69 protein-coding genes (1 of these 69 cut by a window edge) are annotated in these 53,248 nt (G+C 61.9%); 26 read left to right on the top strand and 43 right to left on the bottom strand.

All coding sequences use genetic code 11. The features are described from left to right. The 7 genes from purS to ACBR42_RS12705 all read left to right on the top strand — a co-directional run. Positions 1-154, top strand: the 3' portion of a protein-coding gene (purS, locus tag ACBR42_RS12735) for a phosphoribosylformylglycinamidine synthase subunit PurS (RefSeq protein ID WP_102323422.1). It extends 89 nt beyond the left edge of the window; 154 of the gene's 243 nt are visible here — the last part of the coding sequence; the start codon falls outside the window, past its left edge; it ends in the stop codon at positions 152-154. Next, positions 151-534, top strand: a complete 384-nt coding sequence (locus ACBR42_RS12730) for a Rap1a/Tai family immunity protein (RefSeq protein ID WP_102323423.1) — start codon at positions 151-153, stop codon at positions 532-534. The genes purS and ACBR42_RS12730 overlap by 4 nt, the downstream gene beginning before the upstream one ends. Next, positions 531-1,235 carry a phosphoribosylformylglycinamidine synthase subunit PurQ gene (gene purQ, locus ACBR42_RS12725; RefSeq protein WP_102323424.1) on the top strand — a complete coding sequence of 235 codons (705 nt, stop codon included), beginning with the start codon at positions 531-533 and terminating at the stop codon, positions 1,233-1,235. The genes ACBR42_RS12730 and purQ overlap by 4 nt, the downstream gene beginning before the upstream one ends. Continuing rightward, positions 1,232-3,442 carry a phosphoribosylformylglycinamidine synthase subunit PurL gene (purL, locus tag ACBR42_RS12720; protein WP_110548036.1) on the top strand — a complete coding sequence of 737 codons (2,211 nt, stop codon included), beginning with the start codon at positions 1,232-1,234 and terminating at the stop codon, positions 3,440-3,442. The genes purQ and purL overlap by 4 nt, the downstream gene beginning before the upstream one ends. 19 nt (positions 3,443-3,461) lie before the next feature. Continuing rightward, positions 3,462-3,695, top strand: coding sequence for a BolA family protein (locus ACBR42_RS12715; protein WP_102323426.1), 234 nt, complete (start codon positions 3,462-3,464; stop codon positions 3,693-3,695). Between the two features lie 44 nt (positions 3,696-3,739). Then, on the top strand, positions 3,740-4,075 hold the full coding sequence (gene grxD / locus ACBR42_RS12710) for a Grx4 family monothiol glutaredoxin (RefSeq protein ID WP_102323427.1): 336 nt from the start codon (positions 3,740-3,742) through the stop codon (positions 4,073-4,075). A gap of 141 nt (positions 4,076-4,216) precedes the next feature. Beyond that, entirely contained in the window at positions 4,217-4,555 is a 339-nt protein-coding gene (locus tag ACBR42_RS12705) for a hypothetical protein (protein WP_174234110.1), read from the top strand. Positions 4,556-4,568: 13 nt separating this feature from the next. Here the strand turns inward: ACBR42_RS12705 and ACBR42_RS12700 are convergent, their stop codons facing one another. Further along, positions 4,569-4,895, bottom strand: a complete 327-nt coding sequence (locus tag ACBR42_RS12700; protein WP_371208275.1) for a YraN family protein — start codon at positions 4,893-4,895, stop codon at positions 4,569-4,571. Between the two features lie 188 nt (positions 4,896-5,083). On the opposite strand from ACBR42_RS12700, the gene ACBR42_RS12695 reads away from it, so the two are divergent. Further along, complete coding sequence (locus ACBR42_RS12695) at positions 5,084-6,502, top strand: phospholipase D-like domain-containing protein (protein WP_102323429.1); 1,419 nt, start codon at positions 5,084-5,086, stop codon at positions 6,500-6,502. Here the strand turns inward: ACBR42_RS12695 and ACBR42_RS12690 are convergent. Together ACBR42_RS12690 and ACBR42_RS12685 are read right to left on the bottom strand one after the other, a co-directional pair. Further along, positions 6,499-7,206, bottom strand: a complete 708-nt coding sequence (locus ACBR42_RS12690; RefSeq protein ID WP_102323430.1) for an endonuclease/exonuclease/phosphatase family protein — start codon at positions 7,204-7,206, stop codon at positions 6,499-6,501. The genes ACBR42_RS12695 and ACBR42_RS12690 overlap by 4 nt on opposite strands. Next, positions 7,203-8,279, bottom strand: a complete 1,077-nt coding sequence (locus ACBR42_RS12685; protein WP_102323431.1) for an AI-2E family transporter — start codon at positions 8,277-8,279, stop codon at positions 7,203-7,205. Before ACBR42_RS12685 ends, ACBR42_RS12690 begins: the two co-directional genes overlap by 4 nt. Before the next feature lie 118 nt (positions 8,280-8,397). Between ACBR42_RS12685 and ACBR42_RS12680 the strand changes: the two genes are divergently transcribed. From ACBR42_RS12680 to ACBR42_RS12665, 4 genes are all read left to right on the top strand, one after another. Then, positions 8,398-9,246, top strand: coding sequence for a sulfurtransferase (locus tag ACBR42_RS12680; RefSeq protein WP_371208255.1), 849 nt, complete (start codon positions 8,398-8,400; stop codon positions 9,244-9,246). A gap of 14 nt (positions 9,247-9,260) precedes the next feature. Further along, a complete protein-coding gene (metC, locus tag ACBR42_RS12675) occupies positions 9,261-10,523 on the top strand; it encodes a cystathionine beta-lyase (protein WP_371208254.1) in 1,263 nt (420 codons plus the stop codon). A gap of 147 nt (positions 10,524-10,670) precedes the next feature. Continuing rightward, positions 10,671-11,705: an alcohol dehydrogenase AdhP gene (adhP, locus tag ACBR42_RS12670; RefSeq protein WP_110548043.1), complete on the top strand. Its 1,035-nt coding sequence runs from the start codon at positions 10,671-10,673 to the stop codon at positions 11,703-11,705. A gap of 102 nt (positions 11,706-11,807) precedes the next feature. Beyond that, a complete protein-coding gene (locus tag ACBR42_RS12665; protein ID WP_243705315.1) occupies positions 11,808-12,107 on the top strand; it encodes a hypothetical protein in 300 nt (99 codons plus the stop codon). Positions 12,108-12,173: 66 nt separating this feature from the next. Here ACBR42_RS12665 and ACBR42_RS12660 read toward each other — a convergent pair whose 3' ends face one another. After that, complete coding sequence (locus ACBR42_RS12660; protein WP_102323435.1) at positions 12,174-12,362, bottom strand: hypothetical protein; 189 nt, start codon at positions 12,360-12,362, stop codon at positions 12,174-12,176. 181 nt (positions 12,363-12,543) lie between these two features. On the opposite strand from ACBR42_RS12660, the gene ACBR42_RS12655 reads away from it, so the two are divergent. Further along, positions 12,544-12,843, top strand: coding sequence for a hypothetical protein (locus ACBR42_RS12655; RefSeq protein WP_371208253.1), 300 nt, complete (start codon positions 12,544-12,546; stop codon positions 12,841-12,843). A gap of 18 nt (positions 12,844-12,861) precedes the next feature. Here the strand turns inward: ACBR42_RS12655 and ACBR42_RS12650 are convergent, their stop codons facing one another. Then, complete coding sequence (locus ACBR42_RS12650) at positions 12,862-14,190, bottom strand: DUF6056 family protein (RefSeq protein WP_371208252.1); 1,329 nt, start codon at positions 14,188-14,190, stop codon at positions 12,862-12,864. 204 nt (positions 14,191-14,394) lie between these two features. On the opposite strand from ACBR42_RS12650, the gene ACBR42_RS12645 reads away from it, so the two are divergent. Further along, positions 14,395-15,825, top strand: a complete 1,431-nt coding sequence (locus ACBR42_RS12645; protein ID WP_371208251.1) for a sugar porter family MFS transporter — start codon at positions 14,395-14,397, stop codon at positions 15,823-15,825. 32 nt (positions 15,826-15,857) lie between these two features. On the opposite strand, the gene ACBR42_RS12640 is transcribed toward ACBR42_RS12645, so the two are convergent. Together ACBR42_RS12640 and ACBR42_RS12635 are read right to left on the bottom strand one after the other, a co-directional pair. Continuing rightward, positions 15,858-16,523, bottom strand: a complete 666-nt coding sequence (locus ACBR42_RS12640; RefSeq protein ID WP_371208250.1) for a PAQR family membrane homeostasis protein TrhA — start codon at positions 16,521-16,523, stop codon at positions 15,858-15,860. 240 nt (positions 16,524-16,763) lie between these two features. Beyond that, positions 16,764-17,774: a 1-aminocyclopropane-1-carboxylate deaminase gene (locus ACBR42_RS12635; protein ID WP_371208249.1), complete on the bottom strand. Its 1,011-nt coding sequence runs from the start codon at positions 17,772-17,774 to the stop codon at positions 16,764-16,766. Between the two features lie 139 nt (positions 17,775-17,913). Here ACBR42_RS12635 and ACBR42_RS12630 point away from each other — a divergent pair, with 139 nt between their 5' ends. The 3 genes from ACBR42_RS12630 (at position 17,914) to ACBR42_RS12620 (ending at position 19,503) form a co-directional block, all read left to right on the top strand. Next, a complete protein-coding gene (locus tag ACBR42_RS12630; protein ID WP_102323440.1) occupies positions 17,914-18,393 on the top strand; it encodes an Lrp/AsnC family transcriptional regulator in 480 nt (159 codons plus the stop codon). A 563-nt stretch (positions 18,394-18,956) separates the two neighbouring features. Beyond that, positions 18,957-19,145 (top strand): CsbD family protein, encoded by a 189-nt coding sequence (locus ACBR42_RS12625; protein ID WP_102323441.1) that lies wholly within the window; start codon positions 18,957-18,959, stop codon positions 19,143-19,145. Between the two features lie 118 nt (positions 19,146-19,263). Continuing rightward, positions 19,264-19,503 carry a hypothetical protein gene (locus ACBR42_RS12620; RefSeq protein WP_102323442.1) on the top strand — a complete coding sequence of 80 codons (240 nt, stop codon included), beginning with the start codon at positions 19,264-19,266 and terminating at the stop codon, positions 19,501-19,503. Between the two features lie 3 nt (positions 19,504-19,506). On the opposite strand, the gene ACBR42_RS12615 is transcribed toward ACBR42_RS12620, so the two are convergent. Further along, on the bottom strand, positions 19,507-20,763 hold the full coding sequence (locus ACBR42_RS12615) for a DUF2075 domain-containing protein (RefSeq protein ID WP_371208248.1): 1,257 nt from the start codon (positions 20,761-20,763) through the stop codon (positions 19,507-19,509). A 171-nt stretch (positions 20,764-20,934) separates the two neighbouring features. Between ACBR42_RS12615 and ACBR42_RS12610 the strand changes: the two genes are divergently transcribed. Next, positions 20,935-21,186, top strand: coding sequence for a hypothetical protein (locus tag ACBR42_RS12610; protein WP_102323444.1), 252 nt, complete (start codon positions 20,935-20,937; stop codon positions 21,184-21,186). A 438-nt stretch (positions 21,187-21,624) separates the two neighbouring features. Here the strand turns inward: ACBR42_RS12610 and ACBR42_RS12605 are convergent, their stop codons facing one another. Continuing rightward, complete coding sequence (locus tag ACBR42_RS12605) at positions 21,625-22,590, bottom strand: quinone oxidoreductase (RefSeq protein ID WP_371208247.1); 966 nt, start codon at positions 22,588-22,590, stop codon at positions 21,625-21,627. Between the two features lie 157 nt (positions 22,591-22,747). Between ACBR42_RS12605 and ACBR42_RS12600 the strand changes: the two genes are divergently transcribed. Beyond that, positions 22,748-23,647 (top strand): LysR family transcriptional regulator, encoded by a 900-nt coding sequence (locus ACBR42_RS12600; RefSeq protein ID WP_371208246.1) that lies wholly within the window; start codon positions 22,748-22,750, stop codon positions 23,645-23,647. A gap of 624 nt (positions 23,648-24,271) precedes the next feature. Here ACBR42_RS12600 and ACBR42_RS12595 read toward each other — a convergent pair. Then, positions 24,272-24,916: a hypothetical protein gene (locus ACBR42_RS12595; RefSeq protein ID WP_371208245.1), complete on the bottom strand. Its 645-nt coding sequence runs from the start codon at positions 24,914-24,916 to the stop codon at positions 24,272-24,274. Beyond that, the gene (locus tag ACBR42_RS12590) at positions 24,913-25,731 is read right to left on the bottom strand and encodes a hypothetical protein (protein ID WP_371208244.1); all 819 of its coding nucleotides are present in this window, start codon (positions 25,729-25,731) and stop codon (positions 24,913-24,915) included. The genes ACBR42_RS12595 and ACBR42_RS12590 overlap by 4 nt, the downstream gene beginning before the upstream one ends. Before the next feature lie 136 nt (positions 25,732-25,867). On the opposite strand from ACBR42_RS12590, the gene ACBR42_RS12585 reads away from it, so the two are divergent. From ACBR42_RS12585 to ACBR42_RS12570, 4 genes are all read left to right on the top strand, one after another. Next, positions 25,868-26,146, top strand: a complete 279-nt coding sequence (locus ACBR42_RS12585) for a BrnT family toxin (RefSeq protein WP_371208243.1) — start codon at positions 25,868-25,870, stop codon at positions 26,144-26,146. Then, the gene (locus ACBR42_RS12580; RefSeq protein ID WP_371208242.1) at positions 26,134-26,475 is read left to right on the top strand and encodes a helix-turn-helix domain-containing protein; all 342 of its coding nucleotides are present in this window, start codon (positions 26,134-26,136) and stop codon (positions 26,473-26,475) included. The genes ACBR42_RS12585 and ACBR42_RS12580 overlap by 13 nt, the downstream gene beginning before the upstream one ends. A 62-nt stretch (positions 26,476-26,537) precedes the next feature. After that, positions 26,538-26,969, top strand: a complete 432-nt coding sequence (locus ACBR42_RS12575; protein ID WP_371208241.1) for a type II toxin-antitoxin system HicB family antitoxin — start codon at positions 26,538-26,540, stop codon at positions 26,967-26,969. A gap of 20 nt (positions 26,970-26,989) precedes the next feature. Beyond that, positions 26,990-27,247, top strand: coding sequence for a hypothetical protein (locus ACBR42_RS12570; RefSeq protein ID WP_371208240.1), 258 nt, complete (start codon positions 26,990-26,992; stop codon positions 27,245-27,247). Positions 27,248-27,250: 3 nt separating this feature from the next. On the opposite strand, the gene ACBR42_RS12565 is transcribed toward ACBR42_RS12570, so the two are convergent. The 16 genes from ACBR42_RS12565 to ACBR42_RS12490 form a co-directional block, all read right to left on the bottom strand. Next, positions 27,251-27,385: a hypothetical protein gene (locus ACBR42_RS12565; RefSeq protein WP_371208239.1), complete on the bottom strand. Its 135-nt coding sequence runs from the start codon at positions 27,383-27,385 to the stop codon at positions 27,251-27,253. Between the two features lie 94 nt (positions 27,386-27,479). Then, positions 27,480-28,073 carry a twin-arginine translocation signal domain-containing protein gene (locus ACBR42_RS12560; RefSeq protein WP_371208238.1) on the bottom strand — a complete coding sequence of 198 codons (594 nt, stop codon included), beginning with the start codon at positions 28,071-28,073 and terminating at the stop codon, positions 27,480-27,482. A gap of 170 nt (positions 28,074-28,243) precedes the next feature. Beyond that, positions 28,244-28,588 (bottom strand): hypothetical protein, encoded by a 345-nt coding sequence (locus tag ACBR42_RS12555; protein WP_371208237.1) that lies wholly within the window; start codon positions 28,586-28,588, stop codon positions 28,244-28,246. A 75-nt stretch (positions 28,589-28,663) separates the two neighbouring features. Next, positions 28,664-29,002: a hypothetical protein gene (locus tag ACBR42_RS12550; RefSeq protein WP_141260466.1), complete on the bottom strand. Its 339-nt coding sequence runs from the start codon at positions 29,000-29,002 to the stop codon at positions 28,664-28,666. A gap of 1 nt (position 29,003) precedes the next feature. Continuing rightward, positions 29,004-29,441 (bottom strand): structural protein, encoded by a 438-nt coding sequence (locus ACBR42_RS12545; protein ID WP_371208236.1) that lies wholly within the window; start codon positions 29,439-29,441, stop codon positions 29,004-29,006. A gap of 15 nt (positions 29,442-29,456) precedes the next feature. Next, a complete protein-coding gene (locus tag ACBR42_RS12540) occupies positions 29,457-29,762 on the bottom strand; it encodes a hypothetical protein (protein WP_371208235.1) in 306 nt (101 codons plus the stop codon). A 65-nt stretch (positions 29,763-29,827) separates the two neighbouring features. Further along, positions 29,828-30,019, bottom strand: a complete 192-nt coding sequence (locus ACBR42_RS12535; RefSeq protein WP_371208234.1) for a hypothetical protein — start codon at positions 30,017-30,019, stop codon at positions 29,828-29,830. Between the two features lie 11 nt (positions 30,020-30,030). After that, entirely contained in the window at positions 30,031-30,921 is an 891-nt protein-coding gene (locus tag ACBR42_RS12530) for a glycine-rich domain-containing protein (RefSeq protein ID WP_371208233.1), read from the bottom strand. A gap of 43 nt (positions 30,922-30,964) precedes the next feature. Next, complete coding sequence (locus ACBR42_RS12525; RefSeq protein ID WP_371208232.1) at positions 30,965-32,383, bottom strand: hypothetical protein; 1,419 nt, start codon at positions 32,381-32,383, stop codon at positions 30,965-30,967. Then, positions 32,383-33,018: a YmfQ family protein gene (locus tag ACBR42_RS12520; RefSeq protein ID WP_371208231.1), complete on the bottom strand. Its 636-nt coding sequence runs from the start codon at positions 33,016-33,018 to the stop codon at positions 32,383-32,385. The genes ACBR42_RS12525 and ACBR42_RS12520 overlap by 1 nt, the downstream gene beginning before the upstream one ends. Positions 33,019-33,021: 3 nt before the next feature. Beyond that, positions 33,022-34,137: a baseplate J/gp47 family protein gene (locus ACBR42_RS12515; RefSeq protein WP_371208230.1), complete on the bottom strand. Its 1,116-nt coding sequence runs from the start codon at positions 34,135-34,137 to the stop codon at positions 33,022-33,024. Further along, the gene (locus tag ACBR42_RS12510; protein WP_371208229.1) at positions 34,138-34,635 is read right to left on the bottom strand and encodes a phage GP46 family protein; all 498 of its coding nucleotides are present in this window, start codon (positions 34,633-34,635) and stop codon (positions 34,138-34,140) included. Positions 34,636-34,646: 11 nt separating this feature from the next. Next, positions 34,647-35,159 carry a phage baseplate assembly protein gene (locus ACBR42_RS12505; RefSeq protein ID WP_371208228.1) on the bottom strand — a complete coding sequence of 171 codons (513 nt, stop codon included), beginning with the start codon at positions 35,157-35,159 and terminating at the stop codon, positions 34,647-34,649. A 7-nt stretch (positions 35,160-35,166) separates the two neighbouring features. Continuing rightward, on the bottom strand, positions 35,167-36,372 hold the full coding sequence (locus ACBR42_RS12500; protein ID WP_371208227.1) for a phage baseplate assembly protein: 1,206 nt from the start codon (positions 36,370-36,372) through the stop codon (positions 35,167-35,169). Then, positions 36,369-37,667 (bottom strand): DNA circularization protein, encoded by a 1,299-nt coding sequence (locus ACBR42_RS12495; protein WP_371208226.1) that lies wholly within the window; start codon positions 37,665-37,667, stop codon positions 36,369-36,371. The genes ACBR42_RS12500 and ACBR42_RS12495 overlap by 4 nt, the downstream gene beginning before the upstream one ends. 1 nt (position 37,668) lies before the next feature. Further along, positions 37,669-39,657: a transglycosylase SLT domain-containing protein gene (locus ACBR42_RS12490; RefSeq protein WP_371208225.1), complete on the bottom strand. Its 1,989-nt coding sequence runs from the start codon at positions 39,655-39,657 to the stop codon at positions 37,669-37,671. A 1-nt stretch (position 39,658) separates the two neighbouring features. Between ACBR42_RS12490 and ACBR42_RS12485 the strand changes: the two genes are divergently transcribed. Then, positions 39,659-39,790 carry a hypothetical protein gene (locus ACBR42_RS12485; RefSeq protein ID WP_371208224.1) on the top strand — a complete coding sequence of 44 codons (132 nt, stop codon included), beginning with the start codon at positions 39,659-39,661 and terminating at the stop codon, positions 39,788-39,790. On the opposite strand, the gene ACBR42_RS12480 is transcribed toward ACBR42_RS12485, so the two are convergent. The 16 genes from ACBR42_RS12480 to ACBR42_RS12405 all read right to left on the bottom strand — a co-directional run bounded on the left by ACBR42_RS12480 (position 39,787) and on the right by ACBR42_RS12405 (position 52,080). Beyond that, complete coding sequence (locus ACBR42_RS12480; RefSeq protein ID WP_371208223.1) at positions 39,787-40,386, bottom strand: phage tail assembly protein; 600 nt, start codon at positions 40,384-40,386, stop codon at positions 39,787-39,789. The two genes, ACBR42_RS12485 and ACBR42_RS12480, sit on opposite strands and share 4 nt — an antisense overlap. 68 nt (positions 40,387-40,454) lie before the next feature. Further along, entirely contained in the window at positions 40,455-40,838 is a 384-nt protein-coding gene (locus ACBR42_RS12475; protein ID WP_371208222.1) for a phage tail tube protein, read from the bottom strand. Positions 40,839-40,848: 10 nt separating this feature from the next. Next, positions 40,849-42,339, bottom strand: a complete 1,491-nt coding sequence (locus ACBR42_RS12470) for a phage tail sheath subtilisin-like domain-containing protein (protein ID WP_371208221.1) — start codon at positions 42,337-42,339, stop codon at positions 40,849-40,851. Further along, entirely contained in the window at positions 42,336-42,566 is a 231-nt protein-coding gene (locus ACBR42_RS12465) for a DUF2635 domain-containing protein (protein WP_371208220.1), read from the bottom strand. The genes ACBR42_RS12470 and ACBR42_RS12465 overlap by 4 nt, the downstream gene beginning before the upstream one ends. Before the next feature lie 10 nt (positions 42,567-42,576). Further along, complete coding sequence (locus ACBR42_RS12460) at positions 42,577-43,101, bottom strand: hypothetical protein (RefSeq protein ID WP_371208219.1); 525 nt, start codon at positions 43,099-43,101, stop codon at positions 42,577-42,579. After that, positions 43,098-43,445, bottom strand: a complete 348-nt coding sequence (locus tag ACBR42_RS12455) for a hypothetical protein (protein ID WP_371208218.1) — start codon at positions 43,443-43,445, stop codon at positions 43,098-43,100. The genes ACBR42_RS12460 and ACBR42_RS12455 overlap by 4 nt, the downstream gene beginning before the upstream one ends. Next, positions 43,442-43,735 (bottom strand): hypothetical protein, encoded by a 294-nt coding sequence (locus ACBR42_RS12450; RefSeq protein ID WP_371208217.1) that lies wholly within the window; start codon positions 43,733-43,735, stop codon positions 43,442-43,444. Before ACBR42_RS12450 ends, ACBR42_RS12455 begins: the two co-directional genes overlap by 4 nt. A gap of 9 nt (positions 43,736-43,744) precedes the next feature. Continuing rightward, positions 43,745-44,857: a major capsid protein gene (locus ACBR42_RS12445; RefSeq protein ID WP_307155915.1), complete on the bottom strand. Its 1,113-nt coding sequence runs from the start codon at positions 44,855-44,857 to the stop codon at positions 43,745-43,747. Between the two features lie 35 nt (positions 44,858-44,892). After that, a complete protein-coding gene (locus ACBR42_RS12440; protein WP_371208216.1) occupies positions 44,893-45,300 on the bottom strand; it encodes a head decoration protein in 408 nt (135 codons plus the stop codon). A 12-nt stretch (positions 45,301-45,312) separates the two neighbouring features. Beyond that, positions 45,313-45,903, bottom strand: a complete 591-nt coding sequence (locus ACBR42_RS12435; protein WP_371208215.1) for a hypothetical protein — start codon at positions 45,901-45,903, stop codon at positions 45,313-45,315. Positions 45,904-45,926: 23 nt separating this feature from the next. Next, positions 45,927-46,754, bottom strand: coding sequence for a S49 family peptidase (locus ACBR42_RS12430; RefSeq protein ID WP_048852368.1), 828 nt, complete (start codon positions 46,752-46,754; stop codon positions 45,927-45,929). After that, positions 46,751-48,400, bottom strand: coding sequence for a phage portal protein (locus tag ACBR42_RS12425; protein ID WP_048852369.1), 1,650 nt, complete (start codon positions 48,398-48,400; stop codon positions 46,751-46,753). Before ACBR42_RS12425 ends, ACBR42_RS12430 begins: the two co-directional genes overlap by 4 nt. Continuing rightward, positions 48,400-48,696: a gpW family head-tail joining protein gene (gpW, locus tag ACBR42_RS12420; RefSeq protein WP_019085784.1), complete on the bottom strand. Its 297-nt coding sequence runs from the start codon at positions 48,694-48,696 to the stop codon at positions 48,400-48,402. The genes ACBR42_RS12425 and gpW overlap by 1 nt, the downstream gene beginning before the upstream one ends. 27 nt (positions 48,697-48,723) lie before the next feature. After that, positions 48,724-50,745 carry a phage terminase large subunit family protein gene (locus tag ACBR42_RS12415; RefSeq protein WP_371208214.1) on the bottom strand — a complete coding sequence of 674 codons (2,022 nt, stop codon included), beginning with the start codon at positions 50,743-50,745 and terminating at the stop codon, positions 48,724-48,726. Further along, complete coding sequence (locus ACBR42_RS12410) at positions 50,723-51,295, bottom strand: hypothetical protein (RefSeq protein ID WP_371208213.1); 573 nt, start codon at positions 51,293-51,295, stop codon at positions 50,723-50,725. Before ACBR42_RS12410 ends, ACBR42_RS12415 begins: the two co-directional genes overlap by 23 nt. 155 nt (positions 51,296-51,450) lie before the next feature. Continuing rightward, positions 51,451-52,080 carry a hypothetical protein gene (locus ACBR42_RS12405; protein ID WP_371208212.1) on the bottom strand — a complete coding sequence of 210 codons (630 nt, stop codon included), beginning with the start codon at positions 52,078-52,080 and terminating at the stop codon, positions 51,451-51,453. Between the two features lie 76 nt (positions 52,081-52,156). Between ACBR42_RS12405 and ACBR42_RS12400 the strand changes: the two genes are divergently transcribed. Both ACBR42_RS12400 and ACBR42_RS12395 read left to right on the top strand, forming a co-directional pair. Then, the gene (locus tag ACBR42_RS12400) at positions 52,157-52,651 is read left to right on the top strand and encodes a hypothetical protein (RefSeq protein ID WP_371208211.1); all 495 of its coding nucleotides are present in this window, start codon (positions 52,157-52,159) and stop codon (positions 52,649-52,651) included. A 20-nt stretch (positions 52,652-52,671) separates the two neighbouring features. Beyond that, positions 52,672-53,007, top strand: coding sequence for a hypothetical protein (locus ACBR42_RS12395; protein WP_371208210.1), 336 nt, complete (start codon positions 52,672-52,674; stop codon positions 53,005-53,007). The last annotated feature ends 241 nt before the right edge of the window (positions 53,008-53,248 follow it).

Below are 53,248 nucleotides of genomic sequence, written 5' to 3'. Positions count from 1 at the left end.
CGGCAATGTGGGGGAAGTCCGTATAGGCCGCGTGATCGAGCTGGAAGTGGACGAGACCGATCGTGAACGCGCCCGCGCGCAGGCCGACGCCATGGCGCGCGCGCTGCTGGCCAACCTTGTGATCGAGGACTTCGTGACGGAGGTCATTGGATGAAAACCGCCCGCCTTCTTGCCCTGGCCTGCGCCATGGCAGCGAGCATGCCGGTGGCGCAGGCGTACGCCCAGCGGGTGTCGCGGCTGGATGGCACGCAGCTTGGATCGCTGTGCACCAAGGCCGCGAGCGCTGGTGTATGTGATGCCTACATTTCCGGCATCGCGGATTCCGCGGCCCTGGCGCACCTGTTCGAGCGGAATGCCGAAAAGGACACCAAGGATGTCGCGGCCTTCTGTATCGCGCCTGCAACACCGATCGCGGACATGCGCGGCAAGGTCGTAAGCTGGATGAAGGACCATCGCGACGGGCTGAGCCGCCCGGCGGGCGAGGTCGTGTTCACCGCACTGCACGAATCCTATCCCTGCGGCGGCAGCAAATGAAGGCGGCGATTGTAGTTTTCCCCGGCACCAACCGCGAACGCGACATGGCGATCGCGCTGCGTGGTGTGACCGGGCAAGCCCCCGTTATGGTATGGCACCGTGATACCGCGCTGCCCGCCGGGGTGGACCTTGTGGTCCTGCCCGGTGGCTTCAGCTATGGCGACTACCTGCGCTGTGGCGCGATGGCGGCCCATGCCCCGATCATGACGGCCATACGCGAATACGCGAACAGGGGCGGGCATATCCTTGGCGTGTGCAACGGTTTCCAGATCCTGACGGAAGCGCAGCTTCTGCCCGGTGCGTTGCTGCGTAACGCGGCGCTGCGTTTTCTGTCGCAGGACTGCTTCCTGCGCGTCGAGCGTGACGATACGCCGTTTACCCGCCATTGGGCCAAAGGCGACGTGTTCCGTACCCCCATGGCGCATGGCGATGGCAATTACATTGCCGAGGCCGAAACCATCCGCGCGCTGGAAGACAGCGGTCGCGTGGCCTTCCGCTACGTGGCGGAAAATGGACGGATGGACGCGGGGGATCCGCAGCTCAATCCCAATGGCTCGATGAACGCCATTGCGGGTGTGTTCAGCGAAAACCTGCGTATCTGCGGCATGATGCCCCATCCGGAGGATCTGGTTGATCCGCTGATGGGCGGCGAGGATGGTAAACCCCTGTTTACGGGGCTTGTGGAGGCACTGGTCGGATGAGCGCAAAGGCACAACGGCCCGTTGATGAGGCGCTGGCCCGCGAATTCGGCCTGACGGCGGAAGAATACGGCAACGTCCTGTCGATCATGGGCCGCACGCCCACGTTTACGGAACTGGGCATTTTCTCGGTCATGTGGTCCGAGCACTGTTCGTACAAATCGTCGCGTGCGTTCCTCAAAACCCTGCCGACAAAGGCCCCGTGGGTCATCCACGGTCCCGGTGAAAATGCGGGCGTGGTCGATATCGGGCAGGGACTGGCTGCCATCTTCAAGATGGAAAGCCATAACCACCCCTCCTTCATCGAACCCTATCAGGGGGCGGCGACCGGCGTGGGCGGCATCCTGCGTGACGTGTTCACCATGGGCGCGCGGCCTGTCGCCAACCTGAACGCCCTGCGTTTTGGCGATCCCAATAACCCGCAGACCCGCCGCATCGTTGATGGCGTGGTGCGTGGCGTGGGTGGTTATGGCAACTGCGTCGGCGTGCCGACCGTGGGCGGGGAAATCAATTTCCACCCGGCCTATGACGGCAATCCGCTGGTTAACGCCATGACGGTCGGTGTTGCACGGCAGGACCGCATCTTCCTGTCGGCGGCGGCGGGAATCGGCAATCCTGTCATCTATGTCGGTTCGAAAACCGGGCGTGACGGGATTCATGGTGCGACCATGTCCTCGTCGGAATTTGATGAAGACGCGCTGGCCAAGCGTCCCACCGTGCAGGTGGGGGACCCGTTTGTCGAAAAGCTGCTGATCGAAGCCTGCCTTGAACTGATGGCGACCGATGCGATCGTGGCCATTCAGGACATGGGTGCTGCGGGCCTGACCTCATCCTCCGTCGAAATGGCGGGCAAGGGTGGTGTCGGCATCGACCTTGACCTTGATAACGTGCCCCAGCGCGAGCGCGGGATGACGGCATATGAAATGATGCTGTCCGAAAGTCAGGAACGCATGCTGATCGTGCTGCGTCCCGACCGCACGGAACAGGCGCGCGCCATTTTCGATAAATGGGAACTGGATTTCGCGGTCATCGGCCATCTGACCGATACCGGCAACATCGTGATCCGGCACAAGGGCGAGATCGAGGCAGAGATTCCGCTGGCGCCGCTGGCCGATCAGGCCCCGGTCTATCACCGTCCGACGGCACCGGCGCAGAAGCCGCAGCCGATGGAGCCGATCATCGACCCGGTAGGTATCGAACAGGCGCTGATCCGGCTGATCGGCTGTCCGGATCTGGCGTCGCGTGCCTGGGTGTACAACCAGTATGACAGCACGGTTGGCGGCCAGACGGTGCGCAGGCCGGGTGCCGCCGATGCCGCCATCGTCAAGGTGGAAGACACCGATCTGGGCCTTGCGCTGACCACGGACTGCACCCCGCGTTACTGCCGCGCCGACGCACGCCTTGGTGGCGCGCAGGCCGTGGCGGAGGCATGGCGCAACATTACCGCGACGGGTGCGCGCCCGCTGGCGGTAACGGACAACCTGAACTTCGGCTCACCTGAAAAGCCGGAAGTGATGGGCCAGTTTGTCGATGCCATCGCCGGTATGGGTGATGCGTGCCGCGCGCTGGATTTCCCCGTCGTCAGTGGCAATGTCTCGCTTTATAACGAGACGCGTGCGCCGGACGGCACGTCCCAGTCCATTCTGCCGACCCCGGCCATTGGTGGCCTTGGCGTGCTGGAGGACGTGCGCACGGCGGTCGGTCTGGAAATGCCCGATGGCTGCGACATCATGCTGCTGGGCGAGACGAAGGGCCAGCTTGGCCAGTCGATCTGGCTGCGTGAGATACTGGGCAGCCAGGATGGCGAACCGCCCACGCTTGACCTTGCAGCGGAACGGCGCAATGGCGATTTCGTGCGCGGCCTGATCCAGAACGGCACTGTTATCGCCTGTCATGACGTGGCTGATGGCGGTATTCTGGTTGCCGTGGCGGAAATGGTCATGGCCGGGCAGGCGGGTTGCGTGCTGGAAAGCCCGCAATCGGGCATGCGGCCCGAAGCGTTCTGGTTTGGTGAGGACCAGTCCCGTTACATCGTGGCGGTGCGCGACGGGCAGGCACTGGCCGATCTGGCGGCTGCAGCGGGTGTTCCATGCCGCAGGCTGGGCCGTTCAGGGGGCGAGGGTTTGACATTGCCCAATGGTTCCACAATATCCAAGGCACGTCTGGTTGCGGTTCATACCGAATTCTTTCCGCGACTGATGGACCGATAGGGCAGGAGTTTAAAGCCAGATGGCAATGACGGCGCAGGAAATCGAGACCTATATCCGTGAAGCCCTGCCGGATGCGAAGATTACGATTGACGATCTGGCGGGCGATGGGGACCATTATGCCTGCCGCGTTGTCAGTGCCGCGTTCCGCGGCCTGACGCGCGTGCGGCAGCATCAGCTTGTCTATGATGCATTGCAGGGGCACATGGGCGGCAAGCTTCATGCGCTGGCATTGCAGACACAGACCCCGGACTGAGCCTGAACGGATCATTATCCATTCCCAAACCAGGAAACCAAATCATGGCCGAAACAATCGCACAGCGCATTCAGGCGCAGATCGACGCGAATCCCGTCATGCTCTACATGAAGGGTGACGCCACCTTCCCGCAGTGCGGTTTTTCCGCGCGCGTGGTGCAGGTGCTCAAGCACATGGGTGTGCCCTTCAAGACCGCGAACGTTCTGGAAGATCCGGAACTGCGTCAGGGCATCAAGGAATTCTCCAACTGGCCGACCGTGCCGCAGCTTTACATCAAGGGCGAGTTCATTGGTGGCTGCGACATCGTGACCGAGATGTACCAGACCGGCGAGCTTGAAAAGCTGCTGACCGAGAAGGGCATCGCGACCGCGACTGCCTGATATCAGGGCAGCACGGCACGATACCGGACGGGCGGGACAGAAATGTTCCGCCCGTTTTGTATTTTGGTCATAACATCGCTTGCGTAGACGGCAGTCTTTCGCCTAGCTTCCTCTTGGTTTGAAAATCTGGAGATGGGCCGAATGCGATACGGCGACTTGCGTTTTGCTACTATGCTGCTGCTTGGCGCAGGTCTGATCGGAAGCATCACTACCCCGGCCCACGCACGGACCCACGCCGTGACGGAAAGCGAGGCCGACCGCCTTACACTCGGCGCGCTGATCGCGCCGCCGCCGCCGGTACGCCATGTGGTCTATCACACCACTACCCGCTCGGGTGGACATGCGCCGGTCGTGCTGGCAGCACACCATGGCTCTGCCGCTACAACGCGACATACGATGGTGCATAGCATCGTCTACCATCCGCATGCGGCAGCATCTTCCCGTCATACCCACACGGCGCCGGCCCGGCATCGTACCTGATCCGGGCAGTTCATCAGAACTGCCGGAAGGCGTCCGGTATCCATTCAATGACATTGCCCGGCAGTACCGCACACACATCGAAGCGGACGCTGTCATAAACCCAGTGCGGATTGGCCGCGCACAGGAACTGCGCCGCATTCATGATGCGCGTGACCTGTGACGGGCGGATGGCTTCCCCCGCGGCCAGCAGGGATGGGCGGGCCTTGACTTCGATAAACACAAGACATCCCCCACGCAGCGCCACAAGATCGATTTCACCCCAACGGGTGCGCGCGCGATGCAGCAGGATTTCCCATCCCGCCATGCGCAGGGCTGCTATTGCGGCCTGTTCCGCCGCCATGCCATCGGCAAAGGCCCGTCTGCCCCGCCGTTGACGGGGTGTGGGAAGGCCGCCATCGCCATTGCGGCTCACGCCATCCATTCCGTGCGGTGGCGCGGGTGGGGAATATCCGGCAGATAAGGTATGGAAAGCCGGATAACAGGTTTCAGGGCCGGGTATCGATGCGCGGCCGTGGCAGGATATGTGACATGATCTTTCATTCCCTCACCATATGGGATTTTTCCCTGCTTGTGGTTCGCGTGTGCATTATCGCCGTGGTGATGGTCCATGTCCTGCTGACCAAGCGTGATGTCGGGGCTTCGATCGGGTGGATTGGCGTAACGGTGCTCATGCCGCTGACCGGTGGCGCACTGTATTCCATGTTCGGCATCAACCGCGTGCATCGTCGCGCCCGCCGTCTGGTGGGGCAGCACCCGTGGCATAGCCGCACCACGTCATCGCAATGGCGCAGGGAGGAGGAGGGCGTATTCGCGCCTCTGGCCTCCATGGTGGGCAAACTGACTGGCCGCCCGCTGCTCAGCGGCAATGCGGTTATCCCGATGCATGATGGCGATACGGTCTATCCCCGCATGCTTGCCACCATCAATGGCGCGCAACGCAGCGTGCTGCTGTGTTCCTACATCTTTCGTGCCGACCGGATCGGTCGGCAGTTCTGTGATGCGCTGATTGCAGCCCACAGGCGCGGCGTGCAGGTGCGGGTGCTGGTGGATGGGGTGGGGTCTGGTTACTTCCATTGCGGCGTGGAACGCATATTGCGGCGTGCCGGGGTGCCGGTCGGGCGGTTCATGCATTCCATGCTGCCGTGGCGCATGCCGTTCATCAACATGCGCGACCACAAGAAAATACTGGTGGTGGATGGCAGCACGGGTTTCATGGGCGGGTTGAACATAGGGGAGGAAAACATCGCCTCCTCCCATCCCCGGCATCTGGTGTCGGATACGCATTTTGAACTGGCGGGGCCGGTGGTTCACCAGTTGAGCGAAGCCTTCGCGCGGGACTGGTCCTTTACGCGCGGCGAAGAACTGCGGGCCGATATCTTCTTCCCGCCCCAAGCCAGCCACGGACCGACATTAAGCCGCATCGTTACCGCAGGGCCGGATCTGGATCTGGAAAAAATCGAATATACGATGTTGCAGGCCATTGCGCTGGCACGGCACAACGTCCGGCTCATGACACCCTATTTCCTGCCTGATGACCGGTTCCTGACCGAACTGGCGCTGGCGTCCCTGCGTGGGATCGAAGTGGATATCGTGGTGCCGTGGCACAGCAATCATACGCTGCTGGACTGGGCACGTTCAGCCAACCTGCCGCGTTTTCTGGATTCGGGATGCCGTATATGGCTGGCGCGACCGCCCTTCAATCATTCCAAGCTTATGGTGGTTGACCGGCACTGGTCGTTCGTGGGCAGTTCCAACCTTGATGTGCGCAGCCTGCGCCTCAATTTCGAGATCAACCTCGAATCCTATGATGATGCGCTGGCCGGTTCGATTGATGATTTCATCAGCATCCACCGGCACGTGCGCCTGACACATCATGATCTGGACCGGCGTTCCTTCCCGCGTAAGCTGCGGGATGCGGCGGCCCGGCTTTTTCTGCCGTATCTCTAGCGCCGGTCGCCCGACGGGCGCAGCATGACCGATATGGGCCGGTGATCGGAGGCATAGTTTTCGATCACATGCCGCTCGGTGCAGGTCAGGCCGCGTACAAGGCAGCGGTCCAGCCTGATGGGCAGCATGTCGGCCATGCGGTGCGTGGGCGCGCGTGGTCCGACATCCTGAAAATGACGGATCAGGGCCGGGCCTACCTGATTGAAATCCCCCAGTATGGCGGCCTGATGCGGCAGAAGCTGTACCACGCGGCGCAACTGCCGCCGGTTCAGAAGCTGCCCGTGGGACAGGTGGACATTGGCCACCACCAGCGAACGACATTCCACCACCTGCGCTACACGGCGGAACACGGTGCCAGCGGGCAGGGTGCAGGCCAGCGGCTGGCGTGCGAAGGGCCATGGACTCCAGCACGCCAGACCATGGATGCGTCCGGGCAGTGGCGCGCGGGCGTAGTGGCCGCCAATCAGCGTGGGCAGCGCATCGATTTCCACCGTGGCTTCCTGCATCAGCAGCAGGTCGGGCCGTTCGGCGCGGATCAGGTCGATCACGTCGCGCGCGGTGGCCCCGATGCGGCGCAGCAGGTTCCAGCTTACGATCTTGAGCGCACCGTCCTCACGTCTGGGCGGGGTCAGTTCAGGTCGTGGCACCGCACCGTGTAGCGGCGGGGTGGACGAAAGGCGGAGATAGGGACGGGCTAGGATCATGGTTCGGTAAACGGCTCGCGTATTTCGTCTGGGATGGGGTCTTTCAACCGGGGATCACCCGCCGCGAATTCGGCAGTCAGGGTATAGCCCACGCCGATCAGGACGGGGCCAAGAAAAATGCCAAGCCCGCCGAATGTCAGCACCCCGCCCAGCACACCCAGCACGGTCAGCAGATAGGGCATCTGCGCCCCGCGCGCGATGAACATGGGGCGGATGACATGGTCCGCGCCGGAAACGATGATCGTGCCATACAGCAGCAGGAAGATGCCCCAGCCCGGATGATGGCTGAGCAGCAGGAACACGGCCGCGGGAATCCAGATCAGTGGCGCGCCAATGGGCAGCACCGCGATGAAGGCGGTGATCGCACCCAGCAGGACCGGGCTGGAAATCCCGGCGATGGCGAAGCCGATTCCGGTCAGGATTCCCTGTATGATGGCCGTGCCAAGGATACCGTAGACCGTACCGCGGATGGTCCGCCCCACGATCCCCAGTATCCGGTCGGCATAGCTGCCCGCAATGCGGCGCACCACGGCGACGAAGGTATTGCCCAGCGCATCCCCGCCCAGCCAGAAGAAGAAGGAGATGAATAGCGCCATGGCCAGATGGGCCAGCCCGCTTGCCATCTGCATCATGGCCCGCAGCGCGGACTGCCCGATCCGCCCGGCATAGGGGCGGACCACTTCGTCTATGCTGCCGACGTCAACCGACCATTTCTGCCATTTCTGTGCAATTTCAGGGCCGAAATGCGGAATATGCGTAACCCGCGCGGGCAGCGGCGGCAGGTGCAGCGCGCCCACCGCATCGACCAGATACTGCAGGGTGGCCGGTACATCGGCAATGCTGCTCGACACCACGATAACCAGTGGCACCACCAGAACCAGCGCGCATAGCAGCGTCATGACCAGTGCCGCAGGCAGCAGGGACATGTCGCGCCGCAGCCGCATGAAGACCGGCCATGTGGCAAAGGTCAGGATCGCCGCCCACAGAAGGGCGGTCATAAACGGATACAGGATCAGGACGCAGCCAAATGCGATCCCGCCCAGCATCAAGCCCATCATGATACGTTCGACCATATGGCTGACGTACCCCCTCGCGTGTGGAAACAAAAGACAAATGTTCAGGACTTTCGTTCATGCGCGCTATGCTGCACCCTGTTGGCGAAATGACAATTCCTAAGGACCGGGAGAAGGTATGCACCCGCTGATCTCAGCCACCGATCTGGCGCAGGCCATGCAACACGACAATGTCCTTGTGCTCGACGCCAGCATGGCGCTGCCGGGGCAGGCGTTCGACCCGCAGCAGCGTTTTGCCAACGGTCATATCGCCGGGGCGGTGCGTTTTGATATCGACCAGTTTTCCGACCCGGATTCCCCCCTGCCGCATACCATTCCGGGGCAGGCCCGCTTTGCGGCGCTGGCGACCGAACGCGGCATGGCCAATGACAGGCGCATCGTCTTCTACGATCAGGACGGCATGGCGTGCGCCGCACGCGCATGGTGGCTGACCACCCTGTTCGGGCATGACAGGGTGCAGGTTCTCGAAGGGGGACTGCCCGCATGGAAAAGTGCTGGCCTGCCGCTGGAAACCGGGCCGGATCTGACTGCTCCCGCCCGTTTTGTCAGCCGCCCGCGCTACGGCCTCCTGCGGGGGACGGGCGATGTGCTGGATATAGTGGAAGGGCGGGTGCCGGGGCTGATCCTGGATGCACGCAGCCGCAACCGCTTTGAAGGGCGCGACCCGGAACCCCGGGCGGGGATACAGTCGGGTCATATGCCCGGTGCGCGCAGCCTGCCCTATCCCGAACTGCTGGATGACAAGGGCCGTTTCCTGCCTGCTGACACACTCAGGGATATTTTCGCGCGGCTTGGGGTTGAAAGCAGCACGTCCGTCACCTGCTCGTGCGGCAGTGGCATGACGGCGTGCATGATTGCGCTCGCGCTGGCCAATGTGGGCATGGATGCGCAAAAGGTTGCCGTTTATGACGGGTCATGGGCCGAATGGGCATCCACCCCGGATTCCCCCATAGTCATGGGCGCATAGGACGGATGCCTGAAATGACCGATCACGCCGTTACGGTGCCTGCCGCCCTGCTTGAAAGCGTGGTGCGCGGCTGGCGCGACCTGTCCACGCGCCTTGTCCAGCTTGGGCGCGACAGGCCGGAAGGGGACGGGGGCGTTTTCGTCAATCCCCCGATCACCCGTGGGTCCACAGTGCTGTTTGCAAGCCTTGAGGCGATGGATGCAGCCGGACACCGACGCTACGATGATGAGCAACTGATTTACGGCGCGATGGGTACCCCGGTACAGCACCGGCTGGAACAGGTCATTGCTGCAATAGAGGGCGGGGCGCATGCGCAGATCGTACCCTCCGGACTGGCCGCCTGCGCGCTGCCGCTGCTGGCCTGTCTGGGGGCGGGGGATCACTGCCTGCTGTCCGATACCGTCTATGGTCCCACCCGCCGTTTTGCCGAAAAGGTGCTGCGTCGCTTCGGGGTGGAGATCACCTATTTTCCCCCGCTGGCGTCCGAATCCGAGCTGCTGGCCCTTGCCCGGCCCACGACCCGCGTCATTTATGCCGAAAGCCCCGGCAGCCATTCGTTCGAGGTGCAGGACCTGCGGATGCTGGGTCGCGTCGCCCGCCAGCTTGATGCCCGCCTGATCGTGGATAATACATGGGGCATTGGCCTGATCGACCCGTTCGCCCTTGGGGCGCATATATCGGTGCAGGCCCTGACCAAATATCCCGCTGGCCATTCGGACACCATCATCGGCGCGGTTACCGTGGCGTCTGATGCGGACTGGCGGCTGCTGCGCGATACCGCCATCCAGTCGGGCCAGACGGCGGGACCGGATGACTGCTGGCTGACCCTGCGCGGGCTGCGCACCATGGGCGTGCGGCAGGAACGGCAGGCGGCGACTGCCATCGCCGTGGCACTGTGGCTGCAATCCCGACCGGAGGTGGCGCGCGTCCTCCACCCGGCGCTGCCGTCATGTCCGGGGCATGAGAACTGGAAACGGGATTTCACCGGCGCGTCGTCGCTGTTTGGTGTGGTGTTCGACCCCGCCTTTATCGGGGCGGACCTTATGGCGATGATCGACAGCCTTACGCTGTTTGGCATCGGTGCCTCATGGGGCGGGTATGAAAGCCTTGTGCTGCCGACCACGGGTGGCATTTCGCGCACGTGCCAGTCGGTCACGCAGGACGGGCCCGCATGCCGTTTCCATATCGGTCTGGAAGCAGGCGAACTGCTGATCGCCGATCTGGCGCGTGGGCTGGATGGCATGTCCGCTACCCGCCGGGCGCGGGCAGGGGCCTGACGTAGATCAAGGTGACGCGCAGGCAGGAATGGGACACTTGGCGGGCAGGAAACGAGCCGCCGCTGTGGCTGTCATGGCTGTTCCGGCGACGTGGATTAGTAATGTGGCCCTGTATCCGGGGCATGATATCGGAACTGAAGGTGCAAGATGCTTGGAAAGATGAAGGCGGCGGTCGTTCGGGAATTCGGCAAGCCGCTGACGATCGAGGAACTGGACATTCCGCAGATCAGGCCGCACCAGATACTGGTCAAGGTCGATGCCTGTGGCGTGTGCCATACCGACCTGCATGCCGCACGCGGTGACTGGCCGACCAAGCCCAACCCGCCCTTTATTCCGGGGCATGAAGGGGTCGGCCATGTGGTTGAGGTCGGGTCCGACGTGGACTGGATCAAGACCGGCGATGTGGTGGGCGTTCCCTGGCTGTACTCGGCCTGCGGACATTGCGAACACTGCCTGGGCGGGTGGGAAACGCTGTGTGAAAAGCAGGAAGATACCGGCTATTCCGTCAATGGCTGCTTTGCCGAATATGTAGTGGCCGACCCGAATTACGTTGCCCATCTGCCCAGGGATATCGACCCCATCCGTACGGCCCCCGTGCTGTGCGCCGGGCTTACGGTATACAAGGGCCTGAAAATGACCGACACGAAGGCAGGGGAATGGGTTGCCATTTCCGGTGCGGGTGGTCTGGGGCAGATGGCAATCCAGTATGCCGTTGCCATGGGGCTGAATGTTGCGGCGGTCGATATCAGCGATGAAAAGCTGGACGAAGCCCGCAAGCTGGGCGCGCGCGTGACCGTAAACGCGCTGAAGGAAGACCCCGTCGCCTGTATCCAGAAGCATACCGGCGGCACGCATGGCGTGCTGGTGACGGCAGTATCGGACAAGGCGTTCACGCAGGCCATCGGTTACGCCCGCCGTGGTGGGACGATCGTGCTCAACGGCCTGCCGCCGGGTGATTTCCCGCTGTCCATTTTCGATATGGTGATGAATGGCACCACCGTGCGCGGTTCGATTGTGGGCACGCGGCTCGACATGATCGAAGCACTTTCCTTCTTTGCGGATGGCAAGGTCTCGACTGTGGTCAGCACGGACAGGCTGGAAAACATCAACACCATTTTCGACAATCTCGAACATGGTCGTGTGCAGGGTCGTATCGTGCTGGACTTCCGTAACGGGGCCTGAGGCAACCCCGCCTGCCTTTATGCGTTCCTGTTACAGACACGGTGCCGTGGGGTGGTTCAGTCCGCCCTGCGCCCCGGTAGACAGAAAAAAGGACGGTAAGGCATGATGAAAAAAACGGTGATTCTGGCGGGGCTGTTCGGCGCAGGCCTGAACGTGGCGATGCTGACACCGGTTCTGGCCGATACGTGCGACGGCGTGACCGACCATGCGGAATGCGAGGTCAGGCTTAAGGCGCGTGAAACCGGCCATGCCACTACCGACACGGCCCACAGGGCCGATCATAAAGCGGCGGAAGCCGGGGATAGCGTGAAGAACTGGGGTCAGAATACCGGCAAGACGCTGGACAAATGGGGCCACAATACCAAGGGCGACATGAGCCAGTTCTTTACCGGCCACCGATAAGGCTGATGGTATGAAAAAAGGGCGGTACCCGATCCGGGTGCCGCCCTTTTTCATGCCTGAAACGGATCAGGAATGATGATGGTCTGCTGATTCGTGCTCGCGCCAGCCACTTTCGATGGCATGGAGGAAGGTCTTGAAGTGCTTCTTGATCTCATCGGGGGATGCCTTTTCCATGACATCCTTCTTCGCGGCGGTCAGCGTTGCGGCGGCATGGATCAGGGCGGCGTGGATGGCGTCTGTCGGTTCTTTGCTCATGGCTTCTTTCCCGGTTGCGTAAGGCCGGTACGATGTAAGAAACCGCCTGTTATGACAACCGTTTCCCCCGCATGACTGCCGTTCTTCCATACACCCTTGATTCCCCGTGGGCGCGAAACGGGGGAACCCGGGCACTGTCCTGCCGTTAACATCGGCAGACACTAACTTTATGGAATATAAAATGATTTCTTGCCGCACAGTATCTGCCTTCGCCGCTGTCACCCTTATGGCCCTGCCGCTTGCCGCACAGGCCGAGCCGGGCGGCTGCGTAAAGGGAGCCGTTGCGGGTGGCGTGGCCGGTCATTTTATTGGCAGCGGTCACGGCAAGGGGGGCGCTGCCGCAGGGTGCGCGGCCGGGATGGCGCGCCGCCATCATGCCCGCAAGGAAGCAAGGGAAAACCAGCAGCAGGACAGCGCGCCCGCACAGGGCGGTTCCCAGACGCAGCCTTCCTCGCCCGGCGGCAATGGTAACGGCGAATAAACGCCTGTATTCCTTCCGTCAGGGAACAGCCCTGACGGAAGATGCCCCCATGGCCTGCGCGAAGCATGCGGTCAGGAAATTATGGGGATCGGGATTGATCCCGACGAAAATGATATCCTTGCGAACATAAAGCAGCTTGTGCCGTGGCCCCATGGTGATCTGGCGGAGCACGACCGGGCGGTCCTGCGCGACCTGCGCGCGCGTGCTGGCCACCCAGTCATGGCTGATATGGGCCAGCAGGGTCAGGTCCGGTATGACAATGGCCAGATGCATGGCGATCAGGCCCATGCAGGATAATTCCGTAATCCGGCTAAAGACCGGTAACGCCGGGCACTGGAACAGCAGGCATGTCAGGTAGCATGCCAGAAACACGCTGGCCGGGAAGGACAGCCGTGCCGCCAGTGCTGCGCGCGGAAACATGAGCAGCAACGCCATATAGGCCATTGCCATGACCGCGAACATCCAGCCCTTTCCGCCACGCAGACAGTCAGGAAAGCGCAGGTGCTTGCGGCCCATGAACAGGCCAAGTCCCACAAGCAGCACAAAGGGAAACCAGAACGGGTCAAACAGGCTGCCCAGATTACCCAGCAGACCATCCAGCCGGTCGGTCAGGGGGCTTGGCGGCATGGTGCGCATACGTACGTAATTGCCCGGCGCCATGCCCAGTACCAGCGTGCCCGCGGCATGACTGCACAGCAGGGCCCATGGCGCCGCACGCCCCTGCCGGAAGGCCCGGATGCAGGTGCCTGTCAAAAACAGCGTCAGCAGCAGCGAAAGCGGTTCCAGAAAAGTCGCGATCAGGAATACGACCCCATACTGCACCGCAGTCATATGCGTGCGGCGCGAGAGGATACGCGCCAGTACCCAGATTTCCCCCGCGACGGGCCACAGATACCCTATTGCGCCGGTCTTCCATAATGCGACCTCGCCAATCGTGCGGGGCAGCCACCACAGCATGAGAAACACCAGAACGGTCTGCGCCAGTCCCAAAAGGGCGGAGGGGACGGGCGGGTTGCCTGCGGCACTGCGGCACATACCCAGCGTGACATGGACCAGAAAAACGAAGATTCCTGCATTCAGCACGGCGAAGACGGCAAGGGAGCCATAATGGTGCAGGTCAAGGAACAGGAATGTCACCAAGGTGGTGAACCATCGTCCGGTCCAGAAATTGTAATTGCCCCATACGGTGCGCAGGATCGTGGCCAGATGGGGCGGCATGGTCCGGCAGTAATCATCAGCCCATAGCGGTGTGACCCAGTTGGCCCATAATAGAAAGGCAGAACATAACGCCAGCCCGGCCCGTTCACCGGGCAGCAGGCGCGGGGTGGTATCCGCAGGTGATCCCATTGATGCAAAGCCTCTTTGTGGTCCTGTTCTTGGCATGCGCCGTGCGTATTCACCCGAAAAAATGATCTATCACAACATGCGTACGCCTACACAATCTGCCTGAATCCGGGGTTGTGTCATGGATCATCCCCGTTAGCATCGGTTATGGACCCGGCCTGACCGGTGCCGATCCGTCCAGCGCCGCACTTCAGGGGATAGAGTAACGTGTTACAGCCAGCTACGTCGTCCGTCTCTGCCACGGGTGCGCCGTCCACGGATACCGTGCCAGCAGGGCAGGGGCGAAAGGTGCTTCGCGCGGCCCTGACCACCGCATCCGCCGGCCTGCTGGTGGGGCTGGACACTGGCCTGATTGCCGAGGCACTGGGCTTTATCGGTCGTGATTTTCATGCCACGCCCCGCATGCAGGAATGGATCGTGTCGGTGCTGATGGTCGGCGCGCTTCTGGGGTCGCTTGGGGCAGGGGTCTTTTCACAGCGATTCGGACGCAGGCTGGCGCTGGGTTCGGCCACATTGCTGATTGCGGTGGGGGCGCTGTTATGCGCTACGGCCGGGATCATCGGGCAGATCCTGCTGGGGCGGTTCCTGATCGGGATGGCCATTGGCATCTGCACCTTCACCGCGCCACTGTATATTTCGGAACTGACCAGCGGGTCGATGCGCGGAACCATGGTGTCCACCTTCTCCATGCTTCAGTCCACGGGCATTCTGCTGGGTTATCTGGCGGGGGGGATTTTCTCCGGTGGCGGACACTGGCGGCTTATGGTCGGCCTGCCGGTCATTCCGGCTGCCCTGCTGTGTGCGGGGTGTGCGCTCCTGCCTTCCAGCCCGTCATGGCTTGCGGCCCGTGGCCGGTTTGAGGAGGCGCGTAGCGTGCTGCGCAGCCTGCGTGGCGATGTGGCGGTGGCTGACCGGGAACTGGACAACATCCGCCATGAACTGGGGGCGGGTAAGCCGGTGGGCGGGTTTGCCCTGTTGCGCAGCCAGCCGTTCTTTCGCCGGTCGGTCGCGCTGGGTATCGGCCTGCAGGTCATGCAGCAGCTTACGGGCATCAATGTGGTCATGTATTACGCGCCCAAGATTCTGGAAGGGGCGCATTTCGGTACATCCGCCGCCGCATGGGCCACGGTTCTGGTGGGTCTCATCAACGCCGTGGTGGGTATCGTGGCCATTTTTCTGGTTTCGCGCTGGGGACGCAGGCCGCTGCTGGCGGCAAGCTGCATTACCATGGCAGCCGCCCTTGGCTGCGCGGGCCTGATTGAAGGGCTGCACCTGCAGGGGATGGGCGCCACGCTTTCCCTTATGGCCGCACTTCTGGTGTTTGTCGGCGGGTTTGGCATTGGGGCGGGGCCGCTGGTCTGGACGCTATGTTCGGAAATACAGCCGATCGAGGGGCGTGATTTTGGCGTGGCCTGCTCCACCCTGGCCAACTGGGGCATGGACTGGGCGGTCAGCAACACGTTCCTCAGCATCGTGGCGGTACTGGGCGCGGGGTGGACATTTGCGGGCTTCAGCGCGCTGAATGTCGTGTTCCTGTTCTTCACCCTTCTGCTGGTGCCTGAAACCCGCAATGTGCCGCTGGAAGTCATCGAACAGCATCTGGAAGCGGGCCTGCCCCTGCGCCGGATCGGGCGTTAGGCCACACCACCCGCTGTCAAGGGGCGGAGCGGTTATCGCGGTGGGGTGTAATGAAGCAGCATGCTTCCCACCGCTGCCATATGCGTGCCCGCGCCCAGCACCACCATCACATGCCATAGCGCGTTGGAAAACGGCATACCCGCGCGCATGTAGAACACGACGCCAATGCAGTAGAAAAACAGGCCGAGGACAATCAGGAAAAACGCAGGCGAAGGCAGCATCCACACCTGCGGATCGGGGCAGAGGAAGAAGATCCACGCCACGCACAGATAGGGGATCACATGAAACCGCCGGGACCATGTGAAAAAGCACATCTTGGCTATAATCCCGGCCAGCGCCATGGCCCATAGCACGCCACAGAACCACTGGCTGGCCCAGCCCTTTCCACCCAGCAGGATGAAGGGCGTATAGGTCGCGGCGATCGCTACGAAGATGATCGACTGGTCAAGGCGCTGTAATCCACCCTTGAGCCTGCATGGTGGACAGAAATTGTAAGCTGCCGAGGACAGGCAGGTGCCAAGGATACCGCCGCAGTAAAGAAGCGTCACATCCTTCTCAAGCATGGAATGCGACAGCATGGCGGTATGAATCAGCCAGATCACTCCATATCCAAGCCCGACCACGCCCACGATATGGACAAGCAGGTCAGTCGCCCGTTCGGGCGCGGAATAGATGGGGAAACGTGTGCGGATGTTCATGCGGACCGAAATACCCGTTATTTTTCCGTGGGTCCGGTCCTGTATGATGAATAAGTCTGTTTCCGGATATGCAAAAAACAGCTTCAGCACGGGAATCTGCTTCCGGCTGGCCGGGATGCCGCGAAGGAAAGGCAATCATGGCGTATCCGGCGCTGAAGGCACGTTGGGTGCATGACGGCACACAGGTGCGGAGAGGGTAACCGCCGCCCCGTTTTGGGCGGGGCGGCGCGGTGTCAGCGTTCAGCCATTGCGGAATGTGTAACTGTAGCCGTTAAGGGCGGGGGCACCGCCCAGATGGGCGTAAAGCACTTTCGCCCCCTTGGGGAAAAAGCCTTTTTTGACCAGATCCATCAGGCCCTGCATGGATTTGCCCTCATAGACCGGATCGGTGATCATGCCTTCCAGTCGGCCGGAAAGGCGGATGGCCTCTACCGTCTCCCTGGAGGGAACACCGTAGGCAGGGTAGGCGTAGTCTTCCATCAGGACGATGTCGTCACCGCAGATTTCCGGCCCCTTCACTAGCGCCGAAGTTTTCTGCGCGATGTCGAGTACCTGCGCCTTTGTCTGTGCGGGGGTGAAGGATGCATCGATGCCGATCACGTTGCGCGCGCGGCCATCGGCGGCAAAACCGACCACCATGCCGGCATGGGTGGACCCGGTTACGGTGCATACGACGATGAAGTCGAACTTGATACCCATCTGCGCTTCCTGCGCGCGGACTTCCTCCGCAAAGCCAACATATCCCAGGCCGCCATATTTATGGACCGAAGCACCCGCAGGAATGGCGTAGGGTTTGCCGCCCTCGGCCCGGACCTGTTCCAGCGCGCGTAACCAGCTATCGCGTATGCCGATGTCAAAGCCTTCATCCACAAGCTGCGCCTGCGCCCCCATGATCCGGGTCAGCAGGATATTGCCCACACGGTCATAAACCGCATCATCATGCGGAACCCAGCTTTCCTGTATCACATGGCACTTCATGCCGATTTTCGCCGCGACGGCCGCGACCAGACGGGTATGGTTGGACTGCACACCCCCGATGGAAACCAGCGTATCGGCGCCCGACGCGATGGCATCGGGAATGATGTATTCCAGCTTGCGCAGCTTGTTGCCGCCAAAGGCAAGGCCGGAATTGCAGTCTTCCCGCTTGGCATAGATCTGCACATCGCCCCCGAGATGGTCGGACAGGCGTTTAAGGTGTTCGATATGCGTGGGGCCGAAGGTCAGCGGATAACGCTCAAAAGCGGACAGCATGAAAAACCTCGCATCATGATTGTGGCCTGAGCGTATCAGACAAGGCATGAGGGGTGTTTTCATATTCAATGGAATTATGGCGATATAATTCTGAAATGATGATTACTATGCGGTATATGTTCCTTAAAGACGGTTTATAATGGAAGAAAGCACCACAAGGGTCGAGCTGGACCGAACGGATATGCGGCTTTTACGCCTGTTGCAGGCGGACGGACGCATGGCCAATGCGGACCTCGCCACACGGGTCAATATCAGTCCGGCCACCTGTCACCGCCGCGTGCAGCGCCTGCTGGCGCTGGGATGTATTACTGGCGTGCGCGCGACCCTGAACCCGCAAAAGATGAACCTTGGCACGCTGGTCATGGTGGGCGTGGTGCTGGATCGGTCCACCCCGGAAAGTTTCGCAGCGTTCGAGGAAGCCGCGCGTAACCTGTCCATTGTGATCGACTGTCATCTGGTTGCGGGGGATTTCGACTATTTCCTGAAAATTCGGGTGCGTGACATGGCGGATTTCAATCGCCTGCACGGGCATAAACTGATCAGCCTGCCGGGCGTGCGACAGACACGGACGTTTTTCGTGATGAAGGAAGTGGTCGACAACCGCAGCCTTGATATCTGACGTGCCAGTCAGCGGGGTATTTTGCGCAAACATCTGTTTCCTGACGCGCCCCATGCGTACCCATCAATCCGTCGCGGCCTGAAGAACAATCTGGCCCCAGTGCACTGTCCTACTGTTTCATGGCTGTGCATGTTGAGGGGAGGAAGGGAAGATGACCGCCCGTTCCTTTAACGCAAAGAAAGTATGATCACAGGCCGCACCCTCGGGAAGCGTTCATGACAGTTCCTTCATCTGTCATGGTGACAGGCGAACGGGGCGGAAGGGAACTGTTCCATGTCTGCATTCTGTTATGACAAAATGCCTGTTTTCCCTGCAGGCGCGGGGAAAAGGGCATGAAGTCAGCCCATCACAATCCTGACCATGTGCGATTGAGGAGGCAGACGCAGGCGTTCTGTCCCTGTGGTTCCGGGGACGTGCGGATCGTCCCGAATGGCTGATAGTAGCGCAGTATGCATTAAATGTCTGACAGGTATGCATTGATCGTTGCGTTTTCGCATGCGTCATGTTGTTATCAGCCATGCGCAGGAAGCGGCGTTTCTTACTACCCTTGCCGGAGACATGACATGGATCGTTTGAAGACAATGCTCCAGGGCCGTGCCAACATGCTGCTGGGTCAACTGAAGCAGGAAATCGGCTACGCAACTGGCCTGCGTCGGCTGGAGCGGCAGGGCATCGTGCAGGAAATGCGCGGCTTTTCCCAAACCGCCCGCCTGCACCGCATGGCCGCGATGGAACAGGCCGAGCAGGGCTGAACCGTTCCCGATCGGGATCTGATGACAAACGCATAACCGCATCGCGTGCAGGGTGGTTGCCCGTGGGCAGCCAACCCGTACGATGGCCGCATTACATAATTCATGCAGGAATGCGGCCATGAGCGAAGACCAGATTATCGACATGCCTTTCACCACCGACGCCATGAAGGCGGCCGTGGAACGGCGCATCATCCAGTCCCCCGAACTGTCGGATCAGGAAAAACACGATCTCAGCGTAACTCTGGCCGGACTGGACGCACGCCGTCTGGCGGAACTGGTCGAAACCGTACTGGGGCATGCGATTGAATCCGGCCCGGAAATCCTGCCTTACCTGAAGCGGATCGGTCAGCGCGGCTGATTTTTACGGGGCGGCAGGCTGCATCGTGCGGGCAGCCTGCCGTGCTTTCCACAATGCCGCCAGCCGGGCATGCAGCCGGGGTTCGCTGGCGTAGATATAAAGTCCCCTGACACCCCGCGTCATAAGGACATTGATGGAATTGAGGATGATCCGTTCCATCACTGCTGGCGGATTGGTTATGCCGTCACGCCCGGTAAAGGCGGCCCTGTCCTCATAGCGGGCGGGATCGATCACGATCCGGTCTGCCGTCGGGTCATATGTGACGGATGGGCCAAGTATGATGCCCGCATAATTCAGGTCGAAACCCTGAATGGTGTAGACTGATCCCACCTCGTCAATCGTATCGGGCCGTTCAGCCCACGGCAGGCGGGCCTGTGGCATGGCGCGGTCCCAGCGCAGGTGAAAGTGGCCTTCGGTAATGAAATGGTCCTGCCCGTTCAGGGTATAGGGATAGTCATAGGTCGCCAGCATGCGGCACAGGCCGAATTCCGCATTACGCTGCCTTATGGCTTCGCACATGGATTGGGCATCGTCAAAAATGCGGAAATCGAAATGTTGCGGGGCGGGCAGGGAGGCAAGACGGCCATCACGCAGGGCGCGTATCCAGTCCATGACATCGGGGTTCGCGTGCATGCGGAACTGATGGTCCAGCCTGCGGGTTACGACCGGATAGCCCGCGACCAGACGGGCCAGCGTGGCATCATCCCACAGGCTCTTGAACTTCAGCACCTGCCTTGCGTCAAATACGATCACGACAACATGGGCGTGACGTATGATCTCCTCCAACTGGTTATCCTGCCGGAAGCGGTTATAGGGATCGCTGCGGGTCAGGAGCAGATGGGCTTCATCCACCAGTACGATATCGGTGCGTCTGTCCGTGCCATCCATCTGGTTGATGAATGTTGTCGGGCGCTCGAAATCCTTCTTGCGCAGGGCGGGCTGGGTTTCGGCGATATTGCGGTACAGCTTGATCATTTCCGGGTGGTTCACCAGCACCCGGTTATCGCTGCCATGCAGCGGGTCATGCCGATCAGTCCCGCGTGCGGCCTGCTGGATGGCCGTAAACAGCGTATTGAGCAGCAGGCTTTTGCCGGTTCCCGCATCGCCTTCAATAATGAATAGCGCGTGCCGGTCCGTGCGGTGGGCACGGCAGAAAGCCAGTACTTCGTTCTTCAGTTGCAGTTGCTGCGCCGTCAGCGCCACGGTAGGGGCCAGTCGTGTCAGGGCGCTGTCAGGACCGGAATGGATGGGCGTGTGCATATCTCTCCCCATAAGCCCGACGGGACGGTGGTTCCACTACTATCCGGCAGGGCAGGGCAGATATGTGAAATATGCCCCAAGGTCAGGCATCCTATCGGTTTTCGCGGGCTTTCTTAAGTTATAACATGAATGGACGCGCATATCGCGCATCACCGGACAGGATGACAAGCCATGACTGACAAACCCACCGCCGCCGCGCGCGAACATCTGCACAAACTGGCCAGCAAGGGGCTGAAGGAACCCAAGCTGCTGCAGAAGGAAGAAGTAATTGCCCTGGCCCAGCATGTGGCCAAGGAACATGGCCGCGCCAGCGGTGCCGAGCACGAAATCGCCAAGAAGGCAGAGCATAATCCCGAAGGCGTTACAGCAGCCGAAATCCAGGCCCTGTGCGCCCATGTGACAGGCGAACGTACGGCCCGTTAAGTCGTATTTCGGGGAGCAGGGGAAAACTCCTGCTCCCGGTCTGTGCCGGGTTAGGCACGCGACATATTCAAAGAAGCCAGACAGTACAGTTGTGTTGAACGGTACACAGGTCTGTGGACAGGTATTAAGAGCAGTTGGTTCGATAAAAAAAGTATAATGCATAGAAAACATGTGCGTATTTATATACTTATGACCGCTTTCTTTCGGATATCAGCATTACGTTGCTATTGCTCAGTAAGGTAGTGAATTCTTAAGGTCGGGTTTGATCCGGGTCATGTATCGATAAGAAGCCGTTTGAAAGTCTGCCCGGGAAACATATAGAAATCATAAGGAAGTTTTTGGTGAAGCTTTTTTCAAAAAGCTTCGGAAGACATCGCCTTTTTGAAAAAAAAGGCGATACCCAGAAAACTTTTCCTGTTTTTTGTCAAAGATTTATTTTCAAACAATTTTTAAAACGATTTTCCCTGCAAAGTTGCGATCTTCAAGCAGTCGATGCGCATCCTGACCTGCATTCAGGGGAAAGGTCCTGATATGGGGCAGCGTGATCCGGCCTGCATGCAGCGCCGCGAACAGGCGGTCCACACGACCCTGTCGGCCCTCGCGATCATTGAGATAGGTCCATAAATCTCCACCAATGATGCCTTTAGACCCTTCCATAAGTTCAAGTGGATCGATGAAGGGGGGCGTCCCACCCGCCTTGCCAAAGATTACGGCACGGCCACCGGGACGCAGTGCGGCGACACTTTGCATCAGGGTCGTTCCGATCGAATCATAAGCGATATCGACGCCCTTTCCTGTTGCCTGCTGAACCCGCGCTACCCAATCTTCCTGATAATCATATGTTGCCACGGCCCCATTCTCGCGCGCCAGTTCGCGTTTTGCGGGTGTCGATGCGAGTGCATGCACCTGCGCACCAAGTGCCGTCGCCATCTGCGTCACCAGTCGGCCGACGCCTCCCGCAGCCGCCTGGATCAGGACCGTGTTACCAGAACGTACAGTCACGCTATCCTCCACCAGATATTGCGCTGTCAGCCCTTGCAGCAACAGGGCGGCGACGCTTTGGTCCGCAATATCATCCGGTAACGTTATCAATTGATCGGGGCGGGCCAGTACCAGTTCGGCATGGGCACGCGGCACGTCAACAAACCCCACGCGCTGGCCGATTTTCCAGCCACATACATCGGCACCAATCGCCACAACATGACCGACGCCTTCATAGCCGCCAATCCACGGTGCTTCGCCTTGCAATACATAATTGCCCTGACGGCGATAAATGTCCGCGAAGTTAAGCCCGACAAAAGTCGGTGCCACCAATACGGATTGTGCATCCAGAGCGGGAGCAGGCAAGTCGCCATAGGACAGGACATCCGCATCGCCAAACCGGCCAAAAAACAGGGCTTTCATCGCTGTGTGTCCTTAAACAAAAAAAATTCTGATTTGGTTTATTTGGTTCGGAATGAAAGATCTGACACAACAGAAGGGTTGGATTAATCGCCCGTAAGTGCGTTGTATTAAAACCTATGGTTTGAAATGAAGGCCGGTTATGGATCGATTGACAAGTATGGCCGTTTTCCTGTCGGTCGTTGATCTGGGCAGTTTTACTGCTGCCGCGGAACACCATGCGATTTCCGGAACCATGGTGGCCAAGCACATCAACGCGCTTGAGGCACAGTTTCAGACGCGCCTACTGCACCGGACAACGCGTCGGATGGCGCTGACAGAAGTCGGGGCGCTGCTTGCTGAACGGTACCGCAGGATACTGGCGGATGTGGCGGAGGCGCAGGCCGTCGCCCACACATCGGCAGTCAGTCCCTCCGGTCGCCTGCGTATCAGTGCGCCGGTGACGTATGGGAGTCTTAAGGTTGCGCCATTACTGGCCGCCTATCTCGAACTTTATCCGGATGTGCAGGCCGAACTTGTTCTGGATAATCGCAAGGTCGATCTGATCGAAGATAGTTTCGATGTCGCCTTTCGTATCGGGGATCTGGAAGATGAATGGCTTGTTGCACGACCTCTCGGCCTTTACCGGACGATCCTTGCCGCATCTCCTGCATATCTTGCCAGATATGGCTGTCCTCACGGGGTAGAAGACCTATGCTCCCATCGTCTGATTGGTTACCCGCAATGGCAGTCAGATGATGTGTGGACGCTACATGGCCCCGGAGGTGACTATAAGATCCCGCTGCCGCCGCCCCGGATACGGATCAATCATGCTGCTGGCCTGCGCGAAGCTTGTGTTGCGGGGTTTGGCATTATTCTTCAGTCGTCGCTGGCCCTGAAAGCCGATCTTGCGGCTGGACGCCTCGTTCCCGTCTTGCCTGACTATGCGCCGGTCCCACGCCCCATTACCCTTGTTCATCTGCCTGATCGCCGCATGACGGCAAGCCTCCGCGCTTTCATCGCCTTCGTAAGCCAGGCCCATCTTTCGCGAAGCAGTGAGAGTGAACGTAGTAATTCCTGAAGGCTTAAACGGATTCCTGAGAGAAAAATGTCTGTTCCCGGCCGCAGGCGACAGTAAGGATGCCGACATTACCTGTCCACTTTCTGAATAATCGGACAGGCAGAAGGGGCCTTATTATAGAGCTGCTACCTCTGCTCTGTCTTCCAGAAGCAGGGCTTGGGAAAAATGACAGGATATGAGTACCATGAAGGGCAGCATCACGCTTGGGTCGTGTCCGGTTGCCGCCTGATGGATGGCAGGGGCAGGCTGTCCAGTGCAGGGACCATGGCGATTGCACGACTGGCCAATTCGGCCTGTTGGCGGCTGATCCATACGTGAGGCAGGTTCGAAATGTAGGACGCAAGGCGCGGCAACGAAGGCCTTCTGCTGCCGTTTAGAACAGGCAGGTGCCAGACCCGATGGGCAGGGAGTGCCAAAAATCCCGACAACCCCAATAGGAAGGAGATTCGGAAAAGCACAAAAATGTAAGGAAAATCAATCCTAACGCAGATGGTAGCGATGGACGGATTTGAACCGCCGACCAAGGGATTATGATTTTCCTGTTTTTTCAATCGTATCAATGGGGTTGGTCAGAAAACGCCCATATGGGACGCACGGCAAAATCACGAGTCGTTCAAAGAGTGACTAACGGTTTTTTCGATTCGGATCGCCATGCCTCCCAACGAACGGAACAACCGGCGACGGTTGGATGCATTCAGCTGCGCGCCAGCTGTCAATCATAGCCTGTACACGGCCTCGCAGCTCTTCTCGGTCGGCAATCAACCGCGCCGCCTCGGCGTGTCGGGCATCATCGTTCTGGGCAAACATGGATGTCTCATAGCCAAGCTGCCGCGTCATCTCCACGTCAGGCATGGAGGACAGGGGCGCGTAAGACACCGGCAAGCTGACCGTTTGTCCGCGCGTCCGGCTGGCGTCCCCCTGAATGCCTAAGGTGGGTGCTGTCGTGATCGCGCCCACGCTGAACTGTCCGCTCTGCGTGAACTGCCCGGACAGTTGCAGGGTCACATCGCCCGCGATCGTGCCGACTACCGGGTCGGCCACGTTCTGGCTGCACTGGGCGCCACGCACAGCGCGCGTGAACCGGGCATCCTGATCTTCTGTCCAGTCGCCGGCGTGCGATACTGACACCACCCCGGCCTGCGCCAGACTAGACTGGATGCCAGCCATGGCCTGCGGAATGGTGGTTGAAACGCGGACCGGATGAACAGCGCAGCCCGATAGCCCAATCATGCAGGCGAACAGAAAGGCCATGCGGTCGCCCCTGTTCATGCTGCACCTCGCAAATACGCCTCATTCGCCGCGACCAGCGCAGCCCAGTCATCGCCAGCCGGATACAGGCTGCCAGGTGCATGCAGTTGCCCCCACGCCAGCCCGTGCGCTTCCATGATCCGCGACCGGACCCAGCGCCACGTCGCCTTTTGCAGGCTGCCCCATGTCAGCAGGGTGACCAGATCAGTGTCATTGGTGCCCGCATAATCCCATAGCAGCAGGCAGTGGCCGTTTTGCGGGTTCGGCGTAGGGTCGCCATGGTCGGCCGGGCTGTCTGTGTCCCACACAGGCGCCAGGTTGCCGTCCTGGTCTTCCCACATGTCCGCGTTGGCAAGCTGCACGCCCAGATAGGCGGCAGACAGGCCTGCGGTGATGTTGCGGATGCCGTTCAGGTCGCCCGGATCGGCGCTGCCCCAGATCGGGAACAGGGTCTGGTCTGCCAGCGCATAGCCGTCGCGCAGGGCGGTCGTCAGTACGTCCACCTCCACGCCGCCGTTGTCCGTGTCGGGATTGCCGGGCACGTAGCCGGTGGAGCGGGAATAGAACTGCACTGCGGCAGGCGTGGTTACGGCAATTTGGAAGCCTGCCAGCGCCGCCGTGGCGCGCAGATGATTGCCGATGCCCGCGCTGGTGCAGTCCCCCAGCATGTCGTTGCCCAGCATAAGCGGTGCGGGATTGAGACCGCTGCGGTCGAGCCGGGCAGGGGCCTGCCGCGCACAGAAGCCACGCATGGCAGATAGATGGGGCTGATTGGGACGGCGTTCGGCCGGGCGGCAGCCCAGCTTGCGGATTTGCGAAATTTTGCGATTTGTCATGCTGTTTCCAATAAAAAAGGCGGCTCCGGAGAGCCGCCTTGTGGTTACGCAATACGATTGATTGTTCGGATCAGAGATACGCTGCTAGCGTGTTATTCTCCTTGCATTCGATACGCTTCTAGCGTATAAAATACCTATGACGGCAACACACCACGCCTTTGACTGGCACGATGAAAAAAGCGCAGCGTGCCTCTCCACCCGTGGTTTCGATTTCATTTACGCCGCCCGCATTTTTCTTGGGGAAGTGATCGAACGCGAAGACACCCGCAAGGATTACGGTGAGACACGGATTCAGGCAGTCGGGACGATCGAAGGCTGCCGTTACATGGTCGTCTACACACGGCGCGGCGATGTGACGTGGATCATCTCCGCGCGCCGCATGCACGACAAGGAGTGGAAGAAATGGCAAGGATGACATTGAGCCAGATCGCCCGGCACGGTGGAACCATCGACCGGGACAAGGTGAATGCCACCACAGAGGATGATATCGACCGTCAGGCGCGCGAGGACGGCACGGATGACACAAGCCATCTGTCCGCCCCATACCCTACACCCGCAACCGTGCGGAAAACCCTGCACATGACGCAGAAACAGATCGCGGAGATGACCGGCATCCCTGTGGCGACATGGCGCAACTGGGAGCAGGGGCGTGTAGCGCTGGATCCGGCCGTGCAGGCGCTGCTGCGTATTCTCGGACGGGAACCGGATGCAGCGCGTCGGGCGTTGGATGTGGCGGCAGAATAGCGCAAACGCCATATCTTTCCCAATCATCCGATGGTTCTGGCAGAGAACTTGCATATGGCGGTATGATGATGCTTTACGCTTACCCGGTCGATCTGGAGACCAATCCGGACGGCACCATCACGGCTTCATTCGAGGGACTGCCGGGGGCGACCGAGGGCGCAACCCGGGAGGACGCGCTGCGTGAGGCGCAGGACCTGCTGGTCACATCGCTGTCCATCTATGTGGATGACGGTGCGGCCGTGCCTGAGCCACCTGAAGCCAATGGTCGCCCGCTGGTCTATGTGCCCATGCTGGAAGCCGCCAAGCTGGCGCTCCATATGGCCATGCTGGAAAACAAGGTTAGCAACGTGGAACTGGCGCGTCGGTTGGGTGTGGCAGAATCGTCCGTGCGGCGCATGCGTGATTTGCTACATGAAAGTAAGATTGGTCGTATCGAATCTGCGCTTTACGCTCTGGGATGCCAAGCTACAGTTGAAGTTTTGGAAGTCGTATAAAAATAGGATGGAATGTGGAAATGGATGAATACGTAAATGACGACGCGCTTGGAATAGCAATAGAAGCTGGCGCAGTTAAAGTGTGTCGCTTCCATAATGAGGTTACTATTAATCAGGGCGATGAAGAAGCCAATAGGCGTGCGTACGCAATAGCTACAAATAAAATAAAAAGGGGAGAAATGGATTATGAAAGAACGGATCTTCTTGATGCAGTGAAAGATGCCATAGATATGGCCGCTGATGAATGCCCAGTTTGTGAAAGCCACAGATACGACTGAATACTATTCTAATCCGCGCTTACTTAACTGCACCGACATATAAAGCGCGTGCAGCTTGAGCGGGATCGTGACCAGCAGCCCGATGAGGACGACAACGCCGCCCGCACCGGAGATGACGCCCTCCATGAAGGGCGTCATCGTGAATTGCTCGTCAGATAGGCCAGCAGGATAAAGCCCCCAAGCACGCCACCGATGGTGCTGGCAGCCCAGAGAGCGAAGATGCCGGTGCGCGTCATGCCGTCACCCCCAGCACCTGAAGCGCCTGCTGCACCTGCGCCTGGGACGGTGCCACGGCAGAGCCGGACAGGCGTGCCCCAACGTTCCGGCGCGCTGCTACGCTGTCCAGCAGGGCCTTGAAGGCCGACACGATGGTGGCAAGGGCGTTCAGGGCCGTGTTGGCGTTGGCCAGGTCCGTGCTGGGGACCTTGGTCGAGACACTGGTGATCGCAGCACTCAGGTCGCTTTCCACCTTGGTCAGCGCGGAAAGGATGCTGTCCACCCGGGTTTTCCAGTTCGTATTGTCGTAGGTGATGGTCAGCGTGGATCCGGCCGCCGTGGAAAAGTCGGTCAGGGCGGTGGACAGCGCCGTGTCCGCCAGGCCGATGATGCCCACGGCTGGCGTACCGATCGCGCTGGCGACGGCTGCGATGCTCAGGACGGTGGTGACGGCGTTCAGGCCAGCCTGCCCGTAATCCTTGATTTCGGCCACGTTGATCGTGATGGTGGTGACATTGCCGCTCTTGCTGGTTGAACAGGCTGCAAGGGCTGCAGCCGCGACAAGCGCAGATGAATTGCGCAGGAAGGCACGGCGGGACGGGTTCTGCATGAGATGCTCCAACAAAAAACCGCCCGGGGGCGGTTATCTTGGGTTGCACTTCGAGACATATTTTCGCCTCAAAGTTGCGTATTATGGGAATTGCAGCCCCGGATTGCATCGGCCATCCACCTAGCGCCGGGGCTGTTATCGCTACATTTCGGGCCTGTCAGGCCGTTGGATCAGCGAACCGGCTGACCGGGCACGACCGGGTGCGGGGCTTCGGCCTTGGCGGCAAGAGGCATGATGCCAGCGCCAAGCGGATTGACCGCTGCGGCAGGCTTCGCCTCGATCGCGGTTTTCAGGTCCGTGACGCCGCCCACGATCTTCGTGATGGCGGCATCGACACCTGCAAGGTCGAGGTTGGGGGCCGCGCGTTCGACAATCACGGGGATCAGCAACTGCAGCACGGTGCCGGCCAGCTGGATGTCAGCCTGTGTCGCGGCCGTGTCCTTCTTGCCCAGAACAGTTTCGAGCAGGCCTTCCATCGCGGGAATGGCGGTGCTGGTGGTGGTATCTTCGGCCATGTCTGGCGTCTCCATATGAAAAAACCGCCTCGGGGGCGGTTGGGGGATCTGGATGATTGAGCCGGGGCCAGCCAGTCAGGCAGGCGGGGAGGCGCGCACTGGTGGCTTGCCCGGCCGGGTGGAACCGGGCGGCACGTCAAGGCGCTGCTCGACCTCCCTGCGCGGAACCGTGGCCGGGACCATCGCGGCCTTTTTGCCCGGCTGGTAGGCGGGCAGGTTCCAGCCGCGTGCCTGCGCGATGGCAGTGACGATGGTCCACACCAGCACCCATTTCGACGTGGGATCCGGCGGCCGCCAGAACCGTGCAATGAGGGCGCAGGTCGAGATCAGGAACGACACGATGACCACGATGTCGCCGGCATACTGCGCCGGCAGCATCGACAGGACATCCTGCAGGAGGGAGACAGGATCCATATCAGGCCTCGCTGACGGGGTGGGGCAGGGCAGGCGTAACCTGCAGCGCCTGGGCGATCTGGTCCGGGCCGAGATGTCCCGGCCCGTTCTCGACTGTCGCAATGCCCGCGATCAGGCCGCGCTGGGTGGCCGGATCGCGCAGGTCCAGCACGGTATCGGGTTGCACGCCCATATGGCTGCACAGGGCGTAAACATAGGCCCCGGTCGGGTTCTCGCTGGGGGGCGCATACACGGAGATGATGGCCCGTACCGTGGTCAGGCCCCGCGCACCGTAGCGCAGCAGCTGGTCACGCAGCGCGCGGATGCCATCCGCCATGGTGGGGAAGGCGGCAAAGCGCGGGTGGCCCACGCCGGTTTCCAGATGCGCGCCGGGCTGGCCGACATAGTCGAGGTTGCCCGGGTTGTTATTGCGGATGCCGCGCGGGATATGTGCGCTCAAGGCACTGCTCCTAAATTATGGATGGCCCTGCAGGAGATGCGTGACCCACTCGCAGAAGGGGGGATAGGCGAACAGGGCGGCCGCCACGGTGCCGATCACGGTGATCAGGCCCACGATGGCCGTGCCGATGGCCTTGACCGCCTTCATGCCGCCGATCAGCTGGCCCATGCATTCGCGCATCTCGGTCGACAGGGTGCGGACCTCGACCCGCAGGGCGCGCAGGTCCGTCTCGGTCGCTTCGACCTTGGTCTCGACACGGACAAGCCGGTCACGCAGCTGGGGGTCTTCACCGAACCCCAGCAGTCTCCACAGAATGAACATCAGAATTCCAGGCAATAAAAAACCGCCTCACGGGGCGGTCGGGCAGGCGCAGATTTTCGGGTCGGTCAGGCGGTGGCCGTGTAGGTTGATCCGATCGGATAGCGACCGGCCGGATCCGCGACCGCAGCCAGTCCGGTCGCAGGCTTCCAGTTTCCGGTTCCGTCCCGGACAATGCGGTCAACGACCTGTCCTGCAGGCTCGTCGGGCGTGGCAGACGTGCGATAGATGGCGTAGGGCTGTGATGCGGCTGCTGTCATGTCAGGCTCCTTCAGGGCAGGAAGCGGTAGAGAACCAGCGCCTGGTATCCGGCGCCACCGGTAAAGGCCGTGTTTTTCAGGCCGGTATCATAGGCTCCGCCGCCGCCTGCACCCGGAGCGGATCCCGGCGCGCCGGATTCCGATCGCGCACGCCCTGCGCCCCCCCATGGGCCGGCGCCACCATTCCCGGTCATCATGTAGCTGCCAGCCTGACCGTCAGAGCCGTCATTGCCGGCGGCCGCGATAATGGTGCCGCTGGCGCCGCTGGGCGCCACGCCGATGCCCCCGGCGCAGTTCGTGGCATCCGCCCGCAGGCCGCCGGGCGCGCCTGGGATCGAGACAAGGGTCGTATCGCCAGACACGACGGTGGTGTTGCCGCCCGCCGTGCCGGATGCTGCCCCCACGCCACCGGGACCGCCTGCGCCGATGGTGATCGCGACGGTCCCGCCGGACGTGACGGGATAGATGCCCCACACAAAGCCTCCCGCAGCGCCGCCGCCGCCGGAGAATGTGTCCGTGCTGGCAGATGCGGCCTGACAGCCCATGCCGCCACCACCTGCGCCAACGGCCTTGATCTCCATGCGGGAATACCCGGCCGGAACCGCAAGCACGGTCGTGGCTGCAACCGAGACAAAGGGCGTCGATGCCAGCTGGGCGCCACCGGTAATCATGGTCTGGATGGCTGTATACAGCTGGGTCAGCGTGGCCTTGTCAGGGGTCAGGCCACCCCCTTTGGTAATGACCGCGAGGAGTTCTTCCTGCACGGCATTGAACCAGTCCGCGCTGACGACCGTGGCGGGATCCCCGGCCGCCGCGTTGCCTGCAGTAAAGAACCCGGGCGTTCCCAGGGCGGTCATGGCCGGCATGACGGCAACTGCCGTCGAGGTGTCGATACGATTCACGTGTCCATGCCTTTCTGGTTTTCTGCGTGTTACGTGCGCACGGTCAGCCCCCCACCGAGACGGTGGAGGCGGTGTAGCTCCCGCCGTTACCCGTGCCGGCGCCCTCGGTCTCGAAGGAGCCCAGCGAATTGCCCGTGGTGTTCGCGATTACACTGAACAGGTGCATCGTGCCCTGGTGCAGCGCATGGTATCCGTAGCCGGTCTGGCTGCCCTGGCTGATCGTGCCGGTGCCAAGGAACAGGCCCCCATCCGCCACCACGCCATCGCCATACGATCCGGTGATGGAGCAGCCGTTACATTCGATCGTGGCCCCGTTCCCGGCCACCACGCCGTTATTCATGCCGGTGATCGTGGAATTCTGGGCTTCGATCATGCCGCCCTCGGTGGTCCACACGCCAAGGGTCGCCTGCGGGCGCAGCGCGCCGGTCACTGTCACGCCATGGGACCAGGCCTTGCCATTGGAGAGCGCCGTAACCCCCGCCACGTTTGCGCCGGTACAGGTCGAGCCGTCGATATAGAGGCTGCCGCCGCGTTCCGCGTCGTAACATCCCCCCAGGACAGCCACGGCCGGGTCCGTCATATCCACTGCGCGCGTTGCGGTGCAGGGCGTGCAGACGATCGTGCCATTGCCGCGCGCCATGAAATTGACGTCGCCCGCATCCGTGCCGGTCACGCCCCCGCCACGCGCATTGATCATGCCGCCATCATCCGCGATGACGGAATAGTAGAAGGAATTGACCGTGACGTGGGCGCCCAGGGCGATAACCGCGTTATGCTCGGCACTGATGCCGGCACCGTAGGACGCGGGATACCACGACGTTGACGTTGCGGTGTGCGCGGACTGCGCACCCACGGCATTGAGCGTGACCCCGTCGATCAGGCCGATGATGCCACCATTATCTGCCACGAAACCACCCGCATTCGTGCCCTTCACGCCGGTGAAGTTGATCACAACATTGGCGTTGTTCGCGGTATCGCCGATAATGTTGACGAACGCGCCCGCCGGGTCGGTGGTATAGATCTGTCCGGTTTCGGTATAGGTTCCATCGGCGATCTCGAGCTGCACCACCCCGTGGCCATACAGCCGGTGCGCCATACTCAGTGCTGCGCCAAACCCGCTGGACACGGTGGTGTAGTTACATCCGGCCGGGCAGACGGTTATGGTGGAGGAATACCCCGTCTGGAACCCGAGCCATGCCGGGCTGGTGATGGCAGTCCCGTTGACCTTGCTGGTTGCGTCAATGGACGCGCCGGTCAGGGTCTGGCCGGTCGATGTCCCGCCCGTGGCGTCCACCTTCTTTCCCAGCCATTCGGCTACGGTAGGGCTGCTGACGATATCGCTGGGGTCATTGGTAACGGCATAGGACCGCCAGCCGGGGGCAGATTGCCCGAAGGCGCCGGAACCGGCCGCCAGGGACAGGGCAAGCCCAAGGATCGGTGCCATGTTGCGAATAATGCGCATCAGTCGATATCTCCACCAAAATCATTGATTGCATTTGAGCCATCCTGCCCGAAAAGGACGACCGTATGGGCCGGGTTGCGTGCCGTGATCTCACATTGCAGGACCGTGTTGCCCCAGACCATCAGCGCCTCGCCTGCGCAGGACTGGCCGGCACGGAAGGGAATGGGGGTGTAACCGGGGGCACGGATCAGCCAGACATAGGCCCAGTCCTCGCCGCATACGGGATCGCCTGCGCGCATCACGCCTGCACGCGCCGGGGCATATTCGGTTATGGTGATGTCGTAACCAAGGGTGGCCGCGAAGGCGATGAAGTAGGGAACCGATGCGCCGCCATTATCGGTCAGCCGCGCGACCACCTGTGCCCGCCGCTGCTCGATCGTGGGAGATTCACCCGCGCAGGGATCGGGCAGCCCGAGGGTTTCTTCCCATTCGTCCAGCAGTTCGGTCGTGGTCGAGGGGAATGCGTCCGTAATCAGGTTGGCGGCACGGTCGCTGTTACGCTGGTACGTAGGCGCCCATACCGCTGCCAGCTGATAGGGCATCGATCCCGGCTCACGTGACCAGATGCGTCCGGTGGGCAGCAGGCGCAGCAGCGCGCTGCGGAAGTCTGCGGTGGAAAAAGAAGGAAGGGCCATGGATCACGACGCAAAGGTAATGTTGCCGAGGGTCGGCATGGCCCCCGCGTTCGCGCCGGTGACCGGCCCGGTGGGGGACTGCACCTCGAAACTGTCCAGTCCGATGGCGCCGATCGCCTCCTCCCAGTCGTTCGGGTTAATCGTGCCGGCCGGGGCTGACAGACGCACGAACATGTCCTCCAGCGCCTCCCTGATCAGGGTCTGGTTGGCGGCCGTGTTGCCCGTGCCGAGATCCGTGATCACGAAATCCACAGGCTGGGCGATGGGCGCGCAGACGATGACCAGGGCAGTGACGGGGCGCTCGGACTGGATGGCATTGGCAACCGTGAGCTGATCCCCCGTGGCCGTCACATAGCGTGTCTCACCCGCGGCGCTGCCGTTCGTCCCATTGGGGAAACCGCCGTTTTCAGCGTTGGCATTGTCCAGCATGATGTAGACGACAACCGTTCCCGCGCCGAATCCCAGCGGGTTGCACCAGGCACGGGTCACGCCGGTGACATCCAGCGCCCAGCTGACATAGTTTTCTTCGTTCCCGCATTCCCCCGGCTGCTGGAACGCGTCCATGATCCGGGTCCGCAGGGCGTCGTCCGTTTCAATGTCCGCGCCACTGGTGGTCAGTGCCACCACGGTTCCGGTGGTCTGCACGCCCGCTACCGGGCTGGACAGGGTGGCGATGGACCCGGCCGCGACGTTACCCGCTGATCCCGCCGTGGTGGCGGTCCAGCTGGCGAGCGTCGTGCCGTTGGTGGTGACACTCTCGGCTGAGGTCGTGGCGCCCACGCCGCCGGTCAGCACAAGGGCGGTCCCGGCCGGGATGGTTGCTGTGCCGGTCACCGTGAACGACACGGTGCCCGAGGCATAGCCGGCCGCCTTGCGGGTCACGCCTTTCAGCGCGCCCCATGCGGCCAGGTATTCACCCGTGGCCGTCCACGGCACGGCCTGCAGGGCAATCCAGTCGATATAGCCGTAATGCAGCCACGCAAGGCCCGCCAGCACCATGGCCAGCACGTTGAGGACCGAAAACCGCAGCAGGGCGACCACACCCGGAATACCGCCATTGATGACGTCCTGCTGGGCCTGCTGGCGCAGTTCCGAAAGCGTCGGCCGTGCGTAGGGCATTCAGGTCAGGCCCTCCCAGGCCCATGAAAAGGTGAACTGCTGCGAGGATCCGCCCGGTTCGGTGATGGTGACGGTGAACTCGGCCATGTTGGGCACCGTGGCGCTCCACCACGCGGAGACGGCCACCTTCTGGGCCACGCCATCGGTGACCAGCCATTGCAGGGCCTCGGTGCAGATCGCCTCGATCTCGCGCGGGACTGCCCTTGTGCCGACCTTGATGGCGCGTTTGAGCTGCCACAGGCGGGAGCCGATCGGGATGTCGCTGAACCCGTCGCCCCACCAGCCGCGTGGATCCGCATCGACCGTGCCCGGTGCGCCGGCAGGGGGCTGGACGCCGGCGGCCACATCATTGGCTGTTGGCTGCACAGGTGCCACCCGGTCGGTGAACAGGGAGACCATGACGGCCGAGCGCAGCGGGTTGTCCAGTCCCAGATCACTGGACACGATGGGCCAGTCGCCGCGTGCCTCGCGGACGTTCCAGACGATTGCGATATCCATGAAAAGTCCTCTCAGCTGGCCACTGGTGGACCGGAATTGCTGCTGCCTGCAGTCACCCCGTCATGGAGATGGCTGGACAGCTTGATACCCTGCGCCTCGACCTCATTGCCGGTGATTGTGCCGGTGGCCGTCAGATCACCGGTGACCGCGGTCTTTCCATTGGCCGGGTTCAGGGCGATGGACCCATCTTCCTTGAGCCAGATCCGGCTGCCGGTCTGGGGATGGTAGAGACAGACTTCCCCGGGCTGCAGGTCGGTCGGCCTGCCGCGCTGGTCGCCGGTGGCGATGGCGATGCCGCGCGTGCGGTCACCGCCCACGAAAATGACGATGGCGTCCGACCCGGGCACCGGGCGGCTGGCCAGCCCGTACTGCTGCATGAGCGGCACGTCGCCGCGTATCTCGCCTGCGGCAAGGGCAACCTGCACCGTGGGGGTGCTGGGTGTCTCGTTCGTATCCGCCAGCAGGCGGCCGATCCCGACCATCATCATCACGCGCCGCATGGTGCGCATGGCTGAACTGATCATGGCGTTCCTATATTGATTCGCTTCCGTCGGATGACTGCCTGGCGGGCTGGTTGGACTGGATCGCCTGCATGAAGGCGCTCTGGAACAGCGGGTTGATGATCGGCTCTGGCGAGTAGGCCTGCGGGTCCATCAGCACCACATCGGCATGCGTGCCGTCATCGACCGTCTGGCGCAGGGTCAGTTCCCCGATCAGCAGGTCCTGCGGATTGCCATCCCCCAGGTCCACCCGGGCCAGCGTGTTGGGCAGCCAGAGATTGCCCGCCCTGTCGCGCCAGCTGTCGCAGGTCAGGGTGATGGGATAGGCGCGGCCATAACGCCGGTTGACCTCCCACACCACACGCTGCTTTGCGATGGTCCCGTTGGGATCACCGATTTCCAGTGGCACCAGCATGTTGCGCGTGCGGGTGACGCCGGGGTCGCTGGCTTTCGCATTCGCCGGGGCGCTGAGGACCTCCATTTGATCCGCGTAGGCGTTTGATCCGCCTGGTGTGGTGAACAGTGTGACCTCGCCCATGACGATGGCCTGCACAGTGGAATATCGCCCCGCCATGCTGCGGACCCGCTGCAGCCGTTCGATGTTGTCCCCCAGCGTGAACCCGCTGGAAGCGCGGCGCGTGCCCACGGCGGACATGCAGATATTGCCGTCAGGCCGGTCATAGAAAATCACGGCCGCCAGCCGGCTGACACGCTCGATCACCTCATAGGCGGTTTCCGACAGGATGACCGCGAAGGCCAGAATGTCGGTATCACCCGCGCCGCCTATCGAGATCACGTCAATTTGCGCGAACTGGCAGACGCGCCGGGCGATATCCAGCGCGTTGGTACTGCTCATCTGGAACGTGCTGAACTCGGCCGCACACTCGACCAGGTCGACGCTTTTCGATGCCAGCTGCACCTCGAACGTATGATGGTCGGGGGCAATATCCTCCACCACGGTCTGCACATACCCGGTGAAAACCAGCGTTTCCCCGATGAGCAGCCTGCAGCTGTCGCCCTCGCTTATGTTGACTTTCGACAGGGGGCTGGATCCCTGCGTGGTCATGCTCAGGGCTGCCGTCCAGGGCATGATTTCCACGCCCATGCGGATGACCACTGATGTCCATGTGGTGATCTGCCAGGCCTTGCTGCCGCGCATGATGACAACGGAGACCTGATCGGACTGGTCCGTGTTCCACCCCACGAAGTCGGACAGGGTGGTCAGCGCACCGCTCATGACGTCAGGGCCTCGAAACTGGTGGGCATGAATGCCGGATGGATGGGATCGGCACGCCGGATCAGGTCTGGCGTGCGGGAGGCGTTGCGGTAGATCTGCTGCGCCAGGACCAGAGCGGGCAGGGGCGCATTGCGCGTAACCGTCATGACGTCGGGCAACTGAGCCGCGCGGGTGGACAGGTCCTGCAGCACCTGCGCGCGCAGGGCGCGGATGGCCTGGTAACTGGCGTCATTCCCGGCATCGGCACAGGCAATGGCTTCATCATCGAGCAACTGGCCGACCTGCTCCCGCAGGGTGACGGCCTCGGCCGAGGACGTAGGCTGCCAGTCCGCGCAGGCCTGCGCGATCGAGATCAGGGCGGCCTGCCGGCACAGCATGGCTGTCGCCGTCTGCACGGTGGAAATGGCCCCGCCAATCGGGGCCGCCGAGGTGAGGGCATCAATCTCGTACACGGCCAGAGCCGCAAGCTGGGCAATCTGGGTGCCGGGATCGGTGATGGCGCTGCGCAGCAGTTCCGTCAGGGCGAGGATCGCGGCGGCCAGTGTCGGGCCGTCCGTGGAAGCAGAGACGGCAGCGATACCGGCCTCCATGGTCTGCCCGCTGGCTGTCAGATCGGACAGGACGGAACTGACCGTTGCATCCTCATTGACCTGTGTTGCATTGCCGCTGGCATATCGGCCGTTGTTGCCCGGCAGCGTTGCAATGGCTGCCGAGAACGTACTGGGCGAGCGGATGGCCGTGCGCGCGCCCGCAGCCCAGCTGGAGGCGACCGTGCGCCCCGCATGAAGAACGGACGTACCGTAATCATACGAGGCGCTGGTGCCCGTTGCGTAATCTGATGATGCCGCGCTGCTGAACGCTGTCGCGGCAATGCCGATGGCGGCATCCAGCGCCAGCATGATGGTGGTCGACAGATAGGAACTGGATTCAATGAACTCCAGCTCCACATCAATGACGCCCATCACGCCGTCGCGTTCATACCAGTCGAAGCGCAGCAGGCTGGCCTGTATCGCCCCGATGGTGGGATGGATCAGCAGGCCGGTGCCAGCGGTCTCGGCCGCGATGCTGAGCAGCTGGCGCTGCGCGAAGCATTCTGCCCCGCACAGGAAGCCCCGGAACCGGTAGGGACGCGGCGCGCGACCGAGATCCTCCACCCACGGCGTGGGCTGGTAAGGATAACGGTGCACGGTGGTATTGCGCCCGTTCTGGCCGCCGCTGCCCACAACCACGAACGGCACGCCCCGGAAAGAACACTGCAGGTATTCTTCCGCAAGGCGCGTCAGGGTGCCGGACATGTCAGTTTCCTGTTGAGCTGAGGGCGGGGTCCATGGCGCGCTGGACCTGCGTGCGCTGGGTCATTGTAGTGCCCGGTGGGGCATCGATGATCCGGGCCTTCGCACCTGGTGGCAGCTGCATGTCCATCCCCACCTTGATTTCATGGGTGGTGGTGCCGCCATCGTTTCCGCTGCCGGACGGCATTGATGCCGCAGGACCTGATGGCATCTGGGCCAGTTTGGCGATGCCAGCGACATAGTCCTGCGTCTCGTTCGGCAGAACGGACAGGTCATGCGTCCGGGCGAATTCGTTCACCCGCTTGCTGTTTGGTCCGGCATTGTAGGCCGCGTCGGCCGCCTCGTAATTCCCATGGAAGCGGTCGAGCAGGGTGCGGTAGTAGTAAGCCCCGCCCGTCAGGTTCTGCCGCCAGTCGTAATTGGGATCATTGACTGAATCCGGTAGGCCCAGTCCACGCGCAGTGGCCGGCATGAGCTGGCTGGGACCAAACGCCCCCGCGCCGGAGACATTGCGGTATCCGCCGTGTTCCTTGCGCAGCAGGGCGACATAATGCTTCGGGTCAAGGCCGAACTGCTTGGCCGCCGCAAGGGCAGCGTCCTGCACGGGCTGTTCCAGCGGTGCGACGTCTGCGCCGGATTTATGGTTCCACCACCGATTGAATCGCGTGTATCCGGGGATCTTGTCCAGCACCCCTTCGCCTTCACCGGAGATCAGGCTGCCATGCTGGTAGGCTTGATACATGTCATAGGCGACACCGAGTCCGCTGAGGATATCGGTCGGTGAAGCGCGGAAAGGCATCCGCCCGCGCGCGCCATCAGGGGCACCCGGTGCGAACCGGGAAGCAAGGGAGGCCTCTTTCGCAGCCCCACCCATCTTCGTGAATGCGCCCGCCACGGACAGGATGGTCGCTGCCAGCATCAGCAGGCCGCTGATGACCGGCATGGCATAGATGGCAGCAATGGCACCCAGAGCAATGCGTCCTGCGGACTTCCAGCCGCCCAACTTGTCCACCACGCCGGTGACCGTATCCTCGACCCCCTTGATCCCCGCCTTGATCTGGTCCCAGCCACCATTGCGGAACCAGTAGGAGAACTGCTGGACGTACCGGCCGATATCCTGCGCGATCCAGTCACGGTTCCGGTCGATCAGATCTTCAAGGAAATTGTTGAGGTCCACCAGCGCAGGGGACGCGGCATCGGCAACGCTGTCGGCAAAGTGGTGGACTGATTCGTTCAGGCTTTCCTGAGACCGACGATACTGGTCCGCCCGGTCGGCCATGTCCTTCGTCATGTAGGCGTGTTTTCTGCCGGTCTCCAGATCCTTCTGCCACTGCTCGTCTGTCTCCTGCCAGATCGACTGCATCTGTTCTGCAGAACTGCCCAGCAGGGTCGTAGCCGCGACGGTTCGGGCGACAGGATCCCGCAGCCCCCGGATGGCATGGGCCACACGGTTGAAGAACTTGTCGGGGGCTTCGTTCTGGAATTTGCGCAGGTTCAGGCCGATGGCGCCAAACTGTGCGGCTGCCTGCGGGTCAAGTCCATGCAGGGCATTCCACCGCGTGGTGGACAGGGTTTTCAGCGCGCTGGTCATGGCCTCGGCGGAACTGCCGGACATTTTTGCCGCGTTCTGCATGGCCTGCAGGCGCTGCGGTGCCATGCCCATGCTACCGGCCGTGGTGCGCAGGTTGGTCCCCAGCTGTCCCCACGCGCTGACCAGCCGCGCCATGCCCGCCAGACTGGCGGCACTGGTCAGCAGGCCCATGACCGGCACGATCTGGCTGATATAGCGGAACGCCCCCAGCGCCTCGCGTCCCAGCCCGACGAAACCGTTTTTCAGGCGGTTGAGGCCGGACAGGCTGGCGAACCGACCGAAGGCGGCCTGCACGCGGCGTACGGGGGCCTGCAGTCTGGCGATCCGGGTATTGATCTTTTCCAGCGTGGCGCTGGCACGATCCGCCGCCGATATGACAACCTTAACGCCCGCGTTTGCCACGTTGAGCCTCCCGTTTGCGCGCGTCGTTGATGCGATGCGCGCGGGTCACCCATTCCAGCATTTCCGTGCCGGTCAGGTTTTCCACGTCATGAAGGGTGAAGCCCCGGAAGAACTGGCACAGGTCCGCGCCTAGTTCGTCCCAGTTTCCGGGCCACGCATAAAAAAACCGGTCAGGTAATCCGCCGCTTTTGCGAACTCGCTGATCGGCATCTTGAGGATGGCGGCCTGCGGCCAACCGCTGACATTCTCGACCAGGCTGATCTCGGCGCGCAGGAAACCTTCCGCCGTGCCACGGGCCTCGAAAGCCTTGGCGGTGCGGCGTTCCTTCACCTTGGGTTCGCGCAGGGTCATGGTGGAGAAGCTGCGTCCGACCGCCTCGATCCCGTCCTCGAAAATTAAAGTCATGGACGGGGACAGGTCCGGATCAGCACCTTCCGGTCGGCGCGCCGCATCCTGAAAGGACGTGACATAGGCCACGGCACGGTCCAGGGCAGACGATGGCAGGTCCTGCACGGCCTGCAGCGGCCAGCCGCTGACCAGCTTCACCAGCTGCATCTGGGACTCGTAAACCGATTCCGTCGTCGGCCGCTTGCCGATCACCTGAGCGGCTGACAAGATGTGGTAGACATTCGGCTCATGCAGCTGCAGTTCGATGAATTCCCGATCGCCCTTGAGGACGATCGGTTCATCCAGGATGATCAGGCTGTCATCGTCCGCGCCGCTGGCCATGTCATCCTGCGGCGCTGCCATGACCGTCAGGACTTCCGCATCGCTGGGGTGCATATGGTGGGAATGGCTCACGAGACGATATCCTCGGTCACGGTGTCGCTTTCAACATGCAGCTCGAACGTGCCTTCCTGCGTGTTGACGTTCAGTTCCTCGGTCTGCCAGCCGTTGACGCAGGTCACGACAACGCCGTTGGCCAGCGTCAGCACGATGGTCAGGCCGGACGCGCCCTGCAGGTCGCCGACCCTGCGGTCGCGGCGCATGCGCAGGGTGGCCTGGATGAAGCCCTGCCCGGGCATGGCGGAGAAGCCTTCGACGAGCGACTGCCCCTTGAGGGTTTCGTTTGCATTGCCCGAGGGCTGGTACTGTGCCTCACCAACAACGTTCCATGTGTCGCCGTTGATGGACAGGGTCGCAAGGCCCGCAAGGGGGCCGCGATAGACGGTTCCCGACATCGGTCCCCCCTTATGGCTTGGTAAACTGGCAGTCGCCTGCGATGACCCAGAGCTGGTTCGCAAGCTGGTAGGGCAGCAGCAGCTTGACCACGCCCCCGCCTTCATTGGTCGCCACGATGGCTGCGGCGAATTCGTCGGGGTTCTGGACCCACATCTGGGTCGACTGCCACTGGTAGCGGGCGGCCGCGAGTTTGCCGATCAGCGCCGCCGTGGTGGCCTGCGCACCGGCCGGGATCTTGGACCCGTCGGCCACGAGGATGTATCCACCCACGCATGCCGCCAGATAGCTGCGTAGGTCCTGCAGGCAGACCTGGGCGGTCAGCAGCGTCTCGATGTCGAGGTAGCTGTTATCCGCCTGGCCCGACGCATTCGTGCGGTAGGTCGTGGTCAGGCGCTCGATCATGACCGTGCCGCTGTCGCTGACCGTAAACGTCGACAGCCCGTCGTACAGCAGGCTGTTCCGCTGGTCGCGGATGAACCGACCGGCGTCGGTCGGTGGCATGGCCGGGATGGACAGGCCGGTGATCGGCAGCGCCGGGTTCGACAGCATGGAAAGCGCCGTGCGTGCTGCAATCCAGGCCGCCCACTGGCACACGTCGGACGGGCTGTCCGAAATGGGCATGACGGTCTGGTGCTGGTCGTTGGGCAGGATGGTCAGCCCCGTGGCGTCCCCATACGTGCCGCGATAGGCCGTGATGGCCTGACCGTAGAGCTGCTCCAGCGGGCACCAGCGGCCGTCCACATCGTTCAGGGTCGTCTTGAGCGCGGTGAGGCTGGTGGCGTCCATGTAGGGGTGCGGGATCAGGTCGTAGACGCGATCACCGATACCTGACAGCGCGGATGCCAGCGTGGAGGGGTTCTGTGCCCCGGCCGCCATCTGGGTCAGCGTGACGGTGATGCCGGCCGGTGTGGCCTGCGCCCCGGCCGTGCCGAGCAGGTTCAGGCCCAGCAGGATCGTGTTGCCGACCTCGCCCTTGTTCAGCGCGGTGACATTGATCTGGCCTGCCGTGGTCGCGTCCTCTGCCAGCGATACGGGCAGGTTGCTGACCGAGGCTGCAGCCGTGACCACGTTCTCCGCGATGGTGGCGGCCGTGTCGGCCGCCGTGACAGCAACACTGACCAGACTGTCGCCGATATAGAGCCACAGCGTGCCCGATGCACTGGCCGTGCCCGCAAGCAGGATCTTGCCGGTGGCGGCAACGCCATCGGCCTCATCGGCCAGCGGCAGCACCCACAGCTCATTGACCGTGTCGACCTGTCGGTAGGCCTGCACCATGCGGGCGCACTGGGAGCCTGCGCCGTATTTGGCGATGGCGTCAGAGGGACCGGCGGACAGGGATGGCGTGCCGGCCGTGGCGCTGCCGGTGGCCAGCATCTGGCCCACGATCAGGACACGGCGCACCTGTGTCGCGGTATTCGCCTTGGAATTGTCCAGGGCAAAATAAAACCCCGGCACGCGGTTCGTGTCGGGGTAGTTGGGGACCGTGATGGAGCCGCTCATGCCGGGACCTCGACTTTCGCGGCTGCGCCGTCAGTCAGGACCTTGGGCGGCGTGCTGGCAGCTACGGCCGGGGCGGACGCTGCGGGCGGCGTGGCCTTGACCACATCGCCATTGCGCTCGCACAGGAGCCAGAACGTGGTTTCGGGCACGTTCTCGCCCTGCGCTTTCAGCAAGCGCATCGTACCGGGCCAGCGCACGGCGCGGCCCGGGGCGGGTTTTACAAACATGTGGGGGACCTCAGTTGAGGGTGATCGGCACCTGCATGTCGGCGAAATCGGAATTGCCGTTCGCCTGCATCTGTCCGGTGATCTCGGTCAGTGGCGTGCCCGCAGGGGGGTAGTATTCGATGTATTCCAGACCGAACAGCATCCGGATCTCGCCAGTATGTTCGCGGGTCTCGCTGTTGACGATCAGCTCGGTATTCAGCGAGGTGACCTGGGTAATCATCGCCTGCAGATCCACATCGAGCATGATGGCCAGTTCGATCTGTTCTGCCAGTTGATCCAGATCCGTGGCGACCTGTTCAGGGGAGGCACCGCACAGCTGACCACGGATGGCCAGCGTGGTGACCCGCGTGAAGCCAGGCTGGTTACGCCCTGTCGTTGTGCCCTGATCACGCGGGGCGGTGACAAGGATGGCAGGCAGTTTTGCGATCGGCAGCGGCAGGCTGCGGTTGACCAGCACATTCGTGCCGACCAGTGTCTTGGCTGCGATCAGCGCCTGCACGGCTGCATCGCGCAGTTGCACGCGGTAAAGCGTCATGTCGTATTGATGTCCACAAGGTTCAGTTCCAGACACGCACCGCCGTGACTGTCCGGCTGGACCTCGCGGATACTGTATGTCTGGCCATTGATGACGAACTCATCGCCCTGGGCTGGGGTCACCGGGAAGTCTGACAGCCTGACCCCGAGACGGGGCAGGCTGGTGGTGATGTCCACGGGTGTCGCACCGGGGAAATCCCCCAGCGGATCCTGCCCCCTGAAACCATCATCGAAAATGCCGTTGATGGTTACCGGATCAGACAGGGACTGGGACTGCCACTGGTAGGGATTGGCGAAAGCGTCCAGGCACGGCCCGAGGACAAGCTGCCCGAAATCGATGCTCACGCAGCCGGGGGCGTGAAGCCCTGCTGCATGGATGCAGGCGGTGGCGTCATGACGGGCGCGGGCGGCAGCGGCGCATTCTTGACCCGGTCGGCAATGCCGGCGGAAACGGTCGCGGCGTTTTCACGCGGGTCATTGGCGAAACGAGCGATGCCGCGCCCCTTCCAGAACGCGGCCGTCTCAATGGCGACCTTGAGGCGGGTACCGATCGGGTAGGGGGCCTTTCCCGCTTCGGGATAAACCGGGATCAGGGTGACAACCTCGATCCCGTCAGTCTTCTTTGCATCAGCCATCTGTCAGCCTCACAGGGTCGGGGAGGGAACGTCAGCGCCGGCAGCCATGACGGTGGCCGCCATGCAGGCGTTGACTCGCGACGGGATGACAAGGGGGGCCGACTGCATCAGCAGATTGATGGTCGCCGGGTTTTCCTTGTACCAGAGCTTGGGGGCATAGGCGAGCGGGCCATAATTGAAGGCCGGATCCATGATCAGGCCATAGGCGCGTGTGCCTTCCACACCGGGACCGCCAAGGATGACGGTGCCATCCGCGATCATCGGTTCCTCGACATCCGTCACCGGATCGACGTACCAGTCGTTGTAAAGATAGAGGTCGAACTGACCCCAGCGGCCCATATACATGGCCCCCTTCACGACGCGGCCACCCAGATCCGCGCTGGAATCACCGGTGCGGCCGGGCCACACGATGGCGTTCAGCACCTTCGGGTCGTTCTTGAACGCGTTCCAGGTGGAATTCGTGAAGATGACCTCGGTGGGTGCAGCACCGGACTTCTGCAGGACCAGCGCAGCCCAGGCGGTGATGTAGTCCGAAGGGTAAACGCCGGTCTGCCCCCACTGCGCGGTGCCGGTCAGGGCCACGGTCAGGGCCGGGTCACGCTGGAAATCCACCACGATCGGGTCCGGGTAGCCTTCGCCGACGACAGTGATCTTGCCGCTGACCAGCGCATTGGCCGCCATCCATTCCTGCCGGCGCAGGATCATGTCCACCTGGTCGGCCATTTCCCATGCGAGATTGGCTTCCAGCCGTTCCGCCGGCGACATGCCGCCCATCAGGCGCTCGCCGATCGCACGCCGCACGGGCTTGAGCAGGTCGGGGTTGCGCCAGTCCTTGATGTAGGCCGGCTTGAACAGGTTGGTCTGCCACTGGCGGCTTTCCACCAGCTGACCTTCGACCAGCGGGGAGCAGAAGGGGGCCAGACGCCGCTTACCGACATCGACGTCGATCGCAACTTCCGGCGCATCCGATTCCACCATGTTGGGGAACATGTGGTCGAGCAGGAAGCTCTGCGCCGTCTTGAGGTTACGCACGAAATAAACCAGCTCGGCGATATCGTACGCGCCAAGCATGGCGTTCAGGGACCCCTGAACGCCAGCACTACCGGTAACAGAACCTGCCACGGTGTAATCCTTGATTTCTATGGAAGAGCGAACGATCAGACGATGTCGTTCGAGAGGCCCGTCTTGATGAAGATGGCCCACTGACGCAGCGCCTGGGTAAGCGCGTCGAGCGTCCAGCTGCTGTCGTAAGTCATGTAGTTCGAGTTGAACTCGCCCATCTCGTAGATGGCCCCGGTCTGGGTCGCGCCAGCCGCCGTTTCCACGGCATCGACCATGATACCGCAGGGCGTCTGGCTGCCGTCGGTGGCCGTGGCCACGGACAGGATGTATTCACCGGTGGCCGTCACGCGGCCAACCACCGCGCCGCGGGGCAGGGTCTGGCTGGCGCCGAAGGTGACGTTGCGCGTGACCAGCTTCATGTTGCCCGCGACCAGCTGGTCGGGGACAAACAGGGTCGAGCGGGCCTGCGGATAGAAGCCGTAGCTGTTGAGGGAACCGGACATCAGCCGTTCTCCTTATCGATCACCGCGCACATGGCGCAGGGACGCGCCAAGGCGTGCGCCGGGGCGGTTCTGGTTTTCCGATGCGTCCTGCGTGGCGGGTGCCACGGCATTGCCGCGCATGCGGCTGCGCAGGGACGGTTCACGCTGCACGGTTGCCTGCGGCGCAGGCGCGGGCATCGATGCGACGGTGGCGTCGAGGATGCCGATGGCCTGGCTACGGGGCAGGCTCGTACCGAATGCCAGTTCAGCGGCGGCGGCCGGGTTCACGGCAGCGGACGGGGACATGAAGATCGCGGCGCAGCGGCCACGCTCACGCGCGCGGGCGGATGCCTTGGCATCGTCCTTCTCATCGTCCTTGTCGCTGTCGTCGTCGCCTTCCTCGGCGGACGTGTCTTCGCTGTCGGTGTCCTCGGCTTTCTTGCTGGCTTTCTTGCCCGCCTTCTTGCCGTCGGTGCCCTCTTCGTTGTCGGGGTCTTCGTTGGGGTCGTCACCTTCGGCTTTCTTGCCGTTGGTGTTCGTCTTGTTGTCGTCTTTGTCGTCACCCTCGGCACGGGGCTTGAGGTGTGCAAATGCGCTGGCGCCGGGTTTGCGCGGTGCGGACATGTAATGGCTCCAGAAGGGAGAAATCAGCCGATCGTGTCGAGCAGTTCGCGGAATGCCGCCTCTGCCCCCATCACGGCATCGGCCAGGCCGGCGTCGACGCCGCGCTGGCCGAGGAAGGTTCCGGCCTGTGTGGCGCGCACACGATCGGCCGGAATGTCGCGGTTGCGTGCAACCGTGGCGACGAACAGTTCACCCATCGCATCGATGTCGGCCTGAAACCGTTTGGCGGCTTCTTCCGACATGGTTGTCGTGGGATAGGAATCTGTTTTCTGGTCGCCGAACTGGAAGGTCGTGACCTTGATGCCGGCCTGTTCCAGCGCGCCGGTGATATCGACATGCATGCCGACGACGCCGATCGAACCGACCCCGCCCGTGCGCGGCACGATGATCGTGTCGGCCGAACTGGCGAGGGCATAGGCGGCGGAATAGGCGCTTTCGTTTACGATCGCGACGATGGGCTTTGCCCCGCGTCCTTCGTAAATGCGGTCGGCCAGATCGAAGCATCCGGCGACCGTTCCGCCGGGGCTGTCGACCAGAAGGACAATGGCCTTGATGGATGGCGCGTCAATGGCCTGCTGGAAGGCGACATTGATGTCCTCGTAGAACGTTGCCCCGCTCCACCACCATCCGGGGCTTTCACCCGGCAGCAGCACGCCGGAAACGGGGATGATGGCCACATCGGAAATCACGGTGCCCAGCACGGGGTCTCGGTCCGCCTTTTCCTGAATGGGGCCGAACATGGCCATATCGTCCGAACCATGCGCCAGAAGGTGCCGCACGACCTCCATGCGGTCAGGCGTGAGGGCGAGCGGGCGGCCCAGCATCCGCTGGGCAAGCGCGAGGCTCTTCATTCTGCTTCCGGTTTCCTGTCGGTTTTCGATGCAAGGTTCTGCCCGGCCCATTCCGGGAGAGGCAGACCGCGATCCTTGAAGCCCTGCACTTCGATGGCACGCTGATCGAGGGACTCTTCCCAGTCCGCGCCTTCGTTCTCCGCGCATTCGGTCTCAAGGGTGGAGAGGCCGGCATCCATGCCCAGCACGGCGCCCTGCTTCTCCGCCACCGGATCGATCCAGCCACGGCCGGGGCCAAGCCAGATGGCACGGGCATAGGCCGCGCGCGCCTGAATGAACGGGGGCGCGCCGCGCGGCAGTGGCAGGGCGTCCTCTTCCATTGACTCTTCCAGCCAGGCCAGGCGGATCAGGGTTGGAAAGCCGATGCTGAAATCATCGCGCCGGCGCTTCATGGTCTTCCATGCTTCCAGCAGGGAGCCACGGGCGGATGAATAGTTCACGTCCGACCAGTCATTGCTGACCTGCATGGGCGAGAGCCCCGCGCCACTGGCGACGTTGTTCAGCACCGCGCGCTCGAAGTCACGGAAGTTGCTGGCTGGCCGCGCTGCCGAGACGGTGTTGATCTTCTCGCCCGGGAACAGGATCGGCATGCGGGATCCCGCAAGCGAGATGTTCCGATGCTGGTGGAAGGCGATGCGCTGGTCCTGATAGTAGGCCAGCTGCTCGTCGCCACCTTCCAGACCTTCGGCCGTCATGGCGGGATCGAACGGGCTTTCGATGTAGGCCGCGAACGTCGCATTGATGATCGCGGCGTCCAGTTCGGTCCCGTCGTATTTGATCAGCATTTTCAGGCGCTGCAGGACGGGCGTCAGGATGCCGGCACCGCCGCGATGCTGGGAGCCGCGATGATGCTCGAACATATGCACGACGTTGGGACGGCCCCAGCCGGTCTCCCGTTCGTAGCGATCCCATGTGACCGTGTCGGCCGCGCTGTACCAGTCTGCCTGATGGGCCTTGCGGATCCAGTAGGCGACCGGCGCGCCGCTGTTCGGGTCAATCTCGACCCCGTTGCGCAGATTCTTCAGGTCAAAGGTCTGCTGCGGGTTGCTCAGGCGGTCCGGATCGATGATCTGGACGGTCGTGGCATATTGTGCAGCACCAAGGCCGACCCGGTCCTCCATCCACGGCAGCAGCGCCAGGGCATCGCCATCCACGATCAGGTGACGGAAGGCCAGATGCATCTGCTGGCCGAATGTCAGCATGCGCTCGGTGTCATTGTAGCGCAGTGGGTCGTCTGCCCATGTGCGCCAGTGGGCGTCCACGGCCTGCGCATACTCTTTCGCCCAGACCGCATCGAAAGCGGTGGTACCGCTCAGGCGGGCAAGGGCACGGTAGTCAGGCTTCGATATGGGGCGAAGCTTGACGCCGATGGCATTGTCCAGTGTCCGTGTAACCGCCCCGGATGCCCATCCATCATTGCGGACCAGGTCACGCACGCGGCTGACGATCCGGTCACGATACGGGCTTAGTTCCGTATCGGCTGACCCCAGATAAGGCTGCCAGCCCTGCATGCGCTGGCCGTAAACGTCGGCCGCATCATACGGTGTACCGAAGGGCGAGGTCAGCGCATTGATAATGCGCCGGCCGGGGCCGGATTTTGGAACCAGAGGCGATGCCATCCTGCGGATGAAATCACCGACGCCCATCAGAATACGGGCCTCAGTGCCCTACGGCGCACGCCGGGGATGCCCAGCTGGCGCTGCAGTTGCTGGATCAGCATGGTCAGGTTGGAAATGGAGGCCTGATTATAGGTGACAGACCGGCTGCCATCGCCCTGTGCATAGCTGACCGATACCACCTTCTGACCGGACTGGAGTGCAATGAGGGTCTGCTGTGCGGTGCTCAGTGCCGCCTGCAGCTGGGCCTGCGACATGCCTGCCAGAATGCTGGTCGCAGGATTGTAGGTGGCCTGCGGCAGGAAGGGATAGGGACTGCCCATCATAAAGGGGCATCTCCTTTTTTGACCGGATCAGGGCAGGCGTTCCGCCCATGATCGTTTGCGTTTGGATCCGTCAGTTGACTGCGGATCCCGGCGCGTGACGGTGAGGGATTGCACCACCATGCCGTCATGCAGCGGGCTGCCGTCCTCCTGCACCGGTTCGGCTGAAGGTGGCGGCGGGTGTTCGACCTTTTCTGCCGCGATGTCATCGGCCTTCTTGTTCAGTCGCAGACCCAGATACAGGAGGCCGCACAGGGCGGCGTAGCTGTAGACCGCGAGATCAAGCGCCTCGTTCGCGCGGCCGGGGATCTTCTCCCAGACGCGGTATGTCTGGCCGCCCTTGGTCTTTCGGACGGACCGTTCCGCCACCAGCTGGGCGAAGTAGTTGATGTCGCGGTCAGCCGGGAAATGCATGTATCCGGGTGCTGGCTCACCGGGTTCCGGCTGGGGCAGGTGCAGGCGGCTGCGGATCACGTCCTTCGCCGCGTTGACCCCGATGATGACAGGGCGGAAAGCCGCCTTGTTACGCGCGCTGGGGCGCTTTGTCGGCCAGACCGGGGATCTGGCCCCGCCACGTGCTGACTCGCCCTTCACGGCCCATATCCTGCGGCCCAGTCGGGCGCGACAGAACTCGTAGACCTTCTGGGTATGGTGCCCACCTGAATCGATGCAGGCAGCGGACACGCTGAACGGACGGCCATCGGCGCGATACCACTGCCGCTTGAGAACCGCGTCCACCCGTTCCCACAGTTCCGGGCCATCCGGATCGCCCTCGATGACGATATGGGCGATGGACCAGCGTTCCTCATTCCGGCCCCAGCCGACAATCTCCAGTTCGACACGGTCGTCCTGGGTGTCGCCGCCGGCTGTCAGTATGGCTACGCCGTCCGGAACTTCCCCGGGCCAGACTTCCACACGGGCGGCCAGGCTGATTTCATTCAGGGCACCGTCGCCACGATCCTCGTAGGCCTCGCCCAGCGTCAGGTTGATGAAGGTCTGGCGCTTGAGCGGGTCGTTTTTGACATCCAGCCATTCCGCTACCAGCTTGGACCAGCTGGCATTCGGGAACAGGGAATAACCGGCCCAGATGTGGAAAGAGGCGATGCCCTTGAACGGGGCATGCGCTACCCATTCCCCGGCATCGATCATGCCGGGCTTGTCGGCCTCCTCGATGATGCAGCCATTGTGCCGGCACACATAATGTGCGGTTTCCGGTAGGTGGTTGCCGTCCTGGTCCTTGTCCCACTTGATGCCATGGGCCGTGTCCGGTCCGCCCCATTCCAGAGGCTGCTTTTCCCCGCAATGGGGGCACGGCACGTAGTAGCGCCGCTGGTCGCCCAGCTCATACAGGCTCTCGATCCGGCTCAGGCCCGCGATGGTCGGGGTGGATCCGGCCGCGATCTTGCGGTTCCAGTATGTCTCCGACCGCTTGGCACCCAGCGCGATCTGGTCGCCTTCACTGCCCGCGCCGTTGACCGGGTAGCCGTCCACCTCGTCGAACAGCACGATGCGGGCGGTGATACGACGGAAGCCGCCCGGGCTGTTTGCCCCCACCAGCGTCAGCGATGACCCGTTCAGCAGGGTCTTCTTGAGCAGCGTCTGGGACGACGAACGCGACTTGGGATCGCCCGTCAGGGCTGCCAGGACGGGTGTGTCCCGCAGCATGGGAGCAATTTCGCTCTTGCTGTAGTCCTCGGCATCCGTTTCACGCGGCTGCACCAGAAGGATCGGGCAGGGGTCCTGCTCCAGGTAATAGCCGACAGCGTGGTCGAGGATCTTCGTGTAACCGACGCGGGCGGATTTCTTGACATAGATCCGCTCGATGACCGGATCCGTGAACGCATCCATGATGCCGTTCTGGTAGGCGAAGGCCTCGAAACGGCCTGTCTCTGCACTGGATTCCCGAGAGAGGACAGCATACTTTGCCGCCCACTGGCTCAGGGTCAGGCGCGGCGGCGGTTTGAGCGTCTCCCGGCGCACGCGCGCCAGTTCGGACCGGAACAGTTGAAGCCCGTGCGCATACAGGCTGCTACCCGGTGATAGGATCGCCATCCGCTGTCAGTTCTTCCAGGACGCGTGTCACGAGCGTGGTCAGGCGGTCCTGCACTTCGGCCACGGTCTTGCAGCGGTGCAGGGACGGCGCTTTCTCGGCGGCCATGGCGAGCAGCTTGGTGCGCACGCGGGCATATTCCTCGCCGACGGTCTCGACCACTCTGGCGCTTTCAACGACCTTTCCAGCTTTCAGGTCGTATTCAAGCTTGCGCATGAGCGCCTTGTAGTTCTTCTCAATCCGGTTGGCTTCCTGCGTCGTGTAGGGAGCCAGTCCTTTCTCGATCTGCTGACACGCTTCGTCCGGTATCAGGTCCGGCCGCCGCTCATTGATGGGTGCAACCCCATCTGCAACCTGCAACCCGGGTTGCACCTCTGGTTGCACGTCAGGTTGCAGGTTCGTGCGCTCGGCAAGCCATTCCTCGAACGACGCGACATCCACGCGTGAGCCATCGGAAACAATCCTGCCAGACTCAAGATGTTTCTTGATTGCCTGACGTGTTACGCCTGCGCGGCGCGCGGCCTCACTCTGGCTGATCGAGGTTTTTTTCACGGAAAGTGCAACTGCAACTGCAACCTGAAAATTTTATCTCAGCTAGAGATCGTACGGGCTCGCGCAACCCCGCGATGCGAAAAGTCGCAGGAAGGACCCAAGGCATTCCCTACGCGGGGAGGGCGACCCTCCCGTGCATCTGGGCCGCCCGTGGGTCAGCGGGCCGTGCGGATGGTTTTCAGGATCGCCGCCTCGATGGCCTTCGGGCCTTCACGCTGGACCATCTCCGCCGCGCGCTGCTCGAAGTCGAGATGCTTGTCCACTGCCTTGTTGGCCCTGAACATGTAGAGCAGTTTCAGCTTCGCGGGGGCTGCGTTGCGGCGTGCGCCCCGTGCTGTCGGACGTTGCCAGATGCCACGGATGCCACGGACGGTGCCCGCGAACACGTCAGGGCGCGCCAGCAGTCGTTTGATCAGCCCACGTGGGATCTGGCCGTATGCGTCTGTCCTGCCATCCACTGGCACCAGAAGGTCACCCGTGCCATCCCTTGCGCCGACCCAGTGGTCGCCGCCGGTCTCGTATGGCGTCAGGTATTTCGCCTGCTGGTCCCGCAGCGATATCACCGCAGTCGGATCGCTTTTCGTCGCCTTGTCCACCTGCGTGGCGCGTGTGGTGAATGGACGCGGATGGTCGAAGATTTCCGACATCGCGCTGTTCTCCAGTCGCATGGCATCGAAGGCCAGGCTGTTTACGGCGGTGGACGTCGCATACGGGATCTGCTTCTGCATGTCTGACAGATCACGCTGGATGCGTGATGTATCCAGCGTGATGCTGAAATCACCCATGGTCAGAAGTCGCAGCCACCGCTATCGAACCCGCCGCTGCTGCCGGTGCGCTGACATCGCGTTCGATGACGGTGTCATGGTCGCGGCCGCCCATCATGGATCCGGCGATACCGCCCAGGAGCGCACCTTCGACAAAGTCAGACCCACCCGAACGACCGGAACCGGCATTGACTATGACGGGGGCTGCTGGGGTGCTGTCATTGCAGATCGGGGCGCGATCACGCCGCGCACGTCGTCCAAACGGGTCAGAAGGATCGCCATAAGTGCGATCCCCGAGACGACTACCATCGGACGCAATGCAGCTTGCGAAAGCAGGCTTAGGATTTGCGTTATTCGTCTCAGCCTTTTGTCGGGTATCAGCGGCAACGGTCCGGGCAATCTGGTCATCATGTCCACGCCGGATCCGCTCCATCTGTTCTTCGTGCCGCTGATCGATCTGCATCTTGATCAGCTTGGCACGCCGATCCGACCAGGACAGCCATACGAACAGCGCAACGATGACGGCGATGAACAGCAGGTACACGAACATGAAGCCCGTGCTGATGTGCACATGGTGTGTGGGGTGCATTGAGAAATTCCTAAAATGGAATAGTGTCAGCTGCTGCAATTGCAGAATGTGGCAGCCTACATACAAAACCGATAATTACGGTGGATGATTGGCTTCATATCGAGGGAAATATGACGGAAAACAAAGCACAGAATCCAAGTAAAGAAAATAATACCTATCTTAAAAATATTCCTACCTCAAAAATTGAGGAAATAATATCGCAGGCGTTATCTTCAATAACGGGAACGGAAGTTTGTTGCTCTATTAATGATATAAAGTATACAAATTGCGATTTTCGGGATCCATTATACAAATGGAAGCCGGAGTATATAAATGCCTCAATAGAGATATCATCTAAAATAGTAGACCAATCTGAATAAATAATTTTGAAAGGTAAATGTGCGATATGTCTGAAATTTTATGGGGAAAGTGGACGCTTAATACTGGGAATGCATGTTTGGAGCATCCTGGGCCAGGCTGTCAGCCCTATCAGGTGGAGGGATCGAAGAACCGTCAATTGATGTGCGTGGCCCGTGATTTCTGGCTTTTGGCGATTTGATTGACGGTTTTTGCGCTGGCATCCGGTCTGCGTTTTGAGCAGATTGGGCGCTGTTATCCGCT

The organism is Komagataeibacter sp. SM21, assembly GCF_041402665.1.
GTDB lineage: Bacteria > Pseudomonadota > Alphaproteobacteria > Acetobacterales > Acetobacteraceae > Komagataeibacter > Komagataeibacter saccharivorans.
This window is presented reverse-complemented; position numbering and strand designations above follow the sequence as displayed.

Coding starts and splice junctions, on each gene's coding strand:
- ACBR42_RS12650 (WP_371208252.1), bottom strand. CDS start 14,190: ATGGGATCACCTGCGGATACCACCCCGCGCCTGCTGCCCGGTGAACGG.
- ACBR42_RS12625 (WP_102323441.1), top strand. CDS start 18,957: ATGGATCGTTTGAAGACAATGCTCCAGGGCCGTGCCAACATGCTGCTG.
- ACBR42_RS12540 (WP_371208235.1), bottom strand. CDS start 29,762: ATGTTCATTCTGTGGAGACTGCTGGGGTTCGGTGAAGACCCCCAGCTG.
- ACBR42_RS12580 (WP_371208242.1), top strand. CDS start 26,134: ATGGCAAGGATGACATTGAGCCAGATCGCCCGGCACGGTGGAACCATC.
- ACBR42_RS12665 (WP_243705315.1), top strand. CDS start 11,808: ATGATGAAAAAAACGGTGATTCTGGCGGGGCTGTTCGGCGCAGGCCTG.
- ACBR42_RS12560 (WP_371208238.1), bottom strand. CDS start 28,073: ATGCAGAACCCGTCCCGCCGTGCCTTCCTGCGCAATTCATCTGCGCTT.
- ACBR42_RS12705 (WP_174234110.1), top strand. CDS start 4,217: ATGCGATACGGCGACTTGCGTTTTGCTACTATGCTGCTGCTTGGCGCA.
- ACBR42_RS12435 (WP_371208215.1), bottom strand. CDS start 45,903: ATGTCCGCACCGCGCAAACCCGGCGCCAGCGCATTTGCACACCTCAAG.
- ACBR42_RS12695 (WP_102323429.1), top strand. CDS start 5,084: ATGATCTTTCATTCCCTCACCATATGGGATTTTTCCCTGCTTGTGGTT.
- ACBR42_RS12535 (WP_371208234.1), bottom strand. CDS start 30,019: ATGACAGCAGCCGCATCACAGCCCTACGCCATCTATCGCACGTCTGCC.
- ACBR42_RS12465 (WP_371208220.1), bottom strand. CDS start 42,566: ATGTTTGTAAAACCCGCCCCGGGCCGCGCCGTGCGCTGGCCCGGTACG.
- ACBR42_RS12500 (WP_371208227.1), bottom strand. CDS start 36,372: ATGAGCGGTGCGCTGACCACCCTGTCCGACTTCGTGGGGTGGAACACG.
- ACBR42_RS12505 (WP_371208228.1), bottom strand. CDS start 35,159: ATGATCAGTTCAGCCATGCGCACCATGCGGCGCGTGATGATGATGGTC.
- ACBR42_RS12680 (WP_371208255.1), top strand. CDS start 8,398: ATGCACCCGCTGATCTCAGCCACCGATCTGGCGCAGGCCATGCAACAC.
- ACBR42_RS12570 (WP_371208240.1), top strand. CDS start 26,990: ATGGATGAATACGTAAATGACGACGCGCTTGGAATAGCAATAGAAGCT.
- ACBR42_RS12525 (WP_371208232.1), bottom strand. CDS start 32,383: ATGCGCATTATTCGCAACATGGCACCGATCCTTGGGCTTGCCCTGTCC.
- gpW (WP_019085784.1), bottom strand. CDS start 48,696: ATGATGGGCAGTCCCTATCCCTTCCTGCCGCAGGCCACCTACAATCCT.
- ACBR42_RS12640 (WP_371208250.1), bottom strand. CDS start 16,523: ATGAACATCCGCACACGTTTCCCCATCTATTCCGCGCCCGAACGGGCG.
- ACBR42_RS12440 (WP_371208216.1), bottom strand. CDS start 45,300: ATGTCCGGTTCCCTCAACAGCTACGGCTTCTATCCGCAGGCCCGCTCG.
- purL (WP_110548036.1), top strand. CDS start 1,232: ATGAGCGCAAAGGCACAACGGCCCGTTGATGAGGCGCTGGCCCGCGAA.
- ACBR42_RS12635 (WP_371208249.1), bottom strand. CDS start 17,774: ATGCTGTCCGCTTTTGAGCGTTATCCGCTGACCTTCGGCCCCACGCAT.
- ACBR42_RS12610 (WP_102323444.1), top strand. CDS start 20,935: ATGACTGACAAACCCACCGCCGCCGCGCGCGAACATCTGCACAAACTG.
- ACBR42_RS12520 (WP_371208231.1), bottom strand. CDS start 33,018: ATGGCCCTTCCTTCTTTTTCCACCGCAGACTTCCGCAGCGCGCTGCTG.
- ACBR42_RS12425 (WP_048852369.1), bottom strand. CDS start 48,400: ATGGGCGTCGGTGATTTCATCCGCAGGATGGCATCGCCTCTGGTTCCA.
- ACBR42_RS12450 (WP_371208217.1), bottom strand. CDS start 43,735: ATGGCTGATGCAAAGAAGACTGACGGGATCGAGGTTGTCACCCTGATC.
- metC (WP_371208254.1), top strand. CDS start 9,261: ATGACCGATCACGCCGTTACGGTGCCTGCCGCCCTGCTTGAAAGCGTG.
- ACBR42_RS12415 (WP_371208214.1), bottom strand. CDS start 50,745: ATGGCGATCCTATCACCGGGTAGCAGCCTGTATGCGCACGGGCTTCAA.
- ACBR42_RS12595 (WP_371208245.1), bottom strand. CDS start 24,916: ATGAACAGGGGCGACCGCATGGCCTTTCTGTTCGCCTGCATGATTGGG.
- ACBR42_RS12460 (WP_371208219.1), bottom strand. CDS start 43,101: ATGACGCTTTACCGCGTGCAACTGCGCGATGCAGCCGTGCAGGCGCTG.
- ACBR42_RS12655 (WP_371208253.1), top strand. CDS start 12,544: ATGATTTCTTGCCGCACAGTATCTGCCTTCGCCGCTGTCACCCTTATG.
- ACBR42_RS12550 (WP_141260466.1), bottom strand. CDS start 29,002: ATGGATCCTGTCTCCCTCCTGCAGGATGTCCTGTCGATGCTGCCGGCG.
- ACBR42_RS12585 (WP_371208243.1), top strand. CDS start 25,868: ATGACGGCAACACACCACGCCTTTGACTGGCACGATGAAAAAAGCGCA.
- ACBR42_RS12515 (WP_371208230.1), bottom strand. CDS start 34,137: ATGCCCTACGCACGGCCGACGCTTTCGGAACTGCGCCAGCAGGCCCAG.
- ACBR42_RS12660 (WP_102323435.1), bottom strand. CDS start 12,362: ATGAGCAAAGAACCGACAGACGCCATCCACGCCGCCCTGATCCATGCC.
- ACBR42_RS12510 (WP_371208229.1), bottom strand. CDS start 34,635: ATGGATATCGCAATCGTCTGGAACGTCCGCGAGGCACGCGGCGACTGG.
- purQ (WP_102323424.1), top strand. CDS start 531: ATGAAGGCGGCGATTGTAGTTTTCCCCGGCACCAACCGCGAACGCGAC.
- ACBR42_RS12620 (WP_102323442.1), top strand. CDS start 19,264: ATGAGCGAAGACCAGATTATCGACATGCCTTTCACCACCGACGCCATG.
- adhP (WP_110548043.1), top strand. CDS start 10,671: ATGCTTGGAAAGATGAAGGCGGCGGTCGTTCGGGAATTCGGCAAGCCG.
- ACBR42_RS12615 (WP_371208248.1), bottom strand. CDS start 20,763: ATGCACACGCCCATCCATTCCGGTCCTGACAGCGCCCTGACACGACTG.
- grxD (WP_102323427.1), top strand. CDS start 3,740: ATGGCCGAAACAATCGCACAGCGCATTCAGGCGCAGATCGACGCGAAT.
- ACBR42_RS12685 (WP_102323431.1), bottom strand. CDS start 8,279: ATGGTCGAACGTATCATGATGGGCTTGATGCTGGGCGGGATCGCATTT.
- ACBR42_RS12430 (WP_048852368.1), bottom strand. CDS start 46,754: ATGAAGAGCCTCGCGCTTGCCCAGCGGATGCTGGGCCGCCCGCTCGCC.
- ACBR42_RS12700 (WP_371208275.1), bottom strand. CDS start 4,895: ATGGCGGCGGAACAGGCCGCAATAGCAGCCCTGCGCATGGCGGGATGG.
- ACBR42_RS12590 (WP_371208244.1), bottom strand. CDS start 25,731: ATGACAAATCGCAAAATTTCGCAAATCCGCAAGCTGGGCTGCCGCCCG.
- ACBR42_RS12605 (WP_371208247.1), bottom strand. CDS start 22,590: ATGAAAGCCCTGTTTTTTGGCCGGTTTGGCGATGCGGATGTCCTGTCC.
- ACBR42_RS12715 (WP_102323426.1), top strand. CDS start 3,462: ATGGCAATGACGGCGCAGGAAATCGAGACCTATATCCGTGAAGCCCTG.
- ACBR42_RS12470 (WP_371208221.1), bottom strand. CDS start 42,339: ATGAGCGGCTCCATCACGGTCCCCAACTACCCCGACACGAACCGCGTG.
- ACBR42_RS12690 (WP_102323430.1), bottom strand. CDS start 7,206: ATGATCCTAGCCCGTCCCTATCTCCGCCTTTCGTCCACCCCGCCGCTA.
- ACBR42_RS12575 (WP_371208241.1), top strand. CDS start 26,538: ATGATGATGCTTTACGCTTACCCGGTCGATCTGGAGACCAATCCGGAC.
- ACBR42_RS12555 (WP_371208237.1), bottom strand. CDS start 28,588: ATGGCCGAAGATACCACCACCAGCACCGCCATTCCCGCGATGGAAGGC.
- ACBR42_RS12565 (WP_371208239.1), bottom strand. CDS start 27,385: ATGACGCCCTTCATGGAGGGCGTCATCTCCGGTGCGGGCGGCGTTGTC.
- ACBR42_RS12495 (WP_371208226.1), bottom strand. CDS start 37,667: ATGTCCGGCACCCTGACGCGCCTTGCGGAAGAATACCTGCAGTGTTCT.
- ACBR42_RS12405 (WP_371208212.1), bottom strand. CDS start 52,080: ATGGGTGATTTCAGCATCACGCTGGATACATCACGCATCCAGCGTGAT.
- ACBR42_RS12400 (WP_371208211.1), top strand. CDS start 52,157: ATGGTCGCGGCCGCCCATCATGGATCCGGCGATACCGCCCAGGAGCGC.
- ACBR42_RS12600 (WP_371208246.1), top strand. CDS start 22,748: ATGGCCGTTTTCCTGTCGGTCGTTGATCTGGGCAGTTTTACTGCTGCC.
- ACBR42_RS12480 (WP_371208223.1), bottom strand. CDS start 40,386: ATGGCCAGCGGCGCGGACGATGACAGCCTGATCATCCTGGATGAACCG.
- ACBR42_RS12630 (WP_102323440.1), top strand. CDS start 17,914: ATGGAAGAAAGCACCACAAGGGTCGAGCTGGACCGAACGGATATGCGG.
- ACBR42_RS12475 (WP_371208222.1), bottom strand. CDS start 40,838: ATGTCGGGAACCGTCTATCGCGGCCCCCTTGCGGGCCTTGCGACCCTG.
- ACBR42_RS12730 (WP_102323423.1), top strand. CDS start 151: ATGAAAACCGCCCGCCTTCTTGCCCTGGCCTGCGCCATGGCAGCGAGC.